55 protein-coding genes and 1 tRNA gene (2 of these 56 cut by a window edge) are annotated in these 56,023 nt (G+C 70.2%); 25 read left to right on the top strand and 31 right to left on the bottom strand.

From position 1 onward, the window contains the following. The 5 genes from topA to Q9R27_RS01270 form a co-directional block, all read right to left on the bottom strand. On the bottom strand, positions 1 to 1,809 hold the 5' portion of the coding sequence (topA, locus tag Q9R27_RS01290; RefSeq protein WP_311250513.1) for a type I DNA topoisomerase. The gene continues 930 nt to the left of window position 1, outside the view; the window shows 1,809 of its 2,739 coding nt (coding positions 1-1,809); it begins with the start codon at positions 1,807 to 1,809; its stop codon lies off the left edge, out of view. 134 nt (positions 1,810 to 1,943) lie between these two features. After that, positions 1,944 to 3,161 (bottom strand): DUF2510 domain-containing protein, encoded by a 1,218-nt coding sequence (locus tag Q9R27_RS01285; RefSeq protein WP_311250512.1) that lies wholly within the window; start codon positions 3,159 to 3,161, stop codon positions 1,944 to 1,946. Positions 3,162 to 3,171: 10 nt separating this feature from the next. Beyond that, on the bottom strand, positions 3,172 to 4,647 hold the full coding sequence (locus tag Q9R27_RS01280; RefSeq protein WP_311250511.1) for a class I SAM-dependent methyltransferase: 1,476 nt from the start codon (positions 4,645 to 4,647) through the stop codon (positions 3,172 to 3,174). Between the two features lie 10 nt (positions 4,648 to 4,657). Next, the gene (locus Q9R27_RS01275; RefSeq protein ID WP_311250510.1) at positions 4,658 to 5,656 is read right to left on the bottom strand and encodes a hypothetical protein; all 999 of its coding nucleotides are present in this window, start codon (positions 5,654 to 5,656) and stop codon (positions 4,658 to 4,660) included. Positions 5,657 to 5,672: 16 nt separating this feature from the next. After that, the gene (locus tag Q9R27_RS01270; RefSeq protein ID WP_311250509.1) at positions 5,673 to 6,008 is read right to left on the bottom strand and encodes an STAS domain-containing protein; all 336 of its coding nucleotides are present in this window, start codon (positions 6,006 to 6,008) and stop codon (positions 5,673 to 5,675) included. A 171-nt stretch (positions 6,009 to 6,179) separates the two neighbouring features. On the opposite strand from Q9R27_RS01270, the gene Q9R27_RS01265 reads away from it, so the two are divergent. Beyond that, positions 6,180 to 8,492, top strand: coding sequence for a DEAD/DEAH box helicase (locus Q9R27_RS01265; protein ID WP_311250508.1), 2,313 nt, complete (start codon positions 6,180 to 6,182; stop codon positions 8,490 to 8,492). 152 nt (positions 8,493 to 8,644) lie between these two features. Here Q9R27_RS01265 and Q9R27_RS01260 read toward each other — a convergent pair whose 3' ends face one another. The 9 genes from Q9R27_RS01260 to ssd form a co-directional block, all read right to left on the bottom strand. Further along, a complete protein-coding gene (locus Q9R27_RS01260) occupies positions 8,645 to 9,280 on the bottom strand; it encodes a response regulator transcription factor (protein WP_311250507.1) in 636 nt (211 codons plus the stop codon). Continuing rightward, complete coding sequence (locus Q9R27_RS01255; protein ID WP_311250506.1) at positions 9,268 to 10,602, bottom strand: sensor domain-containing protein; 1,335 nt, start codon at positions 10,600 to 10,602, stop codon at positions 9,268 to 9,270. Before Q9R27_RS01255 ends, Q9R27_RS01260 begins: the two co-directional genes overlap by 13 nt. 84 nt (positions 10,603 to 10,686) lie before the next feature. Further along, complete coding sequence (locus tag Q9R27_RS01250; protein WP_311250505.1) at positions 10,687 to 11,064, bottom strand: Rv3654c family TadE-like protein; 378 nt, start codon at positions 11,062 to 11,064, stop codon at positions 10,687 to 10,689. Beyond that, positions 11,051 to 11,428 (bottom strand): TadE family type IV pilus minor pilin, encoded by a 378-nt coding sequence (locus tag Q9R27_RS01245; RefSeq protein WP_311250504.1) that lies wholly within the window; start codon positions 11,426 to 11,428, stop codon positions 11,051 to 11,053. Before Q9R27_RS01245 ends, Q9R27_RS01250 begins: the two co-directional genes overlap by 14 nt. Then, positions 11,425 to 11,598, bottom strand: a complete 174-nt coding sequence (locus tag Q9R27_RS01240) for a DUF4244 domain-containing protein (RefSeq protein WP_311250503.1) — start codon at positions 11,596 to 11,598, stop codon at positions 11,425 to 11,427. Before Q9R27_RS01240 ends, Q9R27_RS01245 begins: the two co-directional genes overlap by 4 nt. 133 nt (positions 11,599 to 11,731) lie before the next feature. Beyond that, positions 11,732 to 12,445, bottom strand: a complete 714-nt coding sequence (locus Q9R27_RS01235) for a type II secretion system F family protein (RefSeq protein ID WP_311250502.1) — start codon at positions 12,443 to 12,445, stop codon at positions 11,732 to 11,734. After that, positions 12,442 to 13,209, bottom strand: coding sequence for a hypothetical protein (locus Q9R27_RS01230; protein ID WP_311250501.1), 768 nt, complete (start codon positions 13,207 to 13,209; stop codon positions 12,442 to 12,444). Before Q9R27_RS01230 ends, Q9R27_RS01235 begins: the two co-directional genes overlap by 4 nt. Further along, a complete protein-coding gene (locus Q9R27_RS01225; RefSeq protein ID WP_311250500.1) occupies positions 13,206 to 14,360 on the bottom strand; it encodes a TadA family conjugal transfer-associated ATPase in 1,155 nt (384 codons plus the stop codon). Before Q9R27_RS01225 ends, Q9R27_RS01230 begins: the two co-directional genes overlap by 4 nt. Next, entirely contained in the window at positions 14,357 to 15,424 is a 1,068-nt protein-coding gene (ssd, locus tag Q9R27_RS01220; RefSeq protein WP_311250499.1) for a septum site-determining protein Ssd, read from the bottom strand. Before ssd ends, Q9R27_RS01225 begins: the two co-directional genes overlap by 4 nt. Positions 15,425 to 15,545: 121 nt before the next feature. Between ssd and Q9R27_RS01215 the strand changes: the two genes are divergently transcribed. Beyond that, entirely contained in the window at positions 15,546 to 16,352 is an 807-nt protein-coding gene (locus Q9R27_RS01215) for an HAD family hydrolase (protein ID WP_311250498.1), read from the top strand. 260 nt (positions 16,353 to 16,612) lie between these two features. Here Q9R27_RS01215 and Q9R27_RS01210 read toward each other — a convergent pair whose 3' ends face one another. Beyond that, positions 16,613 to 17,347 (bottom strand): oxidoreductase, encoded by a 735-nt coding sequence (locus tag Q9R27_RS01210; RefSeq protein ID WP_311250497.1) that lies wholly within the window; start codon positions 17,345 to 17,347, stop codon positions 16,613 to 16,615. 57 nt (positions 17,348 to 17,404) lie between these two features. Between Q9R27_RS01210 and Q9R27_RS01205 the strand changes: the two genes are divergently transcribed. Continuing rightward, complete coding sequence (locus tag Q9R27_RS01205; RefSeq protein ID WP_311250496.1) at positions 17,405 to 18,169, top strand: methyltransferase domain-containing protein; 765 nt, start codon at positions 17,405 to 17,407, stop codon at positions 18,167 to 18,169. 77 nt (positions 18,170 to 18,246) lie between these two features. On the opposite strand, the gene Q9R27_RS01200 is transcribed toward Q9R27_RS01205, so the two are convergent. From Q9R27_RS01200 to Q9R27_RS01190, 3 genes are all read right to left on the bottom strand, one after another. After that, positions 18,247 to 18,579 carry a hypothetical protein gene (locus Q9R27_RS01200; RefSeq protein WP_311250495.1) on the bottom strand — a complete coding sequence of 111 codons (333 nt, stop codon included), beginning with the start codon at positions 18,577 to 18,579 and terminating at the stop codon, positions 18,247 to 18,249. Beyond that, a complete protein-coding gene (locus Q9R27_RS01195; protein ID WP_311250494.1) occupies positions 18,576 to 18,869 on the bottom strand; it encodes a transposase in 294 nt (97 codons plus the stop codon). Before Q9R27_RS01195 ends, Q9R27_RS01200 begins: the two co-directional genes overlap by 4 nt. 104 nt (positions 18,870 to 18,973) lie before the next feature. Next, positions 18,974 to 20,326 carry a hypothetical protein gene (locus tag Q9R27_RS01190; RefSeq protein WP_311250493.1) on the bottom strand — a complete coding sequence of 451 codons (1,353 nt, stop codon included), beginning with the start codon at positions 20,324 to 20,326 and terminating at the stop codon, positions 18,974 to 18,976. Positions 20,327 to 20,389: 63 nt separating this feature from the next. On the opposite strand from Q9R27_RS01190, the gene Q9R27_RS01185 reads away from it, so the two are divergent. Genes Q9R27_RS01185 through Q9R27_RS01170 form a run of 4 tightly spaced genes read left to right on the top strand, consistent with a single transcriptional unit; the run spans position 20,390 to position 24,223 of the window. After that, positions 20,390 to 21,538, top strand: a complete 1,149-nt coding sequence (locus tag Q9R27_RS01185) for a histidine kinase (protein WP_311250492.1) — start codon at positions 20,390 to 20,392, stop codon at positions 21,536 to 21,538. Beyond that, positions 21,535 to 22,305 carry a LytTR family DNA-binding domain-containing protein gene (locus Q9R27_RS01180; RefSeq protein ID WP_311250491.1) on the top strand — a complete coding sequence of 257 codons (771 nt, stop codon included), beginning with the start codon at positions 21,535 to 21,537 and terminating at the stop codon, positions 22,303 to 22,305. The genes Q9R27_RS01185 and Q9R27_RS01180 overlap by 4 nt, the downstream gene beginning before the upstream one ends. Beyond that, a complete protein-coding gene (locus Q9R27_RS01175) occupies positions 22,302 to 22,679 on the top strand; it encodes a hypothetical protein (protein WP_311250490.1) in 378 nt (125 codons plus the stop codon). Before Q9R27_RS01180 ends, Q9R27_RS01175 begins: the two co-directional genes overlap by 4 nt. 8 nt (positions 22,680 to 22,687) lie before the next feature. After that, positions 22,688 to 24,223 carry a cation acetate symporter gene (locus Q9R27_RS01170; RefSeq protein ID WP_397219635.1) on the top strand — a complete coding sequence of 512 codons (1,536 nt, stop codon included), beginning with the start codon at positions 22,688 to 22,690 and terminating at the stop codon, positions 24,221 to 24,223. On the opposite strand, the gene Q9R27_RS01165 is transcribed toward Q9R27_RS01170, so the two are convergent. Continuing rightward, positions 24,224 to 24,664: a hypothetical protein gene (locus Q9R27_RS01165; protein ID WP_311250488.1), complete on the bottom strand. Its 441-nt coding sequence runs from the start codon at positions 24,662 to 24,664 to the stop codon at positions 24,224 to 24,226. A gap of 327 nt (positions 24,665 to 24,991) precedes the next feature. On the opposite strand from Q9R27_RS01165, the gene Q9R27_RS01160 reads away from it, so the two are divergent. The 3 genes from Q9R27_RS01160 to acs all read left to right on the top strand — a co-directional run bounded on the left by Q9R27_RS01160 (position 24,992) and on the right by acs (position 29,111). Beyond that, the gene (locus tag Q9R27_RS01160) at positions 24,992 to 25,270 is read left to right on the top strand and encodes a DUF4212 domain-containing protein (protein ID WP_311250487.1); all 279 of its coding nucleotides are present in this window, start codon (positions 24,992 to 24,994) and stop codon (positions 25,268 to 25,270) included. Then, positions 25,267 to 26,982, top strand: a complete 1,716-nt coding sequence (locus tag Q9R27_RS01155) for a sodium:solute symporter family protein (protein WP_311250486.1) — start codon at positions 25,267 to 25,269, stop codon at positions 26,980 to 26,982. The genes Q9R27_RS01160 and Q9R27_RS01155 overlap by 4 nt, the downstream gene beginning before the upstream one ends. Positions 26,983 to 27,158: 176 nt before the next feature. Continuing rightward, a complete protein-coding gene (acs, locus tag Q9R27_RS01150) occupies positions 27,159 to 29,111 on the top strand; it encodes an acetate--CoA ligase (protein WP_311250844.1) in 1,953 nt (650 codons plus the stop codon). A 225-nt stretch (positions 29,112 to 29,336) separates the two neighbouring features. On the opposite strand, the gene Q9R27_RS01145 is transcribed toward acs, so the two are convergent. After that, positions 29,337 to 30,014: a Crp/Fnr family transcriptional regulator gene (locus Q9R27_RS01145; RefSeq protein WP_311250485.1), complete on the bottom strand. Its 678-nt coding sequence runs from the start codon at positions 30,012 to 30,014 to the stop codon at positions 29,337 to 29,339. 140 nt (positions 30,015 to 30,154) lie between these two features. On the opposite strand from Q9R27_RS01145, the gene nth reads away from it, so the two are divergent. From nth to Q9R27_RS01125, 4 genes are read left to right on the top strand one after another with little or no spacing between them, the layout of a single operon-like run. After that, positions 30,155 to 30,874, top strand: coding sequence for an endonuclease III (nth, locus tag Q9R27_RS01140; RefSeq protein WP_311250484.1), 720 nt, complete (start codon positions 30,155 to 30,157; stop codon positions 30,872 to 30,874). Further along, on the top strand, positions 30,871 to 31,479 hold the full coding sequence (locus Q9R27_RS01135; protein WP_311250483.1) for a TlpA disulfide reductase family protein: 609 nt from the start codon (positions 30,871 to 30,873) through the stop codon (positions 31,477 to 31,479). Before nth ends, Q9R27_RS01135 begins: the two co-directional genes overlap by 4 nt. After that, positions 31,476 to 32,180: a CoA pyrophosphatase gene (locus tag Q9R27_RS01130; protein ID WP_311250482.1), complete on the top strand. Its 705-nt coding sequence runs from the start codon at positions 31,476 to 31,478 to the stop codon at positions 32,178 to 32,180. Before Q9R27_RS01135 ends, Q9R27_RS01130 begins: the two co-directional genes overlap by 4 nt. Continuing rightward, positions 32,177 to 33,352: a MarP family serine protease gene (locus tag Q9R27_RS01125; RefSeq protein ID WP_311250481.1), complete on the top strand. Its 1,176-nt coding sequence runs from the start codon at positions 32,177 to 32,179 to the stop codon at positions 33,350 to 33,352. The genes Q9R27_RS01130 and Q9R27_RS01125 overlap by 4 nt, the downstream gene beginning before the upstream one ends. 155 nt (positions 33,353 to 33,507) lie before the next feature. On the opposite strand, the gene Q9R27_RS01120 is transcribed toward Q9R27_RS01125, so the two are convergent. The 9 genes from Q9R27_RS01120 to Q9R27_RS01080 form a co-directional block, all read right to left on the bottom strand. Then, positions 33,508 to 33,912 carry a phage holin family protein gene (locus Q9R27_RS01120; protein ID WP_311250480.1) on the bottom strand — a complete coding sequence of 135 codons (405 nt, stop codon included), beginning with the start codon at positions 33,910 to 33,912 and terminating at the stop codon, positions 33,508 to 33,510. A 61-nt stretch (positions 33,913 to 33,973) separates the two neighbouring features. Beyond that, positions 33,974 to 35,188: a Na+/H+ antiporter NhaA gene (nhaA, locus tag Q9R27_RS01115; protein WP_311250479.1), complete on the bottom strand. Its 1,215-nt coding sequence runs from the start codon at positions 35,186 to 35,188 to the stop codon at positions 33,974 to 33,976. Positions 35,189 to 35,275: 87 nt separating this feature from the next. After that, positions 35,276 to 36,079 carry an MBL fold metallo-hydrolase gene (locus Q9R27_RS01110; RefSeq protein WP_311250478.1) on the bottom strand — a complete coding sequence of 268 codons (804 nt, stop codon included), beginning with the start codon at positions 36,077 to 36,079 and terminating at the stop codon, positions 35,276 to 35,278. Next, entirely contained in the window at positions 36,076 to 36,951 is an 876-nt protein-coding gene (locus tag Q9R27_RS01105; RefSeq protein ID WP_311250477.1) for an NUDIX domain-containing protein, read from the bottom strand. The genes Q9R27_RS01110 and Q9R27_RS01105 overlap by 4 nt, the downstream gene beginning before the upstream one ends. Positions 36,952 to 36,954: 3 nt before the next feature. After that, complete coding sequence (locus tag Q9R27_RS01100; RefSeq protein ID WP_311250476.1) at positions 36,955 to 37,413, bottom strand: RidA family protein; 459 nt, start codon at positions 37,411 to 37,413, stop codon at positions 36,955 to 36,957. Continuing rightward, positions 37,410 to 37,562, bottom strand: coding sequence for a hypothetical protein (locus Q9R27_RS01095; protein WP_311250475.1), 153 nt, complete (start codon positions 37,560 to 37,562; stop codon positions 37,410 to 37,412). The genes Q9R27_RS01100 and Q9R27_RS01095 overlap by 4 nt, the downstream gene beginning before the upstream one ends. Before the next feature lie 131 nt (positions 37,563 to 37,693). After that, positions 37,694 to 38,437 carry a GAP family protein gene (locus Q9R27_RS01090; protein WP_311250474.1) on the bottom strand — a complete coding sequence of 248 codons (744 nt, stop codon included), beginning with the start codon at positions 38,435 to 38,437 and terminating at the stop codon, positions 37,694 to 37,696. Between the two features lie 173 nt (positions 38,438 to 38,610). After that, the gene (locus Q9R27_RS01085; RefSeq protein WP_311250473.1) at positions 38,611 to 40,137 is read right to left on the bottom strand and encodes a DUF222 domain-containing protein; all 1,527 of its coding nucleotides are present in this window, start codon (positions 40,135 to 40,137) and stop codon (positions 38,611 to 38,613) included. 143 nt (positions 40,138 to 40,280) lie between these two features. Further along, the gene (locus Q9R27_RS01080; protein WP_311250472.1) at positions 40,281 to 42,596 is read right to left on the bottom strand and encodes an alpha-glucosidase; all 2,316 of its coding nucleotides are present in this window, start codon (positions 42,594 to 42,596) and stop codon (positions 40,281 to 40,283) included. A 176-nt stretch (positions 42,597 to 42,772) separates the two neighbouring features. Here Q9R27_RS01080 and Q9R27_RS01075 point away from each other — a divergent pair, with 176 nt between their 5' ends. The 7 genes from Q9R27_RS01075 (at position 42,773) to Q9R27_RS01045 (ending at position 51,126) form a co-directional block, all read left to right on the top strand. Beyond that, positions 42,773 to 43,918 carry a sensor histidine kinase gene (locus Q9R27_RS01075; RefSeq protein ID WP_311250471.1) on the top strand — a complete coding sequence of 382 codons (1,146 nt, stop codon included), beginning with the start codon at positions 42,773 to 42,775 and terminating at the stop codon, positions 43,916 to 43,918. A gap of 14 nt (positions 43,919 to 43,932) precedes the next feature. Continuing rightward, the gene (locus Q9R27_RS01070; RefSeq protein ID WP_311250470.1) at positions 43,933 to 44,670 is read left to right on the top strand and encodes an NAD(P)H-binding protein; all 738 of its coding nucleotides are present in this window, start codon (positions 43,933 to 43,935) and stop codon (positions 44,668 to 44,670) included. Further along, on the top strand, positions 44,667 to 45,347 hold the full coding sequence (locus Q9R27_RS01065) for a response regulator transcription factor (RefSeq protein WP_311250469.1): 681 nt from the start codon (positions 44,667 to 44,669) through the stop codon (positions 45,345 to 45,347). Before Q9R27_RS01070 ends, Q9R27_RS01065 begins: the two co-directional genes overlap by 4 nt. A gap of 222 nt (positions 45,348 to 45,569) precedes the next feature. Then, positions 45,570 to 46,331, top strand: coding sequence for an ABC transporter ATP-binding protein (locus Q9R27_RS01060; RefSeq protein WP_311250468.1), 762 nt, complete (start codon positions 45,570 to 45,572; stop codon positions 46,329 to 46,331). Continuing rightward, a complete protein-coding gene (locus tag Q9R27_RS01055) occupies positions 46,331 to 48,778 on the top strand; it encodes an FtsX-like permease family protein (protein WP_311250467.1) in 2,448 nt (815 codons plus the stop codon). The genes Q9R27_RS01060 and Q9R27_RS01055 overlap by 1 nt, the downstream gene beginning before the upstream one ends. Before the next feature lie 124 nt (positions 48,779 to 48,902). After that, the gene (locus Q9R27_RS01050) at positions 48,903 to 49,919 is read left to right on the top strand and encodes an ArsA-related P-loop ATPase (protein ID WP_311250466.1); all 1,017 of its coding nucleotides are present in this window, start codon (positions 48,903 to 48,905) and stop codon (positions 49,917 to 49,919) included. A gap of 22 nt (positions 49,920 to 49,941) precedes the next feature. Next, positions 49,942 to 51,126, top strand: a complete 1,185-nt coding sequence (locus Q9R27_RS01045; protein ID WP_311250465.1) for an ArsA-related P-loop ATPase — start codon at positions 49,942 to 49,944, stop codon at positions 51,124 to 51,126. A gap of 17 nt (positions 51,127 to 51,143) precedes the next feature. On the opposite strand, the gene Q9R27_RS01040 is transcribed toward Q9R27_RS01045, so the two are convergent. Continuing rightward, the gene (locus Q9R27_RS01040; RefSeq protein WP_311250464.1) at positions 51,144 to 51,434 is read right to left on the bottom strand and encodes a WhiB family transcriptional regulator; all 291 of its coding nucleotides are present in this window, start codon (positions 51,432 to 51,434) and stop codon (positions 51,144 to 51,146) included. A 215-nt stretch (positions 51,435 to 51,649) separates the two neighbouring features. On the opposite strand from Q9R27_RS01040, the gene Q9R27_RS01035 reads away from it, so the two are divergent. Beyond that, on the top strand, positions 51,650 to 54,124 hold the full coding sequence (locus tag Q9R27_RS01035; RefSeq protein WP_311250463.1) for a penicillin-binding protein: 2,475 nt from the start codon (positions 51,650 to 51,652) through the stop codon (positions 54,122 to 54,124). A gap of 34 nt (positions 54,125 to 54,158) precedes the next feature. Here Q9R27_RS01035 and Q9R27_RS01030 read toward each other — a convergent pair whose 3' ends face one another. Beyond that, complete coding sequence (locus tag Q9R27_RS01030; protein WP_311250462.1) at positions 54,159 to 54,620, bottom strand: GatB/YqeY domain-containing protein; 462 nt, start codon at positions 54,618 to 54,620, stop codon at positions 54,159 to 54,161. Between the two features lie 26 nt (positions 54,621 to 54,646). Between Q9R27_RS01030 and Q9R27_RS01025 the strand changes: the two genes are divergently transcribed. The 3 genes from Q9R27_RS01025 to Q9R27_RS01015 all read left to right on the top strand — a co-directional run. Then, positions 54,647 to 55,570, top strand: a complete 924-nt coding sequence (locus tag Q9R27_RS01025) for a metallophosphoesterase (RefSeq protein WP_311250461.1) — start codon at positions 54,647 to 54,649, stop codon at positions 55,568 to 55,570. Positions 55,571 to 55,700: 130 nt separating this feature from the next. Further along, a tRNA-Pro gene (locus tag Q9R27_RS01020) sits at positions 55,701 to 55,774 on the top strand. Between the two features lie 109 nt (positions 55,775 to 55,883). Beyond that, a protein-coding gene (locus tag Q9R27_RS01015; protein WP_311250460.1) for a hypothetical protein crosses the window boundary here: on the top strand, positions 55,884 to 56,023 show its 5' portion. 916 nt of this gene lie beyond the right edge of the window; 140 of the gene's 1,056 nt are visible here — the first part of the coding sequence; its start codon is at positions 55,884 to 55,886; the stop codon falls past the right edge of the window.

Raw genomic sequence — 56,023 nt, 5'->3', positions numbered from 1 at the left:
CTCGGTGACCAGCGTCTTGAGGCCCTCCACGTCACCGGCGCCGAAGTAGAACTCGGCCAGCTCGGTGTTGCGGTCCTTGCGACCGGCCGCGATCTCGTCGAGCACGTCCTCCATCCGGGCCGTGAACTCATACGAGATCTGGCGCGGGAAGTGCTCGACCAGCAACCGCACCACCGAGAACGCCAGCCAGGCAGGCACCAGCGCGGTGCCCTTCTTGTAGACGTACTTGCGGTTGATGATCGTGGAGATGATCGAGGCGTACGTCGAGGGGCGGCCGATCTCGCGCTCCTCGAGTTCCTTGATCAGGGTGGCCTCGGTGAACCGGGCCGGCGGCTTGGTCTCGTGACCCTGGGCCTGCAGCGACGCCGCGGTGATCCGGTTGCCCTCCTCCAGCTTGGGCAGGCGGGTCTCCTGGTCGTCGCGGGCGGTGGCCTTGTCGTCGGTGCCCTCGACGTACGCCTTGAGGAAGCCGTGGAAGGTGATCACCCGACCGCTGGAGGAGAAGACCACGTCCTCGCCGGTGGCCGCTGCGCCGCCGTAGCGGATCGAGACGGACTGGCCGACGGCATCCTTCATCTGCGAGGCCACGGTGCGCATCCAGATCAGCTCGTAGAGCCGGAACTGCTCGCCGCTCAGGCCGGTCTGGGCCGGCGTACGGAAGTGGTCACCGGCGGGCCGGATCGCCTCGTGCGCCTCCTGGGCGTTCTTCACCTTGGAGGCGTAGGTGCGCGGCTTGTCCGGCAGGTATTCGGCGCCGTACAGCTCACGGACCTGGTCGCGGGCGGCGCCGATCGCGGCGCCCGAGAGGGTCGTGGAGTCGGTCCGCATGTAGGTGATGAAGCCGTTCTCGTAGAGCCGCTGCGCCACCGACATGGTGACCGAGGAGCTCATCCCGAGCTTGCGGCTGGCCTCCTGCTGCAGCGTGGTGGTCCGGAACGGTGCGTACGGCGAACGCTTGTAGGGCTTGGACTCCACCGAGCGGACGTCGTACGTCGTGTTCTCCAGCGCCGCGGCCAGCGCCTCGGCACGGGCGCGGTCGAGATGGATCACCTTGCCGGCGGCGGACGCCTTGAGCTGGCCGTCGTCGCCGAAGTCCGAGCCGCGGGCGGCACGGGCCCCGTCGACCGAGTGCAGCTTGCCGGGGAAGATCCGCGGCTCGTGGCCGGTGCCGGCGTCGAAGGAGCCGTCGATGTCCCAGTAGGAAGCGGCCCGGAACGCCATCCGCTCCCGCTCGCGGTCCACGACCAGGCGGGTCGCCACCGACTGCACGCGTCCTGCGGAGAGCCCGCTCATCACCTTGCGCCACAGCACCGGGGAGACCTCGTAGCCATAGAGGCGGTCCAGGATGCGGCGGGTCTCCTGGGCCTCGACCAGGTCCATCGCGATCTCGCGGGGGTTCTCGACCGCCTCGAGGATCGCGGGCTTGGTGATCTCGTGGAAGACCATCCGCTTGACCGGGATGCCCTTCGGCTTCAGTTCGTCGAGCAGGTGCCAGGCGATCGCCTCGCCCTCGCGGTCCTCATCGGTGGCGAGGAAGAGTTCGTCGGCGTCCTTGAGCAGGCCCTTGAGCTTGGAGATGTGGCTCTTCTTGTCCCGCGGCACGACGTAATAGGGCTCGAACCCGTTGTCCACGTCGACCGCGAGGCGCCCCCACGGCTTGTCCTTGATCTTGGCGGGGGTGTCGGCGGCGTTGTTCGGGAGGTCGCGGATGTGGCCGATCGAGGACTCGACGACATAGCCCGCACCGAGGTAGCCCCCGATGGTGCGTGCCTTCGCCGGTGACTCGACGATGACCAACTTGTGTGCCACTGAACTCGACGCTCCTGTTCTGCCGCTGGGTTGCTCGGGCAGGGTCCTGCCGAGCCCCCGGCGGCTTTACGGTAGCGCGTGGCGCGACAGCGACAACTCCGGCGCCCCATTCCGGGATGGCGACCGGAGCTCGCTCAGCCGACCTTGAGGCCCGCGACCACGTCGTCGAGCACCGCGGCCAACTCGTCGTCACCGATCGGGGTGACCCCGATGAAGACCGCGTACCCCTCCGCGTCGCCGATGTCGACGACGGTCACCTCGGCCAGGTCGCCCTCGGCCTCGACCTCGGGGGTGTTGACCCGGATCTCGGTGCGATAGCTCCACGCCTTGTGCCCGTCGACGGTGGTCTCCTTGTCGTGCACGTCGGTGCTGCCGGTGAAGCCGCTGTAGAGCGTGTCGGTGCGGGTCATGCACTCCTGGATCGCGTGCGCCGCCTGCTGCGGCGTGGTGAACCCGTCGGCCTTCTCGACCCGGCCCACGACCAGGGTGGAGATCCAGTAGGCCTCGATCTCCTTGTAGGCGACATCCGTGTCGTAGGCGAAGGCGAACGCCTCGCCATAGAACGGCTGGGGCGTGAAGCCGTCGGGGACGGTCGCAGTCAGGTTGCCCCCGACGATGCTGCCGGTGACCGGGGTGGAGGTGCGGGTCATCGGGTCGCCGCCGGTGCAGTTCGCGAAATCGGCGCCCGGACCCTTGGTGGTCGGTCCGTCGGTGGGGCCGTCGGTCTCGTCCTCGCTGGGCTCATCGCTGGGCTCGTCGGTGTCGTTGGTCTCCCTGGGGCCCTGGCTGGTCTTCTCGCCGCCGGCGGTCTTGTCGTCGTCGCCGCCGCTGGTCAGTGCCACGGCCAGGCCGATGCCGCCGGCGACCAGCAGCACCGCCACGATCGCGATCACCGGGATCAGCCACTTCGGGCGGCCGTACTCCTGGTGGGTGGGGCCTTGCGCGCCAGCGCCGTACGCTGACTGGCCGTACTGGGTCTGCCCGTAGGAGGACTGGCCGTAGGAGGATTGGCCGTACTGTCCCGGCGTCGCCTGTCCGTACGACGATTGCCCGTACCCGCCCTGCCCTTGTTGGGCCTGCCCGTACGACGACTGGCCATACTGCGACTGGCCATACTGCGACTGGCCGGGGGCCCCCTGTCCGTACGACGAGGAGCTCGCGCCACCCGTGACGTACGGGTTGGCCGACGGGCCGGGATTGGTCGGCGGCTCCGCCGGCGACGGCGCGGATGCTGCCCCGGGGGCTGGACTGTTGGGATCGGCCGTGGTCTCGCTGCTCCACGCGCTCCCGTCCCAGTAGCGGAACCGGTTCGGTTCGCCGGACGGATCTGGATACCAACCTGAGGCAGACACGTTCTGCTCCTTACCTCTGACTCGTGGTGAGGAAACCCTCCACGAGGAGTTCCCGGACCACCGGAAGATACGCCGAATTCGACTCCTGCGCATCCGTGCCCAGCAACTCCGAGAGCGCGGCCAGGATCTGCCCGACGGCCAGGTCGCCGTCGCACGCACCGACCAGCGCCGCCTCGGCCGTGTCCGCCTGGCGGGCGCGGCGCAGCCCGCGCTGCTGGCGCAACACGATGGTGGCCGGGTCACCCGCCCCCGGCGCGCCGAACGTCTCCTGCTGGACGTCCTCGCGCACCACCAGCCGACTGGCCAGGAGCGCGTCGTCATCCAGGCCGGCCAGTTCGTCCACCGCTGCACCCCAGTCGGCGATCGTCGCGGCGATCGGCTGCTCGACGTCCCAGGGCCATTCCTCGAAGCGGAGGGTGGGCTCGGCGTCGGTGCGGCGCAGGTTGATCCAGCCGAAGCCGACCGCCTCGATCCGCTGCTCGGCGAACCAGCTCAGCCACGTGTCGTAACGGCGTACGTAATCGGCGCTGCCCTGCTGGCCGGCGTCCTTGAGCCACAACTCGACGTACGCCGCCGGGTCGAGCACCTCGCGCTGCACCACCCAGGCATCGGCACCGCTGACCCACTCGGCGAGCCGCTCGTCCCAGGCACGGTCCTCGGCGATCACCCAGTTGGCGAGCACCTGGCACCAGCCGCCGGGGTTGAGGTGGCCCGGGGCAGCACGGACGATGTCGGAGACCACCCGGTCGCCGGGCAGGCCGGAGTCGCGGTAGACCAAGCGCTCGCCGGTGCCGGGCGAGATCACGAACGGCGGGTTGGTGGCGATCAGGTCGAACCGCTCGTCGCGGATCGGCTCGAAGAACGACCCGTCGCGCACCTCGATGTTGTCGAACCCGTTGAGGGCGGCGTTGAGCCGGGTGATCCGCAGCGCGCGCTGGTTGACGTCGGTGGCCACCACACGGCCCGAGTGCTCGGCCAGGTGGAGTGCCTGCACGCCGCAGCCGGTGCCCAGGTCCAGGGAGGTCTCCACCTCGTCGCGGATCGTCAACTGGGCAAGGGAGGTGGAGGCCGAACTGATCCCCAGCACATGGTCGGCGCCGACCCGGTTCGGGCTGCCGTCCAGGCCGGGGGTGAGGTCGCTGACCACCCACAGGTCGGTGGACTCGTCGGCGTAGGGGCGGACGTCGAGGCGGGCAGCGACCTCGCTCAGGCTCTGCTCCAGGATCCCCTCCACCGCGAGCCTGTCGACCAGGCCGGGCAGTGCCTGTTCGGCCTGGTCCAGCGGCACCGGCGCCTGGAGCAGGAAGAGGCGGGTCAGCGTCTCCAGCGGGCTCCCGCCGGCGGTGCGGGCCAGGCCGGGCGTGGTCTCGTTGCGGCCCAGTGCCGCATGGGCCGTGGGGCCGAGCAGGCCGGCGACGCCGTCATAGGTGAACCCGGCCGCGACGAGCGCGTCCCTGAGCCGGGCGGGCAGGTCGTTGGTAGTCACAGCGCAGAGCCTACGTCGGGGCGCAGGGTTCCTCGACGAGGTCTCCGCCGCCGGTCCAGCGCACCTCGTCGCGCCACAGCGGTGCGCAGTCGTCGCGGGTCAGCAGGCGCACGTGGGTGCCGTCGTCGATGCCGTTGCCGCGGCACAACTTGGTGCGCACGTAGGCCTCCTCGGTGCCGTCGGCCGTGTGCAGGCGCAGCACCAGGACGTCCTCGTCCACCTCGGGTTGGGTGCACTCCGGTGCCTCGTCGGGGCCGCCGCCGGTGCGTGCCTGGCGGATCGCGGCCAGGACCCGTGCCGATGCGTCCGCGTCGAGCACCCGCGAGCCCATCAGGCCGGGCTGGTCCGGGTCGCCCACGGCGTACTGGCAGACCACGAACCGGTCGACGTGGGCCATCCGCTCGATGAGGAACGGGCGGGCCGGGCGCACCTCGCCACCGGCCTGGGCCGGGTGTGCGCGGGGGCATCCGTTCGCGTCGGCGGCCGGCGCCCGGTCACCGACCAGGCGCCAGCCGATCCCCACCCCGAGGGCGAGTGCCGCCACCACGGCGACGGCGAGGAGCACGGTGCGGGGACGGCGTACGGCGGGTGGGGGTGCGGTGACCTCCAGCGGCGCCGGGTCGAGGCCGGCAACCCGGGCCGCGAACTCCTGGCGGACCGTGTCGGGCGGGTGCGCGGCCAGGGCGCGGGCGAGGTGGGTGCGCGCGGCCCGTTCGGTGCAGTCGAGCACCTCAGCGACCTGGTCGGCACCGTGGTCCTCGTGCAGGTGGAGGACGAGCGCCGCGTGCTGCGGTGCGGCACCCGTGGCGCGCACGATGCGCCGGCGTACATCGAGGTCCGCGGCGTCCACGTCGCTGAAGCGGTGCCAGCGACGACCGGTGGCGGCCATCTCGGTGGTGACCAGCGTGGCGATCGCGCCCGGGTCGATCCCGGGGTCGGCCAACAGGTACGCGAACCGTTGCAGCGCCTTGCTGCGGGCGTTCACCCAGGCGTCGAACTCAACGTCCATGGGCGACGGCGCCCACTCAGCCGGGGCTCGCGGCGTCCGCGCTCTCGTGGATGGCGAAGACCTTGGCCAGGCCGGTGATCCGGAAGATCTTCAGCAACCGCTCCTGGTTGCAGATCAGCTGCAGCGAGCCGTCGTGGGCGCGGACCTTCTTCAGGCCGCCGACCAGCACGCCGAGGCCGGTGGAATCGAGGAACTCGACACCCTCCATGTCCACGATGATGTGGTAGACGCCCTCGCCGACGAGTTCAGTGATCTTGTCCCGCAACTTGGGCGCGGTGTAGACGTCGATCTCGCCCTCGACGGCGACGATGGAGGCACCATCGGCCTCGCGCGTCACAAGCGTCAGGTCCACGTCTCTCCTCCGGCACCGGGTCGCCTCGTCGTGTCGAGATAGGGAGTCCACCCCAACTCTTCTCGCCTTATCAAAGCATGTACCTCCACATTTGCGCACCTTGGCCACACCAAGTGGACGCATCCGGGACCGATCCGGTTCCCTGCCGGTGGCTGGACTACCTTGACCAGCATGCCCGGCCCGACGACTCCCCTGCACGAGCTCGTCGACTCACTGGTCACGCCCACCCGGGCCGATCGGCTGCGCCATGTGGAGGTCCTGGCGCCGCAGGCCCCGAGGTACGCCGCGTGGCCCGACTGGGTCGCTCCGGCGGTCCGCGAGGCGCTGGTCGAGCGGGGGATCGAGCGGCCCTGGCAGCACCAGGTGGCCGCGGCCCAGGCGGCGTACGACGGGCAGCACACGGTGATCTCGACCGGCACCGCATCGGGCAAGTCGCTTGCCTACCAGTTGCCCGCGCTGACCGCGAGCCTCACCCAGCGCGGTCCGCGCGGGGAGCGGGGCGCCACCGCCCTCTACGTGGCGCCGACCAAGGCCCTGGCCCAGGACCAGCTCGCCTCGATCCGCTCGCTCGGGCTCGACATCCGGGTTTCCACCCATGACGGCGACTCGTCGCGTGAACTGCGCGACTGGGCCCGCGACCACGGCGAATACCTGCTTACCAATCCCGACATGCTGCACCGTTCGATGTTGCCCGGGCATGCCCGGTGGGCGCGGTTCTTCAGGTCGCTGCGGTTCGTGGTGATCGACGAGTGCCACCACTACCGCGGCGTCTTCGGCGCGCACGTCTCCCATGTGCTGCGGCGGCTGCAACGCGTCTGCGCGCTCCATGGCGCCACGCCGACCTTCGTGCTCGCCTCGGCCACGGTCGCCGACCCCGACGACATGGGCCAGCGACTGCTCGGAGCGCCGGTCACCGCGGTGACCGAGGACTGCTCCCCGCGAGGCCGGGTCGCGCTGGCGCTGTGGGAGCCGCCGCTGACCGGCCACCAGGGCGAGAACGGGGCCCCGGTACGCCGTGCCGCCTCCTCGGAGGTGGCCGACCTGCTCACCGACCTGGTCGTCGCCGGCGTACGGACCCTGGCCTTCGTCCGCTCCCGCCGTGGCACCGAGCACGTCGCCGCCACCGCGCGCGACCTGCTCGGCGAAGTGGCGCCGGAACTGTCTGCCCGGGTGGCGTCGTACCGCGGTGGCTACCTGCCCGAGGAGCGGCGGGCGCTGGAGCAGCGGCTCCGCTCCGGTGACCTGCTCGGCCTGGCCGCCACCACGGCCCTGGAACTCGGCATCGACGTCAGTGGCCTGGATGCGGTGCTGCTGGCCGGTTTCCCCGGCACCCGCGCGGCCCTGTGGCAGCAGGTGGGGCGCGCCGGGCGCGGTGGGCGTGATGCGCTCGGGCTGATGGTGGCCCGCGACGACCCGCTGGACACCTACCTGGTGCACCACCCGGATGCGTTGCTCAAGGCACCGGTCGAGGCTTCTGTCTTCGATCCGACGAACCATTACGTGCTCGGGCCGCACCTGTGCGCGGCTGCGGAGGAGTCGCCCCTGGTCGAGGCGGACTTCGCCCGGTTCGGGCCCGGTGCCCGCGAGGCGACCGAGGCGCTGGCCGCCGCCGGCCTGTTGCGGCGTCGCGGGGACCGGTGGTTCTGGACCGATGCGCGCCGGGCCAGCGACCTGGCCGACATCCGCTCGACCGGCGGTGCCCCGGTGACGCTGGTGGAGGGCAGCACCGGACGGGTGGTCGGCACCGTGGATGCCTCGGCTGCGCACGGCACCGCCCATGCCGGTGCGGTCTACCTGCACCTGGGCGAGACCTGGTTGGTCTCCTCGCTGGACCTCGACGAGCACGTGGCGACGATGGAGCGCGCGGATCCGGCGTACTCGACCTCGGCGCGGGAGACCACCGACATCCGGATCGTCGCGGAGCGCGAGCACGAGGTGTGGGGGCGGTGCCGACTTGCGTTCGGCGAGGTGGACGTCTCGCACCGGGTGGTCTCATTCCTCAAGCGGCGGATGCCCTCGGGCGAGGTGATCGCCGAGGAACCGCTCGACCTGCCGGAGCGGACGCTGCGCACTGCTGCCGTGTGGTGGACGGTGCCGCCAGCGGTGCTGGCCGATGTTGGCCTGGACCAGGCCGACCTGCCCGGTGCCGCCCACGCCGCCGAGCATGCCTCGATCGGGTTGCTGCCGCTCTTCGCGACGTGCGACCGGTGGGACATCGGCGGGGTGTCGACGGCCCTGCACCCGGACACCGGGATGCTCACGGTCTTCGTCTACGACGGCCACCCGGGTGGCGCCGGCTTCGCCGAGCGCGGGTACGCCGTGGCGCGCGCCTGGCTGGGGGCGACCCGGGCCGTGATCACCGACTGTGCCTGCCCCGACGGCTGCCCCTCGTGCGTGCAATCCCCCAAGTGCGGCAACCAGAACAACCCGCTCGACAAGGCCGCCGCGGTGCGCCTGCTCTATGCCCTGCTCGCCGGCGCCTGAACGCGACCAGCCCTTGCAACGCTCCGTCCATGTGGGTTTGCACCCTGCTGGCGGGGTACAAACCCACCACAAGGGCGCGCAAGTGCTGGCGTACGGGACGCCGACCTACGCCGGGCCGACGTACGCCGTGGTGCGCGGCAGGCCGACCCGGGTCAGCGCAGGAACTGGAGTACGGCGAGCACCCGCCGGTGGGCGGACTCGTCGGGCAGCAGGCCGAGCTTGGCGAAGATGCGCTGGGTGTGCTTCTCGACGCCGCCGAGGGTGACGGTGAGGTGTTCGGCGATGGAGGTGTTCGAGAGGCCCTGCGCCATCAGGCCGAGCACCTCGCGCTCGCGCGGGGTCAGGGACTCCAGGGGGTCCTGGTGGCGGCGCATCAGGTGGCTGATCACCATCGGGTCCATCGCGGTGCCGCCGTCGGCGACGCGTTGCAGCGCGTCGAGGAAGTCGTCGATGTCGCTGACCCGGTCCTTGAGCAGGTAGCCGATGCTGCCCTGTCCCCCGGCGATCAGGTCGTCGGCATAGGCGGCTTCGACGTACTGCGAGAGCACCATCACCGGCGCCGCTGGCCAGGCCCGACGTACCTCGACCGCGGCGCGGAGCCCTTCGTCGGTGTGCGAGGGCGGCATCCGGACGTCGACGATGCTGACGTCGGGGCGGTGCTCGAGCGCCGCGGCGACCAGGGAGGGGCCGTCCCCCACCGAGGCGACGATCTCGTGCCCGGCCTCGGTGAGCAGCAACTGCAGTCCCTCGCGCAGCAGCAACGAGTCGTCCGCGATCACGATCCGCATGCGATCTCCGCCCTGATCATCGTGGGTCCTCCTGCGGGAGAGTCCACCACGAGGGAGCCGTCCGCAGCACGCACCCGCTGGTCGAGCCCGGCCAGCCCGTGTCCCTTGGCGATGTCGGCCCCACCCACACCGTCGTCGCCGACCTCGACGACCAGCCGGTCACCCAGCCGTTCGACGGTAAGGACCGCCCGGGTGGCGCCGCTGTGCTTGGCCACGTTGGTCAGCGCCTCGGAGGCGACGAAGTACGCCGCCGTCTCCACGTGCGGGTCGACCTTGCCGATCTCCTCGATCCGGGTGACCACCTCGATGGTGGACCGGTTCGCGAGCTCGACCAGGGCCACGCGGAGTCCCCGGTCGACCAGGATCGGCGGGGCGATGCCGCGGGAGAGCTGGCGCAGTTCGTCCACGGTCTCCCGGGCCTGGACCAGTGCCTGCTCGATGGTCGAGCGGGCCAGCTCCGGGTCGGTGTCGACCTGCTTGCGGGCGCGGCCCAGGTCCATGGTGAGCCGGACCAGTCGCTGCTGGGGTCCGTCGTGGATGTCCCGTTCGAGGCGCCGCAGTGCCCCGGCCTCGGCAGCCCGGGCGGCGTCGCGGGAGTCGTGGAGCTGGCTCATCTCGGCCTGCAGCTCGGCGCGGCTGGAGAGCATCACCTTGCCGATCGAGGAGTGGACCAGCGCCATCAGGCGCATCGCCAGGGGCAGCGTGAGCAGCGCGAAGATTCCGATGGCCAGCATCAGCAGGCTCTCGGTGGTGCGGCCCTCGCCGAGGCCGATCAGTTCGGCCAGTCCGGTGTTGGCGTCGGATTCGGGCAGCCAGCGTTGCCAGAACCAGTAGCTCAGCCCGCCGGCGACCAGCGACCACCAGACCGTGGTCACCACGAGGAGCCCGATGGCGGTCACGAAGGTGACCAGCGCCCAGAGGACGTCGAGCCAGCCCTGCGGATCGGTCAGCGGGGTGAAGGCACGCCGCAGCCAGCCGGCGTCCTCGGCGCTGCGGTGGTAGCGCGGGGTGGGGGCTTCGGTGTGCAGCATGTTCCGGATCCGGGCCCGTTCGACGTGGGCGAAGCCGCGGGCCGTGAGGACGGTCAGGGCCAGCACCGGGAAGCCGAGCAGGGTGATCGCCAGGCCCGCTCCGAGGGCCAGTCCGCTGATCACCAGCACGAACGCTGGCAGCGCCAGGACCAGCGCGGTGATGTTGTACGCCGAGTCGAGCAGGGTCCGGCGCCACCACGCGGGTGCGGCCCTGCCTGTCGGCTCGGGAGCCATCACCGCCTCCATCTGGATCGTCTGCGTGCTCGGGTCGTACGTCGTCGTCTGGGTCATGGCTCCAACGCTAGGAAGCGTCGCGCTCGTCCACGATCCTGCCAGCACCACACTTGTTGTCGGGGAAACCCGACAACAAGCGGGTCACCCGGGTCCGGCCCGGGCCCGGGCCGTCGGGACGAACCCGTGCCCCAGGAACTCCGGCCCGCTGACCTGGACGTCCACCACGACATCCGACCCCGCCACCACGCAATCGGTGACCTCGGCCCCGTTCGCGGTGGCGATCGTTGTCGCGGCCTCACACGGGTCCCCGCCTTGCTGCAGCGTGGCCGCAGCGGCCAGGGCGGCCAGGTCCGCGGCGGCCTGGGCTTGTCGGTGGGCGGCCCCGGTGGCCGTCACGAAGACGCCGGCCATCCCGAGCAGCACCAGGACCCCGACCAGGGCGACGGCGAGGACGGTGGCCGCCCCGCGCTCCTCACCGGGTCCGGGACCGGGCCGGGAATCAGGCTCACGGCGGCACATCGGCATCCTCCCCCGGCACCGTCTCCAGCAGGGCGGTCGCGGTGCCCTCGGTGGTGCCGGCCAGGTCGAACGGCACCAGCGGCGCCTCGATGCGTGCGGTGACCACGACGACCACCTGGTCGCCGGTGCGGCTGATCTCCACGCGCGCACCGGGCATCACCTGGTGGGCCAGGGCCGTTGCCTCCTCCGGGGATTCGCCACGGGCAATCGCGCGCGCGGCCTCACGAGCCGCGTCGGTGGTCTTCATCTGGTTGACCCCGAAAGCCACCATCCAGATCATCGCCAGGGTGACCGCGACCAGGAGCGGGATGGCCAGTGCCGTCTCCGCGGTCACCGCACCCCGCTCCTGCTCGTGGTGGTTCATCCGATGCCGAGCATCCCGAGCGCATGGTTGAACATGCGCTGCAGCATCTGGTCACCGAATCCCCCGGTGACCAACTGGTAGAGCACGCCGGCGAGTCCGGCACCTGCGGCGGTGCCGACGGCATACTCCGCGGTGGTGATGCCCTCCTCGGACTTCCTCGTCCTGTCCATGTTTCCTCCTTCTCCGGCCACGGGCGTGGCCTGTTGCCTCCACCCTCCGCGAACTCGGCGACGCCGTGGGGGCCGCGCGTGCTGCCTGTGGATGACGAGTGCCGCGCGAGCGCCTGTGGACAACAACCGGGTTTCACCAGGCGATGGCGCGCAGGGAGGCGGCCACCACCGGGACGATGCCGATCAGCAGGAACGCGGGCAGCAGGCAGAGGCCGAGCGGCACCGCGGCCCGGACCCCGACCGCACGGGCGCGGTCCTCGGCATCGGCGCGTGCTTCCCGGTCCAGGTCGGCGCCGAGGCGGCGTACCACCTCGGCCACCGGCGCCCCGGAGCCATGCGCCCGGGCCAGCACCCGCCCGAGCCGTTCCAGCCCGGGCAGGTGGGCAAGTTCGGCCCACACGTCCTCGGCCGGTACGCCGACCGCGAGGCGGCCCTGGGCCCGGCGCAACGCCGCCGTCGGCGGCCCCGGCAACGCCTGGGCCACCTGGCGCAGCGCGTCCTCCAGAGCACAACCGGACGCCAGCACCATGGCCAGCAGTTGCACCACCCGGGGCAGCTCGCGGGCCACCTGCTCGCGCTCGGCACGCAGCCAGGCGGGCTCCATCCGGGCCACTCCCATCCAGACCGCGCAGGCGAGGACCAGTCCGGCAACGACCCCGGCGGCCCCGCCCACCATGGTCGGCCCGGCGAGCCCGGCCAGCGCGGTGAGGGCGAAGCGGTGCCGGCCCAGGCCGGAGCCAGCCTCCGGGTGCCGCCGCGACACGGCACCGGGCCGCAGCGAGAGGCGCGGTGGCAGGGCCAGGACGATGGCCAGCGCCACTGCGACAGCCGCGATCAGCGCCGTCACGACGCTGCTTCCACGGAGCCGGCGATCGACTCGATCCACCACAGCCCGGCCAGCATCAGGCCCAGCCCGCCGGCCAGGCAGGCCAGCCCGAGTGGGGTGGTCAGCAACAGTCCGACCGGGTCGCCCCCGGTGCCCGAGCCGAGCAGCAGTGTCAGCACCGGCAGTGCCGCGACCAGGCGTGCGGTCGAGCGTGCCGAGGACAGTTCGGAGCGGACCACGCGACGGGTGCTGCGCTGGGCCCGCAGCGCCTCCACCACCTCGGCCAAGGCCCCGGACAGCCCGGCGCCGGTGCGCTGGGAGACCTGCCAGGCGGCCGCCACCAGTCGCAGGTCCCCGGCCCCGGGCACGGCGGCCAGGGAACGCAGTGCATCGGGGATGGAACCGCCCAGGTGTTGTGCGGTGGCAATCGAGGCCATCGGCGCCCACACCTCGACGGCGTCGGCCAGGCAGGCCTCCACAGGGCGCCCGGTGGCCAGTTCGGTGGCCAGCGCCTCGCAGGCGTCCTGGACCGATGCGGCGGTGGCCTCGGCGCGGGCCTGGGCCTGCAGGCGCCGGCGCAGCAGCCACCCACCGCCCACGGCCACCAGGCCCAGGCACAACGGGGCCAGGTGCTCGACGGCCAGCACGTCCCCCAGCGCGACCGCCCCGACGGCTCCGGCCCCGGCGAGCAGGACGAGTCCAGCCCTGCGGCCACCGCGTGGCACCGGGCCGAGCAGCAGTACGGCGCCTGCGGCACTGGCTGCGGCCACGACGGCGGCGCTCATCGCCCGAGCCGATCCATCAGGTCCTCGATGCCTGCGCCTTCGCGGGCCGTGCCCTCGGCGGTGAACCGCACCGCGGACTCCATCCTGACCAGGCCGTCGGGGCGCTGGCGCGGCACCGCCACCTCGGCCAGGCGGCGTTGTCCGGTGGCGTCGCGGACCAGGTGCAGCACCGCATCGATGGCGGAGGCGAACTGGCTGTGCGCGGCCTCGCGGGTGAGCCCGGCAGGCAGTGCCAGTGCCTCGATCCGGGCCGGTACGTCGGCCGCGGAGTTGGCGTGCACGGTGCCGCATCCACCCTCGTGACCGGTGTTGAGTGCGGCCAGGAGGTCGGTGACCTCACCCCCGCGGACCTCACCGACCACGAGCCGATCCGGGCGCATCCGCAGCGCCTGGCGGACCAGCACCTGCATCGGCACCGCACCCGCGCCCTCGACGTTGGCGGTCCGCGCCTCGAGCCCCACCACGTGTGGATGCGCCGGTCGCAGTTCGCTGGCGTCCTCGACCAGGACCAGGCGGTGCGTGGGGTCGACCTCGGTCAGCATGGCGGCCAGCAACGTGGTCTTCCCGCTCCCGGTGCCGCCGGAGACGAGGAAGGAGAGGTTCGCCGCGACGATGCGCCGCAGCAACAGCAGTCCGGGACGGGCGAACGCCCCCTGCTCCCCCAGGTCGGTCAGGCTCCGCCCGGTGCGACTGGGCACCCGCAGCGAGATCACCGTGCCCGGGCGGGCCAGCGGCGCGAGCACGGCATGGCAACGGGTGCCGTCGGCCAGGCGTACGTCGACCCACGGTGTCGCATCGTCGAGGCGGCGCCCTCCCCCGGCCGCCAACCGCTGGGCGAGGCGGCGTACGGCGGGTTCCCCGGGGAAGGTGATCCCGGCCGGTTCCAGCCCGTGGCCCCGGTCGATCCAGACCTGGTCGGCGCCGTTGACCAGCACGTCGGTGACCCCGGGCATCCGCAACAGCGGATCGAGCGGCCCGGCGCCGAGTACGTCGGAGCGCAATGCCTCGTGGACGGCCAGGACGGTCTCGTCCCCGACCGGGCGGCCCGCGGCGCGCAGGGCCTCGGCCACCCGTTGGGGCGTCAGTTCTTCCCCGGTGGTGGCCAGGCGCTCGCGTGCTTCCTCCAGCAGGTCGGGTGGTGCGGTGTTCATGCCGCGGTGTCGGCATGGGCGTCACGCGCGACCTCGGGCACGCAGTCCGCCAGCACGGATTCGGCTGCCTTGGCGAGCACGGATCGTCGCGACTTGATCGGTCCCTGGCCCAGGTCGATCGCTTCGTCGAGGCCGCGCTGGTCGCCCATCACGGTGATCACCGGGGCGCCGACCACCCGGGCTGCCTCCGCCGCCCCGATCCCGGTGCCGCGGACCACCTGGGCCAGCGGGCCCGAGGTGAGTGCCCGCTCGACGAAGCGCGCCGCAGAAGCCAGGCCGGGGACGGTGGCCCGGGTGACCACGACCAGGTGCTGGCACCGCGCCATCACCTCCTCGGCCAGGTCACCGGTGCGCGGCAGGTCGAGGACCACCACCCCGTGGCCGCGGACGGCGGCCGAGAGCGCGGCGCGGACGGCGAACGGTTGGGCGTCCGCGGTGGTGGCGCCGCTGCCCCAGGTCAGCACGCCGAGGTCGTTGCGCCGGGGCAGCGACTCGCGGAAGGCCCGGGCACCGAGGCGACCGGTGGACTGTTGCAGGGCGTCCCAGCGGACCCCTTCACTGCGTTCCATCCCCAGGACGGTGTCGACCCCGGGGCCGAGCGGGTCCAGGTCGAGCAGGCAGGTGGGCGTCCGGTGCGCCGCGATCTCCGCCAAGGCACAGGCGAACGTGGTGGCACCGGCACCCCCGGAGCCGCCCACGACCCCGATGGTGACGGCGTCGAGGTCGAGGCGTTCCCCGGATTCGGCGAGCACCTCCAGCACCCAACTGTCGGAGCGGGGCAACTCGGCGACGTTCTCGACGCCGAGGGTGAGCGCGACCCGGAACACCTCGTCGGGCAGGCGGCCCCAGCCGATCAGGTGGACCCCGGCCCTGCGGCCCGGTTCGATGGCGGCCACCTCGGCGGCCAGGTCCACGCCGACCAGGACCAGGGAGGCGTTGCCCCAGCCGCCCAGCGCGGCCGCCGGGTCGCCGACGATGTCCGGGCTGACTCCAGCAGCAGCACAGAGGCGCGCCAACTCGTCGAGTAGCGCCTGGTCACGGGAGATGATCAGTGGATTGGTCATGGCCCAAGGCTGCTCCGGTGCGCCTGTGCGCGCAGTCCGCTCCGCCCGGCCTGTGGAAAACCCTCGCACCCGGGGAGCCTGTGGACAACACGTGGGTCCACGCCTCGTCTAGGGTGACCACATGCCTGCTCCGGCCGGCCGGCAAGCGGCCTTCTTCGACCTCGACAAGACGATCATCGCCAAGTCGAGCGCGCTTGCCTTCTCCCGGCCGTTCCACGCCGGTGGCCTGATCACCCGCCGCGCTGCGCTGCGTACGGCGTACGCACAGTTCGTCTTCCTGGTCGGCGGCGCCGACCACGACCAGATGGAGAAGGTCCGCCACTTCATGTCGCAACTGGTGGAAGGGTGGGACGTGGCCACGGTGACCGAGATCGTCGCGGACACGCTGCACAACATCGTCGACCCGCTGGTCTATGACGAGGCAGTCACCCTGATCGAGGAGCACCACCTGGCCGGGCGCGAAGTGATCATCGTGTCGACCTCCGGCTCGGAAGTGGTCGGCCCGATCGGGGAGATGCTCGGCGCGGACCGGGTGATCGCGACCCGGATGGAGATCGTCGACGGGAAGTATACCGGCCAGATCGACTACTACGCCTACGGCGAGACGAAGGCCGAGGCGATCCGCGAGCTTGCCGCCACCGAGGGGTTCGACCTGGCCCGGTGCTATGCCTACAGCGACTCGATCACCGACGCCCCGATGCTCAGCGCGATCGGCCACCCGTTCGCCGTCAACCCGGACAAGGACCTGCGCAAGCTGGCCGCCGAGAAGCAGTGGCCGGTGCTGGTCTTCAGCCGACCGGTGGCGCTGGGACGACGGATGCACCTGCCCGGCGCGAAGCCGACGCTGGCCGCCCTCGCGGTCGGCGGCCTGGTCGTGGCCGGGGGTGCCGTCGTGGCCGGCCTCCGCAAGCGGAACAAGCCGGCCTGAGCAGCATCAAATCGGGCGGAAGTCAAGGCTTGAAAGCGTCACGGAAGCGGCGTACACATGGAGACAACAATTCAAGAGTTTGCACGCAGACCGGGGACCCACGCGGCGATCTACCCTTCTTCAGGGCGCTTGTCAGGACGGGATACTCCCGCGACAGCAGTTAGATGTTGCACGCCTGTTACCCAGGCCTTGCGTGCCAGCGGCGGCACCCGGATCCACACGTCCGGGTGCCGCTTGCATTTCAGCCCGGGCGTGCCGGCTCAGTCCCGCACCGGGCTCTTCTCGGCCGCCAGCGCATAAGCCTCGGTGGCATAGAGCAACCACGCATGTACGCCGTTGCTGCCGCCGGCGTTGGCATAGGCACGCAGGTTGGACTCGTACTCCGCGCGCAGGTGCAGGTGCGCCGCCTCGGGGACCAGTAGGGACTTCTCGTCGACGCCGCGCGCCACCAGGACCAGCCGCTCGGCGGCGCGGGCCACGATGCCGTTGTGCGAAGCGAACGGGGCAGCGGTGGCCAGTTGAGCATGCACGATCGCGGCGACCAGCATCGCCGGCGCCGTGGTCGGAGCAAGCAGGGTCGCGGAGAGTTCACGCAGTCCCTGGGCTGCCTCGGCGTCACGCGGCCGCCCGAGGCGTTCCTCGTCCACGGCGCCCTTGCCGGCCAGGGCATGCAGGCGGGCGAAGGCCTGCAACGGGGCGGTGCGCAGGGTCGGGACCAGGGAGAGCGCCTCGGTGGAGACCCGGATCGCGGCCTGGCCGGTCTCGTCACTCGCACCGGCGCGGATCTCCTCCGGCGTCGAGGTGGAGCCTTCCAGCAGGGCGCTGGCCACCGCGCCGCGCAGCAACGATTCCGTGGTCAGCCCGGGGGCGGTCTTGCGCAGGCCCCGATCGCGGAGCATCGCGTCGACTCCGTCGCGGGTGGCAGCGAAGCCGGACGGGATCCCCTCCAGCACGGTGAGGGAGGCCAACGGGTCAGCGCCGGGGACAGTGCTCATGGCAGTCAACGCTAGAGGTCCGGTGATCGGCGACCGCCAGCAGGTAGCCTCGCACCAATGGACCCGCAGAGCAGCCCCGCACACCACGACTTCCCGGCCGAGGCCGTCACCTGGCTCCTCGGCGCCTCCGCACGCACCGTGGCCGTGCTCGGCGAGGCCACCATCGCCGCGGCGTGCTCGGCGCAGGGCCACGACGTCACCGACGTGGTCAACGGGGCGAGTGCGCGTGCCCTGCCGTTCCCGGACAGCTCGGTGGATGTCGTCGTCTCCCCACGGATCGTGCCGCACGACCTGGCGGAGATCACCCGGGTGCTGCGTCCCGGTGGTCAGCTCGCGCTGGTCCGCTCGGTGCGCGATCGGCGGATCCCGTGGGCCCGCAAGCTCGATGCGGCACTCGGGGTGCCCGATCCGGCCAGCGCGCCGGCGTCCCGGGTGGCCGACTCCGCTCTCTTCGGGACCGTGGCCGAGGAGTCGTTCCGGCACTGGCAGACCGTCACCGCCGACACCCTGGCCGACGTCGTCGCTGCCGACGTGGCGCACCTGGGCGAGGCCGAGCGAGCCGAACGCCTGGCCGCAGCTGCCGCGCTGTACGCCGACTACGGCCGCGGCATGGACGGCATGCAGTTGCCGTGGATCAGCGAATGCTTCCGGGCAACGCTGGTGGAGAAGTCGGCTTCCGAGGCAGCAGCAGCCGAGGAATCCGACGAAGGGACCACGAGAACGGACCGATCTGACGAGGCAGCCTCCGCCGACGAGGTCCGTGACAATTCCGCTCCCCAGGACGGCTCAGACTCCGACCTGCTGCTGATCGACTTCCGCTGAGTGCGGCGAGTTGGCTCCACAGCCCGCCACTCAGGCTGCGTGAGTCAACCTGTCACCCGATCGCGCAGCAGTCCCGATCATCGTGGACCGGGCCGCTTCACCTTGCCCTTCTTGGACTTGCCGAACACCGACCACCAGCCATTGTCCGAGCAGATCCGCCACGCGGTCCGCCCGGACATCGGCTCACCGGCCTCACGGGCTTCGTCGGCCAGGAACCAGTGCCCGAATTCGGGGTCGTCGCGGTGGGCATCGAACAACGCGTTGGCGCGGTAGGCCTCGACCAATTCGGACGCGGTCACTGGTTGGGCCAGCCATCGGTAGTACGGCTGGCGAGCGATCTTCAGCACCCGGCACGTCACCGTGACGGGGACCCCGTCATCGGCCAACTCGCGGACGAGCGGGTACATCATTTTCCCGGCAGGTTCGCCTGCGACAGATACGCCGCTGCCCGGCGCAGGACCTCGTTCTCCTGCTCCAGCAACCGCAACCGCTTCTTCAGCTCACGGTTCTCGACACGCTCAGCATCAGTAACACCAGGCCTGGTCCCGTCCTCGACATCAGCCTTCGCCAACCAGTTCCTCAAACACGACTCACTGATCCCGAAATCGGCAGCGACCTGCTTGAGAGGGACATCAGGCTCACGGTTCCTCGCGACACGGACCACGTCCTCGCGGAACTCCTTGGGAAACGGCTTCGGCACAATGCACATCCTTCCAGCAGCACCTCACGGCACCACAGATCAGATGTCACCTAAACGTGCAGCAGTCCCGAAATCCACGCCAGGTCGTGACTACTCCAGTCCGGTCAGGACTGGCCCTTGATCTGCTTCACCAGCAGGTTGGTCGCGTTGACGAACTGGGTCCGCGTCAGGTTGACGTCCAGGTATTCACCATCGGCGTAGGTGTCACCACGCACCCGCATGTCCACCACATAGGGACCGGTGCGGAAGTGGAGCACGTACGACGATCCCGTCCAGCGCAGGACGGCAGCGTCGGCGTCCGTCTTGATCGCGGTGCTGTCCTCGTCCTCGAGGTAGTAGGCGATCTCCTCCTGCGCGGAAGCCGCATCCGGGAACGCGGCAATGTCGAACACGACGTACACCGATCCACGACGTCCATAGCGCTGCTCCGACTTGGTCAACGCCGTGTCGTCGGCGACGGAGAAGCCGTCGAACGAGCGGGAGCAACTGCCCTCGATGCCGTACTCGGCACGTGAGCTGGTCGGATCGGGCAGGGCCAGCGGCAGCGGCTCCCGCTCTACGCTCTCGTTGGGTGCCGCCCCCGTCATCTTCTCGAAGGTCTCCGCGCTGAGCACCGCACACGGCTCGAGGAGCTGGGTCTCCCCGAGCGTGTCGCTCGCACCGAAGGACAGGCTCGGCGCCTGGGACAGGGACGGGTCATTGGCGTTGGTCAGCACGATTGCCCTGGCCCGGGCGAACTGGGACAGGACGACGTCGGCGTCGGGGGCCACATCTGCCTCATAGCTCATCCGGATGATCCGGCTGCCCACGATCAACGCGAAGTCCCGGGTGCCGCCGGAGCGGTCCCCGAACCCGGCCACCACCAGCCCGTCGACCTGGGCGAGCGTTGCATTGCGGGGGCGCTGGAAGACCTTGTAGCCGTCCTCCAGGTGGGCCAGCAGCGCCGCGGCTGCCGGGTCGTCACCGACGTCGGCTGCCCGGAAGGCAGTCATCGCTGCCTCCACCTCGTCGGTGTCGAAACCGATCCGCTCGATCAACTCGCTGCCGCTCGCGGCCGGCTCCACCATCTGCCGCACGTAGATGGAGAACCCCCAGTCGCCGTAGTAGTCACAACTGGTCACCACCGAGCTGGCGTCGTTGCGCGGATCCGGCAGGCTCGAGTCCAGATAGGTCTCATAGAGCCGCACATCGGGATCCAGCGACCCGAAGATCGACTCCACCGACGAACGCGGCAACAGTTGGCACGGACTCAGGTAGCGCTCCTTGCCGACGCTGATCTCCTCCACCGGGGCCAACACGTCGTTACCGCTCGTCGCCGCCGGCAGGGAGGTGGCGGCCTCGCCGCCGACGGCACCCAGCTTCGGCGTCTCCGGTTCGCTCTTCGTCAGGGCCACGACCCAGATCACGGACGTGGCAATGACGGCCAGCACGACGAGGGGAAGCAGGACGAACTTCACGGCGCGATTCACGGCGTACTCTCTGCCCCGTCCCGGATGTCGTGAAACGTCTATCGTGGCTCCATGGCGTTCGGCTGGCGACGTACCCACCTCGGCACGGAGGCCGACCGCGCCACCTTCCGGACCCTGCACACCGCCTCCCTGGCCTCCCCGGCGCTCCGCGAAGGGCTGACCACGGCCAGCGCCGAGCGGAGCGTGCGCCATCTGCGCACCCTGCTCGGCACGCCGGCAGTCGCGGTCACCGACACGGCCGGCCTGCTTGCCTGGGACGGCACCGGCGAGCACCACACCCACCAGTGCGCAGGCGTGATCGCCCACGCCGTGGAGGACGGCAGCACCCACGTCGTGGGCCACCAGCAACTGCCCTGCACCGAACCGAACTGCCCGATCCGCTTCGCCATCGTCTCCCCGCTGGTCGTCGAGGACCGCATCGTCGGCACCCTGCAGGCCTTCACCGGGAACGCCACCGCCGGGCTGGTCCGCGCCTCGGACGAGGTCGCCACCTGGGTCTCGGGGCAACTCGAGCTGGCCGAGCTGGATGCCTCGCGCAACCGATTGATCCAGGCCGAGGTGCGGGCCCTGCGGGCGCAGATCTCCCCGCACTTCATCTACAACTCCCTCGGCGCCATCGCCTCCTTCGTCCGCACCGATCCGGACCGGGCCCGCGAGCTCCTGCTCGAGTTCGCCGACTTCACCCGCTACTCGTTCCGCCGGCACGGCGAGTTCACCACCCTGGCCGAGGAGTTGCGCTCCGTGGAGCGTTATCTGCTGCTCGAGCAGGCTCGATTCGGTGACCGGCTCGCGGTCACCCTGCGGGTCGCCCCGGAGGTGCTGCCGGTCGCGGTGCCGTTCCTGTGCATCCAGCCCCTGGTCGAGAACGCGGTGCGCCACGGCCTGGCCGGCACCGCCGGAGCGGAAGCCGAGGTCGGCAGGATCGACATCGTCGCTCGTGACCTGGACCATGAGTGCCTGATCGAGGTGGAGGACAACGGCACCGGCGAGGACCCTGAGCAGATGCGTGCCGCCATCTGGGGCACCGACCCGGCCAGTTCCCCGCACGATGACAACGACCATGTCGGCCTGGCCAATGTAGATGCCCGCCTGCGCAACACCTTCGGCGACGACTACGGCCTGGTCGTGGAGACCGCACCGAACGCCGGCACCAAAGTGATCGTCCGCGTCCCCAAGTTCACCCCCGGAGTCCACCCATGAGCCCCGACCCTGCCACCGCCGACCGCACCAGCAGGCCCGCCCGCACCGGACTGCGGGTGCTCGCTGTCGATGACGAACCGCCAGCCCTGGACGAGTTGACCTTCCTCCTCGACCGGGACCCGCGGATCGCGGAGATCCACTCCACCGACTCGGCCACGGAGGCACTGCGGCTGCTCCAGGAGGTCGAGGTCGACGCAGTCTTCTTGGACATCCAGATGCCCGCCCTGACCGGCGTGGAGCTGGCGCAGGTGCTGGCCCGCTTCAAGACCCCTCCGCTCTTCGTCTTCGTCACTGCCCACGACCAGCACGCCGTCGAGGCCTTCGACCTGCACGCGGTCGACTACGTGCTCAAACCAGTCCGGGAGGAGCGCCTGGCCGAAGCGGTCCGCCGCCTGCTCGACGCGGGAGGGACGGCGCCAGCCCCGGCCGATCCGCAGATTGCCGTGGAACTGGGTGGCGTGACCCGGTTCATCCAGCGCTCCGCGGTGCGGTACGTCGAGGCGCAAGGTGATTACGCCCGGTTGCACACCGCGCAGGGCTCTCACCTGATCCGCAGTCCGTTGAGTGCGCTCGAGGAGGAGTGGGCCGCAGCCGGTTTCGTCAGGATCCACCGCTCCCTGCTGGTCGCCCTTGCGCACATCGACCATGTCCGGATGGAGTCGGGCCGGTGCACCGTGACCGTCGGCGAGACACAGTTGAAGGTGAGCCGCCGGCACACCCGCGAACTGCGCGAGATCCTGGTCAACTCCCGCACCGGATCATCATGAACGAGGACCCCGCTCCGCGGGTCCGGATCTCCGGCCCGCACCCGAACCGCCGCGGCGTCTCACGTCCGGTCCGGCGACAGATCGATGACGAGACCCCACTCGGCGCGATCTACATGGGCTCACTTCTGCGCGACCAAGCCAAGTTGGCACTGCGCACCCTACTGGTCCTGGGCGCGAGCCTGGGCAGCCTGCCGCTGACCTTCCACCTCTTCCCCACCTTGGCCGAGAGCAGGGTCCTTGGCCTCCCGCTGCCCTACCTCGCTCTCGGGATCGCGGTCTATCCATTCCTGGTCCTCCTCGGCTGGGTCCATGTCCGTGCCGCGGAGGGCAACGAGCGCGCCTTCACCGACCTGGTCGAGGAGGACGATCGTTGAGGCACGCCATGGTGACCGATCACAGTGCCCTGCCTGCTGTCCTGGCCGTCGTCCTGGTCACACTGGCCACCCTCGCCATCGGCACCTGGGGTCTGCGGTTCTCCCGCACCACCAGCGACTTCCTGGTCGCCTCACGCACCGTCCGCCCGCGGCTCAACGCGTCGGCGATCGGCGGCGAATACCTCTCCGCAGCATCCTTCCTCGGCGTTGCCGGACTGGTGATGGTCTTCGGTGCCGACATGCTCTGGTATCCGGTCGGCTGGACGGCCGGATATCTGGTCCTGCTGGTCCTGGTTGCCGCGCCGCTGCGCCGTTCCGGCGCCTACACGCTTCCCGACTTCGCCGAGGCACGGCTGGCCTCGCGCCGGGTCCGAGCGGCCTGCTCGGTGATCGTGCTCGCTGTCGGGTGGCTCTATCTCGTGCCCCAGTTCCAAGGTGCCGGTATCACGCTCCACTCCGTCATCGGCCTGCCCAACTGGGTCGGCGCAGCCAGCGTCGCGACGATCGTCCTGATCAACGTCGTCTCCGGGGGGATGCGTAGCATCACCTTCGTCCAAGCGTTCCAGTACTGGCTGAAACTGACTGCTCTGCTGGTCCCCGCCATCTTTCTCGTCATCGCCTGGATCGGGGACGGCGCCCCACACCCGGTGGACGCCCCGAACTCGGGCACCAGCGCCGAACTGTGGACCCTGCCCCTGAGCAGCGGCGGACACGGCCTCTACCTGACCTATTCGCTGATCATGGCAACGTTCCTCGGCACCATGGGATTGCCGCACGTCGTGGTCCGCTTCTACACCAACCCCGACGGCCAGGCCGCCCGCCGGACCACGCTGACTGTGCTGGCCCTGTTGGGCTTCTTCTATCTCCTGCCACCGGTCTATGGCGCCCTGGGCCGGGTGTACGCCGACGAGGTCGCGGCCACGGGACGGACCGACGTACTGGTTCTGGAACTGCCGCAACTGATGCTGCCCGGCACCACCGGCGACCTGCTGACCGCGCTCATCGTCGGCGGCGCCTTCGCCGCGTTCCTCTCCACCTCCTCGGGCCTGGCCATCGCTGTCGCTGGGGTGATCGGTCAGGAGATCACCCGCGGTCGCCTCGGCAGGTGGCGCCCCAGCGGGATCACCGCGTTCCGCACGGCCGCCGTGGTGGCCGTGTCGATCCCGTGCTCCATGGCGCTGCTCAGCCCCGACCTGGGGGTGGCCCGGGCCGTGGGGCTCGCCTTCGCGGTGGCTGCCTCGACATTCTGTCCGCTGCTCGTGTTGGGGATCTGGTGGCGTGGCCTCACCGCGACCGGCGCCCTGGCCGGCCTCCTGGTCGGCGGCACCGGCTGCGGCTTTGCGGTGGGCTGGTCGCTCTTCAACACCCCCGGCGACAATTGGGCCGGCGCCCTGATCAGTCAGCCCGCCGCGTGGAGCGTGCCCGCGGCCTTCCTGACCATGTGGCTGGTCTCGTTGGCCACGCGGCGTTCAGTGCCCGGACACGTACGCCGCTTCATGGTGCGGCTGCACACTCCCGAGGGTGTGGACCTGGACCGCGGCTGATCAACCTCGGGTCAGCAACCAGGCCGCCCGGGCCGCAAGCGCTCCACCCCCGATGACGAGGACCAGTCCGGGACCGGGCTGCCAGCCGGCGAAGCCGACCAGGCCGAGCACGTGGACCACCTGCCAGATCGGGATGCCGATGGCGACCACCGCCAGGATCCCGGCTTGGGCAGCAGCCAAGGCACGCACCGGCACCAGCGCACCGGCCAAGCCGAGGACCGCGGCGTAGAAGGTCCAGATGCCAGGACCCTGGGCGCCGGAGACCGAACCCAGCGAGGTCGTCAGCCAGGGCATGAACGAGCCGAGCAACACCATGACTACGGCGCCGGCGAGCGACTTGCGACCGGTGCCGGTGCGCGTCGGGGACGCCGTCGTACGCCCTGGGGAGGGGTTGGTGCGAGCCCGCGGGCCACTTGCCTTGGGGAGTGCTGGACTGGTCATGGGACGAGCCTAGGGCGCCTCAGATCCGGCGGCGTCCCCCGACGCACGCAGTTCGACCGTTCGTCGTGGGACGAACGGCACGGCGGGCACGACGAGTGGTCCCGTGGGCGGTCCGGCGCGCTCATCCGCAGGCCCGTCACCAGCTCCCGTCGGCCGCTGGCCGAGCCATCCACACCGCTTGGCGCAGAACGTGAGCGCAATCACATTTGAGCATTGACCACGCCCGTCGTCACTTGCTTGCCTCAGCACCGTGCACCACCACCGGCCGTGGTTTCCGGACGCCATTCGGCGCCCCACGGCCGTGGAATCCACCAGGAGGTTCAAACCATGGATGAAGAAGCTCGGCGGGCGTACTGGCGCCGCAATCTGAGGTTGATGACGGTCCTACTCACCATCTGGGCCATCGTGGCCTTCGGGTGCGGAATCTTCTTCGCCGATGCGCTCAACAAGATCGAGGTCGGCGGGTTCCCGCTCGGATTCTGGTTCGCACAGCAGGGGACGATCCTCGTCTTCCTCGCTCTCATCGCCGTCTATGTCTGGCGGATGGACCGGCTCGACAAGGAGTTCGGGATCGACACGTATGAGGAGGAGGTCCAGGGCTCATGACCGACATCCAACTCTGGACCCTGATCTTCGTCGGCCTCACCTTCAGTGTCTACATCTATGTTGCCTACGCCAGCCGGGTGACCGACACGGCCGGTTTCTACGTGGCCGGCGGCGGCATCCCGGCCCCCGCCAACGGGGCAGCGATCGCCGCCGACTGGATGAGCGCTGCGTCATTCATCTCCATGGCCGGGATCATCGCGCTGTCCAGCAACGGCTACAGCGGATCGGCGTACCTGATCGGCTGGACCGGCGGTTACGTGCTGCTGGCCATGCTGCTGGCTCCCTACCTGCGCAAGTTCGGCAAGTTCACCGTGCCGGACTTCGTCGGCGACCGTTACAACGAGACCGCGCGCCTGATCGCGGTGCTCTGCGCGATCGTCATCTCGGTGACCTACGTGGTGGGCCAGATGGCCGGTGTCGGCGTCGTCTTCAGCCGGTTCCTCGGGGTGAACACCACTGTCGGCGTGCTGCTCGGCATGGCGATCGTCTTCTTCTACGCAGTGCTCGGCGGGATGAAGGGGATCACCTGGACTCAGGTCTGCCAATACTCCGTGCTGATCGTGGCCTACATGATCCCGGCCTTTGCGATCTCCGCGAAGATCACCGATATCCCGGTCCCCCAGATCGGGTTCGGGAAGATCCTTGAGGAGTTGGAGGCGCTCCAAGCCGAGTTGGGCTTCGGCGAATACACCGCTGCGCTGACCGGCAGCAGCCAGCTCAACATGTTCCTGCTGACCGCAACCCTGATCTTCGGGACGGCGGGGCTGCCGCACGTCATCGTCCGCTTCTATACCGCGAAGAACGTCCGCGCCGCCCGCTATTCGGCGCTGTGGGCGCTCTTCTTCATCGCACTGCTCTACACCACCGCCCCGACCGTGGCGGCCTTCGCGAAGTTCAACATCCTCGGCGCATCCTCTACCGGCGACCTGGCCAGCCAGTCCTGGTTCGACACCTGGGCGGATGTCGGCCTGATCACCGGCCCCGGCGGCGAGGCCGTGGCCGACCTCAACGGCAACGGAGCCATCGACTTCCTGGGTGGCCCCGGCAACGAGGCAGTGATCAACAACGACATCCTGGTCCTCGCCTCGCCGGAGATCGCGGGCCTGCCGGCCCCGATCGTCGGGCTGGTCGCTGCCGGCGCGCTGGCCGCTGCCCTGTCCACCGCCTCCGGGCTGCTCCTGGTGATCTCGTCCTCTGTGGCCAACGACGTCTACCACAAGCGGATCAACCCGCTGGCTGACGAGAGGAAGCAGTTGCGCGTCGCCCGGATATCGATGGCCGTCGCCGTCGTCGCCGCGGGCTACCTCGGCATTCACCCACCCGGGTTCGCCGCTCAGGTGGTTGCCTTGGCATTCGGCCTCGGCGCAGCCAGTTTCTTCCCGGTGATGGTGCTCGGCATCTTCTGGAAGAAGTGCACCGCTGCCGGTGCCGCATCCGGCATGGGTGTCGGCATCGTGATGACGATGGCCTACTTCGTGTGGACATTGCCGGCGGAGACTGCACCGATCTTCCTGGGACGGGATCCGATCATGGACATTGCTCCCGTCGGGTTCGGGTTCATCGCGATGATCGTCAACTTCGTGGTGACCATCGCGGTCTCGCAGTTCACCACGAAGCCGTCTGCCGAGATGCAGGCCCTGGTCGAGGAGGTCCGTTTCCCGGGCCAGACCGACCTGGTCGCGCGGCATGCGCAGACGGGCGACGTGGGCTGAAGCACCCCCGAGCCCGGCCCCGGTTTCGGTCCGGGGGTTGCCGCAACTGCAACCCCCGGGCCGAGACCCTCGTCCAAACCGCCCCTTCGGTCCTAGGCTGACCAGAGGCCGGTCGTTCGAAGACAACAGAATCAGGAGACACCGTGACTGAGCAGTCCGAGACCCTTTCCAACCTGATGCACGAGGAGCGACGCTTCGCTCCTCCCGCAGATCTGGCCGCGGCCGCCAACGTGAAGGCGGATGCCTATGACCGCGCTGCTACCGACCTCGAGGGGTTCTGGGCCGAACAGGCCGGGCGGCTGGACTGGGGCCGGTCGTGGGACCGGGTCCTGGACTGGGACAACCCGCCGTTCGCCAAGTGGTTCCCCGGCGCCACGATCAATGCCGCGGTCAACTGCGTGGACCGCCACGTGGACGCCGGTCGCGGCGACAAGGTGGCGATCCACTGGGTCGGTGAGCCCGAGGACGACACCCGCGACATCACCTATGCCGCGTTGCAGGACGAGGTCAACAAGGCCACCAACGCGCTCCTCTCGCTGGGCGTGCGCAAGGGCGACCGGGTGGCGATCTATCTGCCGATGATCCCCGAGTGCGTCTTCACCATGCTGGCCTGTGCCCGCCTGGGTGCCCCGCACACCGTCGTCTTCGGCGGCTTCTCCGCCGACGCGCTGGCCTCCCGGGTGGAGGACTGCGGCGCGAAGGTGATCGTCACCTCCGACGGCGGCTACCGCCGCGGCGCACCCTCGGCCCTGAAGCCCGCCGTGGACGCGGCGGTCGCCAAGCTGGCTGGCGGCGAGCATGCGGTCGAGCACGTGCTGGTGGTGCGGCGTACCGGCCAGGACGTCTCCTGGGACGACACGGTCGACAAGTGGTGGCACGACGTGGTGGACGGCCAGTCGACTGAGCACACCGCAGAACTGCACGACGCCGAGCACCCGCTCTATGTCATGTACACCTCCGGCACCACCGGCAAGCCGAAGGGCATCCTGCACACCACCGGCGGCTACCTGGTCGGCACGGCGTACACGCACTGGGCGGTCTTCGACCTCAAGCCAGACACCGACGTCTACTGGTGCACTGCCGACGTCGGCTGGGTGACCGGCCACTCCTACCTGGTCTATGGGCCGCTGGCCAACGGCGCCACGCAGGTGATGTATGAGGGCACCCCGGACAGCCCGCGCAAGGGCCGCTGGTGGGAGATCGTGGCGAAGTACGGCGTCACCATTTTCTACACCGCCCCGACCGCGATCCGGACCTTCATGAAGCAGGGCCGCGAGATCCCCGACCAGCACGACCTCTCCTCGATCCGGATCCTCGGCTCGGTCGGTGAGCCGATCAACCCGGAGGCGTATGTCTGGTATCGCGAGGTCATCGGCGGTGACCGGGTCCCGGTCGTCGACACCTGGTGGCAGACCGAGACCGGCCAGATCATGATCTCCCCGCTGCCCGGCGTCACCGATGCCAAGCCCGGCTCGGCGATGCGTGCCCTGCCCGGCATCGAGGCCGACGTGGTCAACGATGCCGGCGAGTCGGTGCCGGACGGGTCGGGCGGCTACCTGATCCTGCGCAAGCCGTGGCCCGCGATGCTGCGCACCGTGTGGGGTGACGACCAGCGGTTCAAGGACACCTACTGGTCGCGCTGGCCGGACGTCTACTTCGCCGGCGACGGAGCGAAGAAGGACTCCGACGGTGACATCTGGGTGCTGGGTCGGGTCGACGACGTGATGAACGTGTCGGGCCACCGGCTCTCCACCACCGAGATCGAGTCGGCACTGGTCTCCCACCCGAAGGTCGCCGAAGCAGCGGTCGTCGGAGCCTCCGACGAGACCACCGGCCAGGCCGTCTGCGCCTTCGTGATCCTGCGGGAGAGCGCCGTCGAGGAGGCCGACGAGGTCGGCGAGGGCGAGGAACTGGTCACCGAACTGCGCAACCACGTTGCCTCCGAGATCGGTGCCATCGCCAAGCCTCGCCAGATCATGATCGTCCCGGAGCTGCCCAAGACCCGCTCCGGCAAGATCATGCGCCGCCTGCTGCGTGACGTGGCCGAAAAGCGCGAGATCGGCGACGTCACCACCCTGGCCGACTCCTCGGTGATGGACCTGATCTCGTCGGGTATGTCCTCCTCCTGACGGCCGCCCGCAACCAGCTGTAACGCGGGGTTATCGTCGCTTGAGTAGGGCTGTGCGCCCCGTTTTCGTCAACAGCACCGCACAAGTGCCGGGTCGGCGCGAGGGGGCCACACGGTGCCCAACGGAGCGTCAACACCACCGCACAAGCGCCGCACATGCAGAACGGCCGCTGATCCCCTCAGCAGGGGGTCGGCGGCCGTTCGGCGTACGACGTGGAGCAGCGCGTCAGCGGGCGCGACGCGAGAGTCGCTCGATGTCCATGATCACGACCGAGCGCGGCTCGAGCCGGACCCAGCCGCGGGAGGCGAAGTCGGCGAGCGCCTTGTTGACCGTCTCGCGGGAGGCGCCGACGAGCTGGGCGAGCTCCTCCTGGGTCAGGTCGTGGTGCACGTGTACGCCGTCGTCGGCGGTGCGGCCGAAGCGGTCGGCGAGCTCGAGCAGCGCCTTGGCGACGCGGCCGGGCACGTCGGAGAAGACCAGGTCGGCGTTGACGTCGTTGGCCTTGCGCAGCCGGCTGGCGATCTGCGACAGCAGGCCATGCGCGACGGCGGGGCGGCCCTCCAGCCAGCGGAGCAGGTCCTCGTGGGAGAGCGAGGCAAAGGTGGCGTCGGTGACCGTGGTGACCGTGGCCGAGCGCGGGCCCGGGTCGAAGAGGGAGAGCTCACCGAACATCTGGCCGGGGCCGAGGATGGCCAGGAGGTTCTCGCGGCCGTCCGCCGACGAGCGACCGAGCTTCACCTTGCCCTCGAGCACGACGTACAACTTGTCCCCGGAGTCGCCCTCGTGGAAGAGCACCTCGCCCCTGCGGAGCCGGGTCTCGCCCATGGACGATCGCAGTGCTGTGGCCGCCTCGTCATCGAGCGCGCTGAAGAGCGGAGCCTGACGCAGTACGTCGTTGTCCACGAGTTCCTCCCATGTGAGTTTCCGGGTCCGGGCACGATCCTAGTCGTGGTCCACATCACATCATGGACCATCGTGGCCCAAGTGCGTGGATCGGGACCACCATCCGGTCCACACGGGCCTGCCCACGTAGGCTGTCGGCCGTGGCCACGAAACCCGCGACACCCGCGCAATCCCGCACTGCGCTGGTCCGACGGGCCCGGAAGGTCAATCGCATCCTAGGAGAAACCTATCCTGACGCACGTTGCGAACTCGACTTCGACAACGCCTTCGAACTCCTGGTGGTCACCGTGCTCAGTGCGCAGACCACCGACCGACGCGTCAACGCGGCCCGTCCGGAGATCTTCCGGCGCTGGCCGGACGCCGCGACGATGGCTGCCGCGGACCGTGCCGAGATGGAGCAGGTGATCGGTCCGCTCGGGTTCTTCCGCGCCAAGACCGAGTCACTGCTCAAGCTCAGCGCTGCCCTGGTCAGCGACCACGGCGGTGAGGTGCCGGGGCGCCTCGACGACCTGGTCAAGCTGCCCGGGGTGGGCCGCAAGACGGCCAACGTGGTGCTCGGCAACGCCTTCGACGTCCCCGGGATCACCGTGGACACCCACTTCGGGCGGCTGGTCCGGCGCTTCGGGTGGACCGAGGAGACCGACCCGGTGAAGGTGGAGCATGCGGTCGGCGCGCTCTTCGAGAAGCGCGACTGGACGATGCTGTCGCACCACGTGATCTGGCACGGACGGCGCCGGTGCCACGCGAAGAAGCCTGCCTGCGGGGCCTGCCCGGTGGCGCACTGGTGCCCGTCGTACGGCGAGGGGCCGGTCGACCCGGACGTGGCCGCGAAGCTGGTCAAGACGCAGGGACCAGCATGAGGAAGACCCTTGCCGCAGCGGCCCTGGCCCTGCTGGTGCTCACCGGCTGCGCTCCCACCGACTCCGGCGACGATCCCGGTCAGGCGCGGATCGACGTGGACACCCCTGAACTGCGCGAGATGAAGGCACAGAGCCAGATCGCGGCGTGCGTGCCCGGCGACGGCGACCACGTCGAGGGCGGGTTGCCGGACGTGACGCTGCCGTGCTTCGGCGGCGGCGAAGCAGTCAACCTCTCCTCGCTGCGCGGGCCGATGGTGGTCAACCTGTGGGCCTCGTGGTGCGGACCGTGCCGTGACGAGATGCCGATCTTCGAGGAGTTCGCCCAGGCGTACGCCGGGAAGGTCGCCGTGCTGGGCATCAACTACAACGACACCCAGACCACCAACGGCATGCAACTCGCCCTGGACACCGGGGTCAGCTATCCGCAGCTCGCCGACACCCAGACCACCCTGTCCCGCAAGGCGCCGCTGCCGGCGCTCCAAGGCCTGCCGTTCACGATCCTGGTCGACGCCGACGGCATGGTGGTCCACCAGGAGTTCGTCGAGATCAAGGACCTGGCACAACTCGAAGCCATGGTTGCCGAGCACCTGGGGGTGGAGCGTTGATTCCCGACTGGCTCGAGCCGATCCGCGAGGGCGCCCACTCGATCACGGCCGACGACCTGACCCGCTTCGTGCCGCCCGAGGGCAGTGACGCGCGCCGCGGCGCGGTGCTGGTCCTCTTCGGCGAGGACGAGCACGGCCCCGAACTGCTACTCACCGAGCGGTCGCACACGATGCGCTCGCACCCGGGCCAGGTCTCGTTCCCCGGCGGCAGCATCGACCCCGGGGAGACGCCGTACGACGCGGCCCTGCGCGAGGCGTGGGAGGAGACCGGCCTGGACCCGTCCGGCGTCGAGGTCTTCGCCGAACTGCCCGAACTGTGGCTGCCACCGAGCAACTTCGCCGTCACCCCGGTGCTGGGCTGGTGGGCCGAGCCGACGCCGGTGACCCGCCACTCGGTGGAGGAGGTGCACGCGATCCACCGGGTGCCGATCACCGAACTGGTGGAGCCGACGTACCGGGTCACCGTGCGCCACCCGAGTGGCTGGAACGGCCCCGGGTTCCTGATCGGCGAGGAGCGCGACGTGATCCTGTGGGGCTTCACCGCAGGAATCATCTCCCGCCTCTTCGACCACGTCGGCTGGAGCAAGCCGTGGGACACCGACCGGATGCATGACCTGCCCGACTACATGTTCCGCGGGCAGGACGGCGCCGCCCGGCCGCCCCAGCCGAACACGAACTTCAAGGAAGGACCCGGCCGGTGAACGTCCTCGACCTGATCCTGATCCTGCTGGTGCTCGCCTATGCCATCTCGGGCTATTGGCAGGGCTTCGTCACCGGCGCCTTCGCCACCACCGGCCTGCTGCTCGGCGGCTTCTTCGGCATCTGGCTGGTGCCGCTGCTGCTGGAGGGGTCGGGCCCCTCGTTGGCGGTCTCGCTGGGTGCGCTCTTCCTGGTGATCCTCTGCGCCACGCTGGGCCAGGCGCTGTTCCAGTACGCCGGGGCGAAGGTGCGCGACTCGATCACCTGGCAACCGGTGCGCGCCGTCGATGCCGTCGGGGGCTCCGCGCTGAGTGCGGTGGCGGTCCTGGTCGTGGCATGGGCGCTCGGTGTGGCGGTGGCCGGGTCCAGCATCGGGTCGATCACGCCACTGGTGCGCGAGTCGACGATCCTGGCCAAGGTGGACCAGGTGCTCCCGGACAAGGCCACCGAGGCGCTGAACGCGTTCAGCAACGTGGTCGGCAACAACTTCTTCCCGCGCTATCTCGAGCCGTTCGCACCCGAGCGGATCGTGGCGGTCGACCCACCGGATTCCGAGGTCGGGCGTGACCCGGATGTCGTCGATGCCGCGCAGAGCGTGCTGAAGATCCATGGCGCCAACAAGTGCGGGCGCGGGGTGGAGGGCACCGGCTTCGTCTACGGCCCGGAGCGACTGATGACCAATGCCCACGTGGTGGCCGGGGTCTCCGAGCCCGAGGTCTTCGTCGGCGACGAGCGCCTCGACGCCACGGTCGTCTACTACAACAAGGACCTCGACGTGGCGGTGCTGCAGGTGCCTGGCCTGGAGCGCCCGCGCCTGGACTTCGAGGAGTCCACCGAGGACGGCCAGAGCGTCGCGATCCTGGGTTATCCCAACGACGGCCCGTACGACGTGCAGCCCGGCCGGATCCGCTCCGACCAGCGCCTCCGCTCCCCCGACATCTATGGCACCGGCACCGTAGTCCGCGACGTGTATTCGCTGCGTGCCCTGATCCGTCCGGGCAACTCCGGCGGCCCGGTGGTGAACACGGCCGGTGACGTGGTCGGGGTGGTCTTCGCCGCTTCGGTCACCGACGAGGAGACGGGCTATGCGCTGACCGCCTCCGCCGTACGGAGCGCGGCCGCCGAGGGCCTGGGCCGCACGGATCGCGTGGACACCGGCGACTGCGCCGGTTGACCCACGAACGCTCAATCATTGCGTCGCGAACGCTCACTCATTGCGTCGCGAACGCTCACTCGTTGATGCGCGAAAGCTCAATCGTTGATGGAATGCATCAAGGCGGCGTCCATGGACGCCGCCTCGACGGATGACCGGTGTGCCGCGGCGGGAAGTCAGCCGCGGTTGGTGATCGCAGCCTTCGTCTCCTGCGCGTGGTGGATCGCCTTCTCCGGCCCCTTGACCCGCTTCACCTGGCGGATGCCGATGAAGACCAGGATCCCGGCCAGGAGGACATAGAAGGCAAAGACGATCAGGTAGGCCCAGTGCAGGTCGAGCCCGTCACCGTTCCAGTGGATCAGGTGAGCCAGGAAGATCGAGAAGATGATGATCGCCAGCACTCCGATGAAGCCGGCGGCTGCGAACATTGCGGCGCCCGTCCCGCCGGCCTTGATGCTGACCTTCAACTCCGACTTCGCGAGCTTGATCTCGTTGGAGATGATGCTCGAGATGTCGCGCTGTGCGTCAGCAACGAGCTTGCCGATCGTCGGCTCTTCGCTCTTCACCTCGTCGAGGGACATGCAGGTCGCTCCTGGTGCTCGGCTTCAGTTCAGTCCGTTGTGGACTCTACACGGATCCGGCTCACTCCTCGTCGGCGTACGGCCCGGAGATCGGCGTACGCCCCCGGTGGTGGCGGTTGCGCGCAACCAGCACGGCCGAGCCGAGCGTCGCCGTGACCAGTGACCCGAAGAGTACGGCGGCCTTGGCCGCGTCGCGCTCGGGTCCGACGAACGAGAGGTCGGAGACCAGCAGCGCTACCGTGAAGCCGATCCCGCCGAGCAGGGCGACCCCGGCCACGTCGCTCCAGGAGACGTCGGGATCCATCTCAGCCCGGGTGAAGCGGGTGAGCAGCCAGGAGCCGCCGAAGATGCCGACCGGCTTGCCGATCACAAGCCCGAGCACCACCCCGATCACTACCGGGTCGCGGACCAGTTCGGCGCCGCCGCTGATCACCACCCCGGCCGACATCAGGGCGAAGAACGGCACCGCCAGGCCCGCCGACCACGGGCTCAGCAGGTGCTGCAACCGATCGGCCGGTGCGGCCTCCTCCCCGCCGTCGGTGCGCACCCGGGTGAGCAGGCCCAGGACGACGCCGGCAATGGTGGCGTGGATCCCGCTCTCGTGGGTGAACCACCAGGCGCCGATCGCCAGCGGCAGGTAGGGCAGCCAGCCGGGCACCCGGAAGTGCTGCAACACGGCGTACGACGCGAAGAAGCCGCCGGCCGCAGCGAGCGCAACCCCGTCGAACCCGGAGGCATAGAAGAGCGCGATGATCACGATGACGATCAGGTCGTCGACCACGGCCAGGGTGAGCAGGAAGATCCGCAACTGGCCGGGCAACGACGAGCCGACCACGGCGAGCACCGCGACGGCGAAGGCGATGTCGGTGGCCGACGGGATCGCCCATCCGCCCAGGTGGCCGTCGCCGAGGACGTTGACCAGGGTGTAGACCCCGGCCGGGACCATCACGCCACAGAAGGCGGCGACCACCGGCACGAGTGCGTCCTGGATCCGGGAGAGCGAGCCGAGGAGGAATTCGCGCTTGAGTTCCAGCCCGGTGACGAAGAAGAAGAGCGTCAGCGCACCGTCGGCGGCCCACTTCTCCACGTCCAGCGGTCCGATCTCGAACTCGCGCAGGTGCTGGTAGGAGTCGCCCACCATCGAGTTGGCCCAGAGCACCGCGACCAGTGCGGCGCCCAGCGCGAGGATGCCGCCGACCGTGTCGCGGCGGAGCAGGTCGCCGACCCGGGTGTGCTCGCTCGAGGTCGGGTCGGGCAGGAAGCGCAGCTTGGGCATGGTTCCCCGTTTCAGGTAGCGATCATCGTCATCCGCCGCCTGCTGGGCGGCGGGCCAACCAGACTTCCCGGCTCACCTGTGCCGAGGCTAGCGCGCCAGGTAGGCCAGTTGCGCGCGGACACTCATCTCCGCCGCGCCCCACAGCACCGGGTCCACGTCGGCATAGACGATCTCGACGACCTGGCGGGGCAACTCATCGGCGGAGGCACCCTCGGGGTGGGGGCGTTCCCGGAGGGTGGCCAGGGCGGCTTCGACTTGCTGCAGCCGCTGGTGCCGGTGGGTGATGTAGTGGTCGAGCGCCGCCAGCGCATCATTGATCACCGGGCCGTGGCCGGGCCAGATCGCCGTGACCTCGTGCGCCTCGGCGAGCCGGTGCAGCCGGTCGAGCGAGTCGAGGTAGGCGCCGAGTTCTCCGTCCGGGTGCGCCACCACCGTGGTGCCGCGGCCGAGCACCGTGTCCCCCGTCAGGATCGCGCCCTCGGCGGGGAGCTGGAAGCAGAGCGAGTCGGCGGTGTGTCCCGGCGTACCAATGACGTGCACCTCGAGCCCGTCCACGGCGACCACGTCCCCATCGCCCAGGCCTTCGGAGCCGAGGCGGTATTCCGGGTCCAGCGCCCGTACGCCGCACCCCATCCGCTCCGCGAACTCGCGGGCGGCCTCGGAGTGGTCGTGGTGGTGGTGGGTCAGCAGCACGGCGGCGACCGCCCCGGAGGCCTCCTCGATCGCGTCCAGGTGGCTGGCGATGGAGGGGCCGGGGTCGATCACGATGGACCGGTCGCCGTCGGGTTCGCGGAGCACCCAGGTGTTGGTGCCGTCCAGGGTCATCATGTTGGCGTTGGGAGCCAGCACGCACTGCCCGCGCTCGCCGAAGGTGCCGCCGGCCCAGGTCATGACCCGTGCACCGCCTCGCCGACCCGGATCCCGAGCTGGACGATGCGGTCGTTGCTCTCCAGCCGGTTGGTCTCCGGGTTGAAGGTGGGGGTGATCATCTCGAACGGGATGTCGCCCACGTGGGCCAGTGCCTCGGCGGGCGTGGTCGCGTCGTACAGGTCGCACAGGGTGGCGTACGTCGGCGGCAGCAACAGCATCTGCTGCTCGTCAGCCTGGCGGATCGCGTCGCGCACGGTGAGCCAGGCGACCTGGTCGGTCTCGGTGGAGACGTCGCGGGTGACCTGCCCGTCGGGCAGCGCGGCGACGAAGAACCAGGTCAGGTAGCGCTTCGGCTCGAAGACCGGGGTGAGCCAGCCGCCGAGCACGGAGAGCAGGTCGGAGCGCAGCACCAGGCCGCGGGCGGCCAGGAAGTCGGAGAAGGCCAGCTGGTGTGCCTCGAGGGCGGCCCGGTCGCGCTCCCAGTCGTCGCCGGTGGTGTCGGCGACCACGGCGTCGGCGGTGCCGGCCAGGAGTACGCCGGACTCCTCGAAGGTCTCCCGGACCGCGGCGCAGACCAGTTCCTTGGCCTCGTCGGGCGTGCAGTCCATCCGCTGCGCCCATTCCTGCGGGCTGGGTCCGGCCCACAGCGCCGGATCGAGCTCGGAGTCCTTGTCATCGACGCCGCCGCCCGGGAAGACGCTCATCCCGGCCGCGAACTGCATCCCGACGTGACGCCGCAGCATGTAGGACTCGAGTCCCCCCGGCTTGCCGTCGCCGTCGCGGAGCAGGACGACCGTGGAGGCCGCCCGGGGCGTGGCTGGCTCCTTGGCGCCGTCGGTGAAGGCGCGCGCCTGCTCGACCAGGTGCGGGGGCAGGGTCAGTGTCGGGTCCACGGCTCAGACCTCCGCGATGATCTCGACCTCGACGGGTGCGTCCAGCGGGAGGACGGGTGCGGCGACTGCCGAGCGGGCGTGGACGCCGGCGTCGCCGAAGGCCTTGCCGAAGAGTTCGGAGGCCCCGTTGGCGACCTGCGGCTGGCCGGTGAAGTCCGGGGTGGAGGCGACGAAGGCGACCACCTTGACGATCCGCTTGACCTGGTCGAGGTCACCGACCTCGGCCTTGAGCGCGGCGATCGCGTTGAGGGCGCACTGCTGGGCGCAGGCCACCGCCTGCTCGGCGGTGACGGAGCCGCCGACCTTGCCGGTGGCGATCAGCTCGCCGTTGACCATCGGCAACTGGCCGGATGTGTAGACGAGGTTGCCGGTCCGGACCGCCGGGACGTACGCCGCGACGGGCTTGGCGACCTCGGGCACGGCCAGACCGAGCTCGGCCAGGCGATCCTCGACGGTGCTCATGAGAGGGGCCGCTTGAAGAAGGCCACGATGCCCCCTTGGGCGTTGGTGGTGAGCTGGACCAGCTCCCACCCGTCCTGACCGAAGTTGTTCAGCATCAGGGCCTCGTTGTGCAGCGGAATCGGAGCGACTTGGTATTCCCACTTGGTCATGCTCGGCACCTTACCTTTCGGGGGGTCCCGCCGCCGGGCCGCCCACGTGACAACCGCTCACCCGCGAGAAACCGCCGCGACACGCCGTGTCCTCGGCGTGTCGCGCGGATCTTCTCCTGTGGTCGGGTTGCTCAGGACGTCCAGCCGAGGTCCTGAGCTGCCCCCGCAGCGAGGTAGAGGCCGACGAGGAAGAGCACCCAGGCGATCGCCTCTCCGGAGTTGCGGCTCAGCCAGGCCTCGATCCGGGCGAGCAGTGGCTCAATCCGCTGGTGCAGGCCGAGCCGGAGACCGAGCAGGATCGAGGCCGGCAGCACCATCACCAGGCAGTAGCCGACCAGCACCAATGTGGTCGTCCCCAGTGCAAGGTCGGCAGAGACGATCAGCCCGATCGCAGCCAGGTAGGGCAGCATCGAGGCGGCCTCTACTGCGGCCGCGGCGACGGCCAGCCCGACCACCGCGCCGAGTGGGGCGTCGGCGTCCATGGCGCGCTGCCGCATCCGGGTGGCGCGGCCGGGGCCGTGCTCTGCTTCTCGAGCGGCGCGACGGGCTCGCTTCTTCTCCTTGCCTGCCTTGGTCCACGGTTCGATGGTCAGCCCCAGCACGACCAGCGCGGCGCCGAGGACCAGTTGTACGACGAGCACCGGCGTGGATCGCGCGGCTGCAGCGAACTCATCGAGCAGGACCTGGGCGCCGAGGGCCAGGACCAGCCCGAGCAGCAGGTAGAACGCCGCCACCGTGCCGAGGAAGACCAGGACGCGCCTGGCCCGGATCCGGCCCGGGGTGAGGAGCAGCCAGATCGGGATGAGTAGGGTGCCGAAGCTGGTGCTGTCCACGAGGGCGAGCACGAGGAGGGCGCCGATGATCTCCAGGGTCACGGGTCCACGCTAGGCGTCGGAGGATGTCGTGGACACCGACTCGGGTCCTTGGTTACCCCGACCAAGGTCGGGGTGGTGCCACGCGTGCGCTCTGCCGCGACCGGCTCCGGGTGGCGTTTGGGCGTGTCTGCGACCCCGGGAGGGTTGGTCTCCCGGGGGTTGGGGCGGGGCAGTCAGGGGTCGGTGAGGCTGGTGGTGCCCGAGTGGGTGACGAGCCATGTGTGGGTGTGGTTGGTCCAGGTGTAGGTGCCGTCGCGGTTGCGGACGTAGCGCCACGATCCGTGGGTCTTCGCCAGATGATGTCGCCGACACAGTGGTGCGAGGTTGTCGGGTCTGGTTTGGCCGGGTGGGCCGTGTTCGTCGAAGGGGGTGATGTGGTCGAGGTCGCAGTGTCGGGCATCCACGGTGCACCAGGGGAAGACACAGTGCCTGTCGCGGAGGATGACCTGTTCGCGCATGGTTTCGGGTGGGTCGTGGTGGTCGACCGACCAGTCACGGTTGGTGTTGATGACGGGAGTGATCCTCGCGTCGGTGCCGAGGTCGCGTAGCCAGGCCTTGAGGGTGTCGAGGTGGACGGTGCCGAAGAGGTTGGTCGCTGCTACGTGACCATCCGCGGCGGCGGTCTCGTCGCCTGCCCCGTCGTGCGTGGCGCCTGTCGCGGGTCGGGTTGCGCCGGTCAACGTGGCGAGGTCCGCCAGCGACAGGTGCACGAACAGTCGGGTCTTCAGGTACGAGCGGCGGCGGGTGACGGGCTTGCCGGTGACCGGGTGCACCAAACCACCGGCCGCGCGGTCCGCGTCATGGCCACCAGCGGTGTTGCCGCTGCTGGCATCGCCCGCGCCGCCACCAGCGTCAGCGCTGCCGCCACCGTTCGCGCCGCTGCCTCCGGTGCCGCTGCCACCGTTGTCGAGGAGCCCGAGCAGGTCCGCGGTGGCTTGCCGGTCCGCGAGCACGCCGAGTGCTTTCGCTTTCCGTTGGCCGAGGGTGTCGGTGTCGCCGAGGCGGCCCATCGTGGCGGCCTCATCAGCGAGGAGGGAGTGGAACTTCTCCAGATCCACACTGTCGCCGATCGCGTCCAGACGACTGGTCCCGTCCACACCAGCAGTGTGGTCGAGGGTGACGTCCCAGTCCTCCCGGCCCGGGAAGCCGTTGTTCTTGACCAGGTCGGGGTGGAACATCGCGATGGCGGCCTTGATGGTCTTCTCGATCCTCGGCAAACCCCACGTGCCCCTCCGTGCGAGTTCGTTGTCGACCCAGGTGGCGGCCGCCAGCGAGAGGCGATTCGTGTCCTCAGCCACCCGGCAGCCTTTCCAACCGGGAATACGGAGTTCCTCCACCGCGGCCCAGGTGCGCGGCAGGCGGTGGTGCAGGTCCAGTGCCGCAGCCAGGGTTCGTTTCGCCGACCACGTGGAGACACCGGCGGCGGTGGCCCACAACTCGATGGTGAACGCCGCCACCTCTGGTGTCCCTTCGCCGCCCAACGTGTCGGTGTAACCGGACAGGTCCGGGATCCCATCCCCCCACGACGCCGCATCGTCCTCCACCGCCGGATGCGTGACACAGAGCTGATAGGCGAGCCGCAGCCGGCGGCGTTCGGCCCGCCACTCCTGGCCGGTGTTGTCCGAGATCAGATCCAGCAGCACGTCACCATCGAGGTCATCCACCTCGAACGGAGCCAGAGCTGCATCGGTATCGATCATGCGAACACTCCATCAGAGGGGCCCGACACAACCCCCTCGCAACCAGCCCCGCCATCCCGACATGCCGACACGCGACGAAAATGGTCCGAGGCGCCCGGGGGCCGACGCCGGCCAACCGGCCGCGCAAGGCAGACACAGGAACTTTAGTCGGCCACCGCACCCTGCACCGCCGCCAGCAAGTCAGCGGCCCGCGCGTCGTCCGCACGCACGAAGGCTGCCGGCGTACCGAGCGGAGCACCCACCGTGGTCACCCGGTCCCCGGCGTACTCCTGGCCGGTGAACAGGTGCACCCACGTGCCGGGCGGGAAGGTCACCTCGACGGTGTCGGCGCCCGGAGCCAGCACCGGCGCAACCAGGATGTGGTGACCCAGGAAGAACTGCGTGTCCACGTCCGCGGCCAGGGTGCCGGGGTAAGCCAGCCAGCCGTGCCGGATCGCCGGCAGCCCCAGTTCTGCGGCATCAGCAAGCAGGGAGGCCCGGTACGGCGCCAGCGCAGCGAAGACCCGCGTCATCCGCGCAAACGCCCGCTCGCTCTCGACCGAGTCATAGACCTGCGCGTTCTCCGCGGGCCGGTTCCCCTCGTGGGTGCGCATCACCACCCCGAACGCGGCGTACTCGGCCCACCGCTGCAGCAGGTCGTCGGGGCGCACGTAGTTGCGCACCAACGCGTTGATGGAGGTGTAGCCGCCGATGTCGGAATGGACCAACGGCCACCCGGAAACGCCCGCGGAGAAGGTGCCCAGCAGCGCCGAGGCAAGCCCGTCCTCGGCGCCGAAGTCGACCAACTGGTCACCGTTCCAGAAGAGCGCCGCCTCCTGCGCCTGCCCCAGCGCACCGGAGCGGAACCAGGTCACGCAGTCCGGCTTCTGCGCCAGTTCGCAGGCTTCCCGGACGGTCTGCGACCACAGCAGCGGCCACTGGTTGTGGGCCAGCGCGGGATCGCCGTCGGCAAGGACGCCGTCCATCGGCAGCCCCTCGCCGAAGTCAGCCATGAACCCGTCCACCCCGGCACCCAGCACCTCGTCAGCGATCACCTGCGCGAACCATCCCCGCGCATCCGGATCTGTCAGGTCCACCAGCGCGGCGTCGAAGCCGCCCTGGTCCAGCAGGTACGGCGACCCGTCGGCCGTGGTGACCAGGAAGCCGGCGTCGCGCGCCTCGGCGTACAAGGTGCGGATCGCCGAGTCACCCTTCGGGGCGGCGTCGACCAGGAAGGGGTTCACATAGGTCGTTGTCCGGATGCCGTCGGCGGCCAGGTCGGCGACCAGCCCGTCCCAGTCCGGATAGCGCGCGGTGTCCAGTTGCCAGGTCCACCACAGCCGCTCCCCGAATGAGGTGGTCCGCTGCCCGGTCCAGTCCTGCAGCCAGACCGCGGAGATCTCGGCCCCGGCGGCGCGCAACTCGGCGACCTCACGGCGTACCTTCTCGGTGCCGCCCTGGAGGCCGATGATGGCGCCGGTCTGGGTCCAGTCGGCGAGCGCCGGCCCGGCCTCGCCCTGGTGGCGGGCGATCGCCCCGGTCGCGTTGACCGAACCGATCACCTCCGCGCGCAACCGCGGCGCCCACACCTGCAGTCCGACCTGTCCCGGGTCGCGCATGTCGGCGACGGCGAAGGCGTGCGACTCCTCGAGCGTCGGGTCGAGGCGGAAGCTCCGGTTGTCGCGGGTCACGTACGCCGACCACGCGGCGTATGTCATCTCCTCGGTGCCGCCGGCGCCATGGTTGGTGGTGTCGGCCAGGAAGGTGAGCGGCTCGGTGCCGCGCCCGACGCCCTGCTCGCGGACCACGATCGGCAGCAACCGGCCGTCGAGGTCGAAGTCGGTGAACTGCTCGCCGAACCCGTGTACGCCGGCATGGTCGGTGCGTCCGCTGACCAGGCTGACCGCGTCCACCCCGTCCGCGGCGAGGTCCATCACGACGCCGAAGCGGGGCTGGCGCTCGATCGTCAACGTGTACGCCGCCGGGTCACCGTCGCCGCTCAACTGTCCGCTGATCACCACCTCGTCGTCGGTGGCGCTGACCTGTTCGATGCTCTGCGCATCCAGCCGGTCACGGATCTGCACGTCCGGCCAGAAGTAGCCGCGGTGCTCCTGCCATGCGACGTGCCCGCGCGCGCCGGTGACGAACGCCGCACCGGGATCGGCGGCCCACATGGTGATGTCACCGCGTTCGGTGATCACCAGCCCGCCCTCGGCGGTGATCCGCACCGTGGCCGAGTCGAGCGACCAGGTCCCGACGGCTCCGTCGGCAACGTTCAGCGCGCCCGGTCGTACGACGTCGATCCCGTCGTCGGGGAGCGTCGTACGGAAGAGGACCAGGGCAAGCGCACTGGCCGAGACCAGCACGGTCAGCACCACCACGACGCGACGTACCCAGCGGCGCAACCGGCCACTGCGGGCGGGCAGCGCTGCGCTGGAGGTCTCGTGGCTGGGGTTCTCGTCGTCCACGGGGACACTCAAGCACGGTTCCTTCCGCCTCGCCCGGCAAACATCCCGCCGCCCAACCCGCGCACATGCACCGTTGCGGCCCCGGATTCCGCGATCCAGGGGCCGCAACGGTGCATATGCGCCCCATGCGCGGGCGAATCCACCCCAGGGTGGACGTCAGCGCCCCGCGTGTTGCCTAGGCTCACCCCATGCGACAGCCATGGCGACTCGGGGAGCGCGGCGAGCGCTGGCTCGACCGGTTGCTCGTCGGCTTCCTGGCCTTCCCGGTCGTGGCGGGCGTCCCGCTCGGGGGATTCGAGGTGGAACTGGCGCTGCTGATGCTGGCGCAGATCCTGCCGCTGTGGTGGCGGCGTACCCACCCGGTAGCGGTCGCGGTGGCAGTCGCGCTGGCCCACCTGGCCCAGTTGCCGCTGACCGACCTGCCGCTGTGGGGCCAGGTGGCCGCGCCGATCGCGATCTATTCGACCGCCCGCTTCTCCACCGCCCGCTGGGGCATCGCGGCGCTGGCGGCCGGCATCGTCGGCGCCGTGCTCGGCCCGGTGGACTGGTTGAGCCCCTACTCGGTCTCCGGCTCCGGGATGACCTCTTATTTCCTCACCATCGCCGCAATCGTCTGTGCGAGTTGGGCGCTGGGCACCATGGGCCGCACCCGGGCGGCGTACGTCGGCTCACTGATCGAGCGCGGAGAGCGCCTGGAGCGCGAGGCCGAACAGCAGGCACTGCTGGCCGCACAGGACGAACGGGCCCGGATCGCCCGCGAGATGCACGACGTGGTCGCCCACGGCCTGTCGGTGATCGTGGTCCAGGCCGACGGCGCACGGTACGCCGCAGCGAAGGACCCTGCCGTCGCGACGGACGCGCTCGCCACCATCGCGGAGACGGGGCGGGACGCGCTGACCGAGATGCGGCGGATGCTCGGCCTGCTCCGCTCCGAGGAGTCCGGGACCGCGCCGCAACCGGGCCTGGCCGACTTGGCCCACCTGGTCGCCGAGGCGCGCGCCGGCGCGATGGAACTCGACGCCGAACTCCCCTACCCACTGCCGCCGGCCTCCGACGGCGTCGGGTTGACGGCGTACCGGATCGTCCAGGAGGCGCTGACCAACATCCGCAAGCACGCCGGTCCCGGTGCGCGTGCCACGCTCCGGGTCGTCGACGAGGGCACCGCCCTGCGCATCGAGGTCGACGACGATGGCCGCGGCGCCGCCAGCACCAGTGACGGCAACGGGCTCGGACTGGTCGGGATGCGGGAACGGATCGCGGTCCACGGCGGCACCCTGGATGCCGGGCCGCGACCGGGCGGCGGCTTCTCCGTCTCCGCACGGCTGCCCCGATGAGGCAGACTGCCCCCATGAGGATCGTGGTCACCGGAGGCTCCGGAGCCCTGGGCAGCCTGGTCGTCGACGAGGCACGGACCCGCGGGCACGACGTCACGGCCATCAGCCGGCGCACTGGCGTGGACCTCGCCACCGGCGACGGCCTCACCGAGGCGGTGCGGGGAGCGGACGCGGTGGTGCACTGCGCCAGCAACCCCCGCAAGCCCGGTCCGGTCGACGTGGACGGGACGCGGCGACTGGTCGAGGCGCTCGGGCCGCAGACCCATCTGGTGCACGTCTCGATCGTCGGCTGCGATGCGAGTCCCTTCGGCTATTACGTCGCGAAGACGAAGGCCGAGGAGATCCTGGCCAACGCCGGGGTGGCGACCACCGTCGTACGCGCCACCCAGTTCCACGCGTTCGCCGCGATGATTGCCGGCGCACTGACCAAGGGACCGGTGGCGCTGACCCTGCGTGGCCTCGCCTTCCAGAGCGTGGAGACCGCCTGGGTGGCCCGACGCCTGGTCGACCACGCCGAGGCGCCGCGACCCGATGGGTTCGTCCGGGCCACGGACCTGGCCGGCCCCGAGGTGCTCACCGGCGCCGATATCGCCGTACGGCTGCGCCGCCATGCCGGGCGCAAGGCCCCGCACGTGCTCGGCCTGCCGGCCGTCGGCGGTGCGATGCGGTCGTTCGCCCAGCGGACCAACCTGCCGGGCGGCGACGTCGAGACCGGCGGCTGCACCTTCGACGAGTGGCTGGCCACGACGTGAGCCCGATCAGGGTGTTCCTGGTCGATGACCAGGAGATGGTCCGGGCCGGGTTCCGGATGCTGGTCGAGTCTCAGGACGACATGAGCGTGGTCGGCGAGGCCGGTGACGGTGGCGCGGCGCTGGCGGCGCTCTCGGTGACGGCCGCCGACGTCGTGTTGATGGACGTGCGGATGCCGCGGATGGATGGGGTCGAAGCGACGCGGCGCCTGGTCGAGCGGGCTGAGGAGCGGACTGGTGAGGGACCGCGGGTGATCGTGCTGACCACCTTCGACCTCGACGAATACGCCTTCGCCGCGATCCGTGCCGGTGCCGCCGCGTTCCTGCTCAAGGACGCCCGGCCCGATGACCTGCTCCACGCGATCCGCACCGTGCATGCCGGTGACTCGGTGGTCGCGCCGAGCACCACCCGCCGCCTGCTCGACCACTTCGCCAGTTCCCTTCCCGGTCCCGAGGTGACCGTTCCCGACAACGATCGGCTCGCTGGCCTGACCGAACGGGAACGCGAGGTGCTCACCCTGGTGGGGCAGGGCATGTCGAACACCGAGATCGCTGCGGAACTCGTCGTTGCCGAGGCGACGGTGAAGACCCACATCGGCCGCCTGCTCGCCAAGACCGCTTCCCGTGACCGGGTGCAGCTGGTCGTGCTGGCCTACGAGACCGGGCTCGTCGGGCGCTGACCCCACGGCGTACGTCGGCACTTGTGCGGTGCTGTTGTCAGAAAAGGGGCGCACAGCCCTACTCCAGCGACCGTAACCCCGCGTTGCAGCTGGGAGGGCGCGGGGCGGGGCGGGCGTCATCCCCCGGTCGTACGCCGCAGCGCCACCTCCACCGCAGGACGGAGTGCAGGTTCCACCGGCGGCCGGACGCATCCGGAGCCCGCGGGCAGAAGCATGGTGGGCATGATCGAGAAGCCATCTGCCCCCACCGTCCAGTACGCCGCCACCGCCCGCGACCTGACCAAGGCCTTCGGTCGTGGCGACAACCAGGTGCACGCCCTGCGCGGTGTCAACCTGCACCTGCCGGCCGGCCGGTTCACCGCCATCATGGGTCCTTCGGGCTCCGGCAAATCGACCTTGATGCACTGTCTGGCCGGCCTGGACCAGGCCACCTCCGGCGAGGTCACCGTGGACGGCGTCCGGCTGGTCGACATGGACGACACGGCACTGACCAGGTTCCGCCGCGAGCGGATCGGGTTCGTCTTCCAGTCGTTCAACCTGCTGCCGATGCTGACCGCGGCGCAGAACATCCGGCTCCCGCTCGAACTCGCCGGACGACGCGTCGGCCGGGCCGAGCAGGAACGCTTCGACGAAGTCACCTCCGTCCTCGGCATCACCGATCGGCTCGACCACCTGCCCAGCGAACTCTCCGGCGGACAACAGCAACGGGTCGCCATCGCCCGCGCCCTGGTCACCCGCCCGGCGATCGTCTTCGCCGACGAGCCGACCGGCAACCTGGACAGCACCGCCTCGACCGAGGTGCTCGACTTCCTGCGCACCTCCGTGCGCGAACTGGGCCAGACCGTGGTGATGGTGACCCACGAACTCGACGCCGCTGCCTATGCCGATGACGTCGTGGTGATCGCCGACGGCCGGGTGCGCAACCACCTCGTCGACCCCGGCCGCGAGGCCCTGGTCGCCGAACTCGCCGGACGGGCCGCCTGATGCGCACCGTGCTGGTCGCCTCGCTGCGCCGCAACACCCGGCGGTACGTCGCGGCCGTGGTCGCCGTCGTCATCGGCGTCGCCTTCATCGTGACCACCAACGCGCTGGCCTCCGCTGCCCGCAACGGGATGGTCTCCGGCCTCGACGCACCGTTCCGCAACGCGGACGTGGTGGTCTCCGACATCGACGGCCAGACTGCCCGTGACCTGCTGCAGCGCGCCGAGCGGGAGGGCGCCCGGGCGGCGATCCTCGGTTGGGCCTGGCTCCCCGTCACGGAGGACGGCGACGAGATCGCCTCCGATGCCGACGTGGGCGCCATCGCCGACGACGAGTCGATGCGCTGGCAGGTGCTGACCAGTGGCCGCTTCCCGACCTCGGACACCGAGGCCGTGGTCGACACCAACGCGGCCAAGTCCAACGGGATCGTCATCGGTGACGAGATCGTCCTCGGCACCGGGCGCACCGCGCTGACGGTGCACGTGGTCGGGATGGTGGACAGCCCGTCCTCGATGGTGTGGACCAGTGCCTATGTCACCGAACAAGCACTGGACCGGTGGCTCGACCAGGCCTACGTCAACTCGGTCGCGTGGGCTGGTTCCGGCTCGACTTCCCACCAGATCGCGGCCCTGGAGTCGGCCTACCCCGAGGCGACCGTGCAGAGCAGCGACGACTTCGTCAATGACCAGCACCAGGCGGCCACCCAGGGCGTCAACGTGCTCGCGATGGTGCTGCTGCTCTTCGCCTCGGTCGCCCTGCTCACCTCGGCGATGGTCATTGCCAACACCTTCTCCATCCTGTTCGCCCAGCGCCTCCGTGACTTCGCCCTGTTGCGCTGCGTCGGCGCCACCCGGCGCCAGGTGCTCGGTTCGATCCGGCTCGAGGCCCTGGTCGTCGGCGTGGTCGCCGCAACGCTCGGTCTGGCGGTCGGCGCCGGGATCGGGTTCGGCCTGGTCGAGATCGTGCAACGCCTGGCGCCAGGCGCCCGGATGGGTGACGCCGCCCTCTCGCCCCTCTGGTGCGGCGCCGCCTTCGCCACCGGCGTACTGATCACGCTGGGCGCGGGCTGGCTCCCCACCCGGCGAGCCGTGCGGGTCAGCCCGTTGGCGGCGTTGCGGCCCGACACCGGGATCGACGCGCGCACCACTGCCGGCAGGACCCAGGTCGCCCTCGGCGTACTCCTGCTCGCCGCCGGCATCGCCGCCCTCGCCCTGGCCGTCGCCGGGCAACTGGTGCCGGTGATGGTCCTCGGCGGGGTCACCACCTCGCTCGGCGTGGTGGTGCTCGGGCCGGTCATCGTGCCGGCACTGCTGCGCCTGGTCGGCGCCGCGGCTGCCCGGGTGGTGCCCGAGCAGGCCCGTCCCGCAGCACGGCTCGCAGCCCACAATGCGGTGCGCAACCCCCGGCGTACGGCGGCCACCACCGCCTCCCTGATGGTCGGGGTCACCCTGACCACGGCTGTCCTGACCGGCCTGGCCAGCGCGCGCAGCATCGTCGCTGACGAGATGGACAACGACCACCCGATCGACGTGGCGGTCACCGCCCCGGGTGAGGACGGGCTTGACCCCGGAACGCTCGAGGCGGCCGGGCGACTCGCGGACGTCAAGTCCGTGGCGGCGATCCCGGGCACGGTCGGCTCACTGGGGCCGGACCTGGGTGAGGTCCCGGTGCTCGCCCCGGACGCCGCGGCAGCAGGGGTGTTGCGGAGCAGTCCGGCGTTCGCCGCACCCAACCCGTCGGCGATCTTCCTCCCCTGGTCCGTCGTCGAAGGCCTGGGAGAGGTGCCGGACGAGGTCACCCTGACCGTCGCCGGGCGCAGCCGCACGTTGCGGGTGAACCTCGGCGACGACTGGGGCAATGCGGTGCTCGTGGCTCCCGAGACGCTCGCCGACCTCACCGATGCCCCCGCCGTCCAGGCGGTGTGGTTGCGCACCGACCTCGCGGCGGATGCGAGCGATGCGGACGGCGACATCAAGGCGATCGCCGGCAACGCGGAGGTGGCCAGCGCACTGGAGAAGCGGGAATACGTCGCGCTCCAGATCGACGTGCTCACCGGGGCCGTCGTCGGCCTGCTGGGGATCGCGGTGATCATCGCCCTGGTCGGCATCGCCAACACGCTCGGGCTCTCGGTGCTGGAGCGAGGGCGGGAGAACGCCCTGCTCCGGGCGATGGGGCTGACCCGGGGCCAGTTGCGCACCACCCTGGCCGCCGAGGCGATGCTGCTCTCGGTGGTGGCCACCCTGGTCGGCACCGTCGTGGGCGTCGCGTTCGCGTGGGTCGGCGTACGGACGATGCTGAGCCAGTTCACCGAAGGACTGGCGATGACCCTGCCCGTGGGGCAACTGGTCCTGGTGGTGTTGATCTCGGCCCTGGCCGGACTGGCAGCCTGCGTGCTCCCGGCCCGGCGTGCGGCCCGGGTGACCCCGGCGGCGGGCCTGGCCATGGACTGAGCGGCTTCGCCGCCGCCCCACCCCGCGCATATGCACCGTTCCGGCCCCGGATTCCGCGATTCAGGGGCCGGAACGGTGCATATGCGCCCCATGCGCGGGCGAACCGGCCAGTAGGATCCTCGGCGTGAGCACCACTGACTGGCCCGGGGTCGAGTTGCACGTGGTCACCGGCAAGGGTGGCACCGGCAAGTCGACGGTGGCGGCTGCCCTGGCCCTGAGCCTGGCCAGCCGCGGCAAGGACGTGCTGCTGTGCGAGGTGGAGGGTCGCCAGGGCATTGCCCAGATGTTCGACGTCGAGCCGCTGCCCTATGAGGAGCGCCGGATCGCGGCCGGGTTGCCCGACGAGAACGGCGTACGGGGCAACGTCCATGCACTCCACATCGACGCCGAGTCGGCACTGCTCGAGTACCTGGCGATGTATTACAAGCTCGGCCGGGCTGGCAAGGCGCTGGACCGCTTCGGCGTCATCGACTTCGCCACCACCATCGCGCCGGGCGTGCGCGACGTACTGCTGACCGGCAAGGTCTTCGAGGCCGCCAAGGACGGGCGCAAGAAGGGCACCTCCTCCAAGTCCGGGCGCCAGTACGACGCGATCGTGCTCGACGCCCCGCCGACCGGGCGGATCGCCCAGTTCCTCAACGTCAACGGCGAACTGGCCGGGCTCGCCAAGGCCGGGCCGATCAAGGCCCAGGCCGACACCGTGATGACCCTCTTCCGCTCGAAGCGGACCGTTATCCACCTGGTCACGGTGCTGGAGGAGATGCCGGTGCAGGAGACTGCCGACGGCATTGCCGAGCTCCGCGCCGTGGACCTGCCGGTGGGTGGTGTGGTGGTGAACCTGGTCCGCCCCCAGGACCTGAGCCCCGAACAGCTGGCTGCTGCCGGCGACGGCTCCCTGGACCGTGAAGCGCTGGTGGCCGACCTGTCGGCGGCGGGCCTGGACGTGGACGACGCCCTGGTCGACGGCCTGCTCGGCGAGGCGCGCCACCACGCCGAGCGGCGCGCCCTCGAGGACAGCCAGCGTGCGCTGGTGGCCAGAATGGGTGTCCCCGTCTATGAGCTCCCCCGCCTGCCGTCCGGCGTGGACCTGGGCGGGCTGTATGAACTGGCTGGATTGCTGCGCGAGCAGGGAATGGCATGAGCGCGAGGAATGGCGTGAGCAGATGAGCACGAGGACAACCCGCGTCGGCCCCCTGGCCACGACCCCGGCACCCGCACCGGCGCTGGACGTGGATGCGTTGCTGGACGACCCCGCCACCGAGATCATCGTCTGCTGCGGCTCGGGCGGGGTCGGCAAGACCACCACCTCCGCGGCACTGGCGCTGCGGGCGGCCGAGCGCGGCCGGAAGGTCGTCGTACTGACCATCGACCCGGCCCGCCGGCTGGCCCAGTCGATGGGGATCGAGGCGCTGGACAACACCCCGCGCCCGGTGACGGGCATCGCCGCCGGGACCGGTTCGCTGGACGCGATGATGCTCGACATGAAGCGCACCTTCGACGAGGTGGTCGAGTCCCAGGCCAGCCCGGAGAAGGCGAAGGCAATCCTGGAGAACCCCTTCTACGTCGCGCTGTCGAGTTCGTTCGCCGGCACCCAGGAATACATGGCGATGGAGAAGCTCGGCCAGCTCCACCGTGACGCCCGCGCCGAGGGCACCTATGACCTGATCGTCGTGGACACCCCGCCGTCTCGCTCGGCGCTGGACTTCCTCGATGCCCCGGAGCGGCTGAGCAGCTTCCTGGACGGCAAGTTCATCCGCCTGCTGCTGGCACCCGCGCGTGGGCCGGCCAAGTTGATGGGCGTCGGTTTCTCGCTGATGACCAAGGCGGTCACCAAGATCATCGGCGCCACCGTGCTGCAGGACCTGCAGATGTTCGTCACCGCCTTCGACACCCTCTTCGGCGGCTTCCGGCAGCGTGCACAGCAGACCTTCGAACTGCTCCAGGCCGACGGTACGGCGTTCCTCGTCGTGGCCGCGCCGGAGCCGGACGCGCTGCGCGAGGCGGCGTACTTCGTGGAACGCCTCAGTGGCGAGCACATGCCGCTGGCGGGACTGGTCGTCAACCGTGCCTCGACCAAGCCGGCCAGCGACCTGGGCGCCGACGAGGCGATGGCCGCGGCCGAGCGGCTCCGGCGCCGCAACAGCGACGCAGGGATCACGCCCGGGCTGCTGCACCTGCACGCGGACCGGGTCCGGATCGTCGAGCGCGAGCAACTGCTCCGCGACCGGTTCACGGCCGCCCACCCGGGGGTGGCCACGGCCGTGGTGCCGGCGCTACCCAGCGACGTCCACGACCTCGACGGCCTGCGCCGGGTCGGCGACCTGCTCGCCGGGAAGAGCGCTCGCTGAGGGCTGGGCCAGCCCGATCAGGCGATGGCGGCGACGCCGTCCTTGTGCTCGGCCTTGGCCGACTCGAGCACGCTGCGCCACGAACCGCCCGGCTTGCGACGCAGCAGCGCCCGCCGCTCACGCTCGGTCATGCCGCCCCACACGCCCCACTCGATCTGGTTCTCGAGCGCCTCGGCGAGGCATTCGGTGCGCACCGCGCACGACATGCAGATCGACTTGGCCTTGTTCTGCTCGGCTCCGCGAACGAACAACTCATCGGCCTGGGCCTTGCTGCAGGCAGCGCCGGCCGTCCAATCCTGGTCAAACATTGATGTCCCCACATCCATCCGAGACGGGCGGCGCCGGGAAATGGCTCCGCCCTCTGGGTTGAACCCCCCACGGGCCAATCCCCACACGGACACCGTAGACACCACCAGCACCGTCGCAACAGGACCTTTCCGGTCTATCTGCATAGTCCGAAAGGACTAGTCCCTGGTTCAACTGGATGGGGAGCGGCGTACATGTTTCACGTACCCTGAGGGGCATGCCAGACAACTCTGGAGAGACTTCCCGCGCCGCCACGGTCCTCTCACACCTCGGATCGATGGTGGCCGTTGCGGCGATCCTCGGCATCGTCACCGCCGGTCTGGCGATCCCCTTCGCCGCCGTGGTGGGCCTGACCGCCAGCAGTGTCGCCGACTCGCTCAACGAGTTGCCCGACGAGCTGGAGACCGAGGCCCTGCCGCAGCGGACCACGATCCTGGCCTCGGACGGCACGCTGCTGGCGACCCTCTATGAGGAGAACCGGGTCAACGTCCCGCTCACGGAGGTCTCCAGGACGATGCGCCAGGCGATCCTGGCGATCGAGGACTACCGCTTCTATGAACACGGCGCCCTGGATGTGAAGGGGACCCTGCGTGCCTTCGTGACCAACCAGGCCTCCGGGGAGACCCGCCAGGGTGGCTCCTCGATCACCCAGCAGATGGTCAAGCTCACCCTGCTCAGCCAGGCCAAGACCGACGAGGAGCGGCGCGCGGCGCAGGAGGAGACCTTCGCCCGCAAGATCCGCGAGTTGAAGTACGCGATCGGCTTCGAGAAGAACTACTCCAAGGACTGGATCCTGGAGCGCTACCTGAACCTGGCCTACTTCGGCGACGGGGTGTACGGCGTACAGGCAGCCGCCGAGCACTACTTCAGCAAGGATGCCGCCGACCTCGACCTGCGTGAGTCGGCCACCCTGGCTGGCCTGGTGAAGAACCCGGTCGGTTATGACCCGACCACCTTCCCGGACCGGGCGCTGGCGCGACGCAACATCGTGCTCGACCGGATGGCGCAACTCCAGGTGGTCAGCGTCCAGGACGCCAACGAGGTCAAGGACCAGGCGCTGGGCCTGAAGATCACGCCGAACCGGAACGGCTGCCTCTTCTCCCCCGCGCCCTTCTTCTGCGACTACGTGATCAACTACCTCAAGGCTGACCCGGCGCTCGGCGAGACTCGCGACGAGCGGACCAAGCTGATCACCACGGGCGGCCTGACCATCCACACCACGATCGACCTGCGCTTCCAGGAGGCGGCGGACGAATCGGTCGCCAAGCGCGTGTACGCCGATGAGCAGGCGGTCGGCGCGCTGGCGCTGGTGGAGCCCCGCACCGGCGCGGTGAAGGCCCTGGCCCAGTCACGCCCGATGGGCACGGACAAGGAGAAGGGCGAGACCTTCATCAACTACACGGTGCCCAAGGAGGTCGGCGGCGCGCGTGGGTTCCAGGCCGGGTCCACCTTCAAGGTCTTCGTGCTGGCCGAGGCAATCAACCAGAAGATCCCGCTGAACACCCGGATCAACTCGCCCTCCCCGATGCGGTTCAACGAGCGCGACTTCGAGACCTGCGAGGGCGACCGCTATGGCTCGGGCACCTTCTCTGTGCCGAACTCGACCCGGTCAGGGGTCATGGACCTCTACACCGGGACGCGGCTCTCGGTGAACACCTTCTTCATCCAGCTCGAGCAGATGACCGGCATGTGCAAGCCGTTCCAGCTGGCCCAGGAACTCGGCGTCAACCTGACGAACCCGAACGGCGACGAGGGCGGCGCGGCCGAGCTCGTGCCCAACTTCACCCTGGGCGTCGCGGATGCGACCCCGCTGGAGATGGCCGAGGCGTATGCGACGTTCGCGGGGCGCGGACTCCACTGCGACTCGCGTCCGGTGACCACCATCGAAGACATCCGCGGCACCCTGGTCAAGGAGTACGAGCCGCAGTGCCAGCAGGTGCTTGCCGCCTCGGTCGCCGACGCCGTCAACGACGTACTCCGTGGCGTCAACGAGCCCGGCGGGTTCGGCCACTCCAACAACATCCAGCCGAGGCAGCCCTCAGCCGGCAAGACCGGGACCACCAACTCGGCGAACTCGGTGTGGTTCGTCGGCTACACCCCCAACCTGTCCGGGGCATCGATGATCGCCGGCGCGAACTCCAATGGCAGCCCGTCGTCCCTGATCGGCAAGAAGGTGGGCGGCCGGACGCTGTACAGCGCTTCCGGTTCCGGCACGGCCGGGCCGATGTGGGGCGACGCGTTCAAGGCGGTGGAGCAGTGGCTCGACGACGAGGACTTCGTCAAGCCCGACCCGACGGACATCACCGGCATCCCGAAGGCGGTCCCGAACGTCAACGGGCAGAGCGTGGACGCGGCCCGCAAGGCGCTGGAGGAGGCTGGCTTCAAGGTCCAGGTCGGCGGGCAGCGCGCCAGCGGTTATCGCCGTGGCGCGGTGGCGTTCACCAACCCCAGCGGTGGTGGCAATGCCCCCTCCGGCTCGGTGATCACGATCTACACCTCCACCGGGACGCCTCCGCCGCCGCCGCCCTCGGACGACGACGAGGATGACGATGATGCCGGCGACGACGATGACGCGTCGCCCTCACCACCCGGCGACGATGACGACAACCGGGACCGTGGCCGGGGCAACCGTGGTGGCGGCAACCGTGGCGGCGGAGGCAACGGTGGCGGTGGCGGTGGCGGCGGCCGCTGAGGCGTGACCTGCGACCGATGCCCCGTCGGCTACCTCAGCCGGCCAGTTGGCGGCGTACCTCGGCCGCGACGACGCCGCCGTCGGCCTTGCCCTTGACCTGGGGCTGGACCACGCCCATCACCTTGCCCATGGCGCGCATGCCCTCACCGGCCGCGCCGGTCTCCTCGACCGCACGGGTGACGATCTCGGTGATCTCCTCGGCGCTGAGCTGTGCCGGCAGGTAGTCCTCGATCACGCCCAGCTCGGCGCGTTCCTTGGCCGCCATCTCGTCGCGGCCGCCGTCGGCGAACGCGGTCGCGGCCTCGCGGCGCTTCTTCGCCTCGGTGGAGAGCACCCCGATCACGTCGTCGTCGCTCAGCTGGACCGGCGACTTCCCGGCCACCTCGGCGTTGGTGATGGCGGCCAGCAGCATCCGCAGGGTCGAGGAGCGGACCTCGTCGCGGGCCTTGATGGCGGTGGTGAGGTCGGCGCGGAGACGGTCCTTGAGAGCACTCATGGATCCCATTGTGGCAGCCTTGGGCCATGGTCCTCACCCGGTTTCTGGCCGCAGGCGTGCTCGCCGGTGCTGCGCTGACCGGGTACGCCGCCGCTGAGGCACGCGCCTACACGCTGCGCCGCGTCGACCTGCCGGTGCTTCCCGACGGCCATGCCCCGTTGCGGGTGCTCCACCTCAGCGACATCCACCTGACTCCGGACCAGCACAAGAAGCAGCGCTGGTTGCGCAGCCTGGCCGACCTGCGCCCGGACCTGGTGATCAACACCGGCGACAACCTCGCCCACCGTGATGCGGTGCCCGTGCTGCTGGACTCGCTGGGCGGGCTCCTGGACGTCCCGGGGGTCTTCGTGATGGGTTCGAACGACTACTTCGAGCCGTCGGCGCGCAACCCGTTCAAGTACCTGATGCCCGACGACGGCGTACGCCATGTCGGGACGCCGCAGTTGCCCTGGCGGACCTTGCGCGACGGCTTCACCGGGGCCGGCTGGCTCGACCTGACCAACCGTGGTGGTGGGCTGGCGCTGGGCGGCACTCGTTTCGCCTTTGTCGGCGTCGACGACCCCCACCTCGGGTACGACGACCTTCCTGCGGTGGCGGGCCCTGCGCCGCGGGATGCGGACGTGAGGATGGCGGTGGCCCACGCGCCGTACCTGCGGGTCCTGGACCAGTTCGCGGCCGATGGCTGGGAGACGATCGTGGCCGGCCACACCCACGGCGGCCAGGTCTGCCTGCCGTTCGTCGGTGCGCTGGCCACCAACTGCGACCTGGAGCCGGCCCGGGCGAAGGGCCTGCACCGCCACCCGGCTAGTTCTGCTCCCGGCGATCCTGCGTCGTCGTGGCTCCACGTCTCCGCGGGCCTGGGCACCAACCCGTATGTCCGGCTGCGCGTGGCGTGCCGCCCCGAGGCCACCTTGCTGCGCCTGCTCCCCCGTCGAGGCGGCACGAGTTGACGCTCCTGCGCGTCGAGTCGGCGTCAATTGACGCCGACTCGACGGCTGCTGGCAGGGCACCAGGGGCGATTTCGGGACGCTGGTAGGGCTCGGGTATGCTCACCCTGCTCGTGGGCCTCGTGCCCACGATCGGGCTGTGGCGCAGCTTGGTAGCGCGCTTCGTTCGGGACGAAGAGGCCGCAGGTTCAAATCCTGTCAGCCCGACAATGTGACTGCCGGATCCAGCAATGGGTCCGGCAGTCGGCATTTGCGCAGAGGTGCACGACCCGGTCGCTTTGCCGTCCCATCGGTGTGACATGGCAAACTCTCCCGCATGGCAGACAAGGATCTTGAGGACGGCCCCTCCCTGGAGATGCCCTCGCTGGGCAGCCTCTTCCAGCGCAAGACCAAGGAGAAGGGCAAGTCCAAGGGGAAGTCGAGCCGCTCCGAGAAGTCGAAGCGGCCCACTGCTGA

The organism is Nocardioides sp. AE5, from assembly GCF_031844485.1.
In the GTDB taxonomy this organism is placed as follows: Bacteria; Actinomycetota; Actinomycetes; order Propionibacteriales; family Nocardioidaceae; genus Nocardioides.
This window is presented reverse-complemented; position numbering and strand designations above follow the sequence as displayed.

Coding starts and splice junctions, on each gene's coding strand:
- Q9R27_RS01160 (WP_311250487.1), top strand. CDS start 24,992: ATGGATGAAGAAGCTCGGCGGGCGTACTGGCGCCGCAATCTGAGGTTG.
- Q9R27_RS01265 (WP_311250508.1), top strand. CDS start 6,180: ATGCCCGGCCCGACGACTCCCCTGCACGAGCTCGTCGACTCACTGGTC.
- Q9R27_RS01035 (WP_311250463.1), top strand. CDS start 51,650: ATGCCAGACAACTCTGGAGAGACTTCCCGCGCCGCCACGGTCCTCTCA.
- Q9R27_RS01230 (WP_311250501.1), bottom strand. CDS start 13,209: ATGAGCGCCGCCGTCGTGGCCGCAGCCAGTGCCGCAGGCGCCGTACTG.
- Q9R27_RS01275 (WP_311250510.1), bottom strand. CDS start 5,656: ATGGACGTTGAGTTCGACGCCTGGGTGAACGCCCGCAGCAAGGCGCTG.
- Q9R27_RS01225 (WP_311250500.1), bottom strand. CDS start 14,360: ATGAACACCGCACCACCCGACCTGCTGGAGGAAGCACGCGAGCGCCTG.
- Q9R27_RS01180 (WP_311250491.1), top strand. CDS start 21,535: ATGAGCCCCGACCCTGCCACCGCCGACCGCACCAGCAGGCCCGCCCGC.
- Q9R27_RS01165 (WP_311250488.1), bottom strand. CDS start 24,664: ATGACCAGTCCAGCACTCCCCAAGGCAAGTGGCCCGCGGGCTCGCACC.
- Q9R27_RS01240 (WP_311250503.1), bottom strand. CDS start 11,598: ATGGACAGGACGAGGAAGTCCGAGGAGGGCATCACCACCGCGGAGTAT.
- Q9R27_RS01250 (WP_311250505.1), bottom strand. CDS start 11,064: ATGTGCCGCCGTGAGCCTGATTCCCGGCCCGGTCCCGGACCCGGTGAG.
- Q9R27_RS01075 (WP_311250471.1), top strand. CDS start 42,773: ATGCGACAGCCATGGCGACTCGGGGAGCGCGGCGAGCGCTGGCTCGAC.
- Q9R27_RS01200 (WP_311250495.1), bottom strand. CDS start 18,579: ATGATGTACCCGCTCGTCCGCGAGTTGGCCGATGACGGGGTCCCCGTC.
- Q9R27_RS01110 (WP_311250478.1), bottom strand. CDS start 36,079: ATGACCTGGGCCGGCGGCACCTTCGGCGAGCGCGGGCAGTGCGTGCTG.
- Q9R27_RS01210 (WP_311250497.1), bottom strand. CDS start 17,347: ATGAGCACTGTCCCCGGCGCTGACCCGTTGGCCTCCCTCACCGTGCTG.
- Q9R27_RS01205 (WP_311250496.1), top strand. CDS start 17,405: ATGGACCCGCAGAGCAGCCCCGCACACCACGACTTCCCGGCCGAGGCC.
- Q9R27_RS01135 (WP_311250483.1), top strand. CDS start 30,871: ATGAGGAAGACCCTTGCCGCAGCGGCCCTGGCCCTGCTGGTGCTCACC.
- Q9R27_RS01045 (WP_311250465.1), top strand. CDS start 49,942: ATGAGCACGAGGACAACCCGCGTCGGCCCCCTGGCCACGACCCCGGCA.
- nhaA (WP_311250479.1), bottom strand. CDS start 35,188: ATGCCCAAGCTGCGCTTCCTGCCCGACCCGACCTCGAGCGAGCACACC.
- Q9R27_RS01070 (WP_311250470.1), top strand. CDS start 43,933: ATGAGGATCGTGGTCACCGGAGGCTCCGGAGCCCTGGGCAGCCTGGTC.
- Q9R27_RS01055 (WP_311250467.1), top strand. CDS start 46,331: ATGCGCACCGTGCTGGTCGCCTCGCTGCGCCGCAACACCCGGCGGTAC.
- Q9R27_RS01260 (WP_311250507.1), bottom strand. CDS start 9,280: ATGCGGATCGTGATCGCGGACGACTCGTTGCTGCTGCGCGAGGGACTG.
- Q9R27_RS01040 (WP_311250464.1), bottom strand. CDS start 51,434: ATGTTTGACCAGGATTGGACGGCCGGCGCTGCCTGCAGCAAGGCCCAG.
- ssd (WP_311250499.1), bottom strand. CDS start 15,424: ATGACCAATCCACTGATCATCTCCCGTGACCAGGCGCTACTCGACGAG.
- Q9R27_RS01085 (WP_311250473.1), bottom strand. CDS start 40,137: ATGATCGATACCGATGCAGCTCTGGCTCCGTTCGAGGTGGATGACCTC.
- acs (WP_311250844.1), top strand. CDS start 27,159: ATGCACGAGGAGCGACGCTTCGCTCCTCCCGCAGATCTGGCCGCGGCC.
- Q9R27_RS01155 (WP_311250486.1), top strand. CDS start 25,267: ATGACCGACATCCAACTCTGGACCCTGATCTTCGTCGGCCTCACCTTC.
- Q9R27_RS01025 (WP_311250461.1), top strand. CDS start 54,647: ATGGTCCTCACCCGGTTTCTGGCCGCAGGCGTGCTCGCCGGTGCTGCG.
- Q9R27_RS01185 (WP_311250492.1), top strand. CDS start 20,390: ATGGCGTTCGGCTGGCGACGTACCCACCTCGGCACGGAGGCCGACCGC.
- Q9R27_RS01100 (WP_311250476.1), bottom strand. CDS start 37,413: ATGAGCACCGTCGAGGATCGCCTGGCCGAGCTCGGTCTGGCCGTGCCC.
- Q9R27_RS01095 (WP_311250475.1), bottom strand. CDS start 37,562: ATGACCAAGTGGGAATACCAAGTCGCTCCGATTCCGCTGCACAACGAG.
- Q9R27_RS01170 (WP_397219635.1), top strand. CDS start 22,688: ATGGTGACCGATCACAGTGCCCTGCCTGCTGTCCTGGCCGTCGTCCTG.
- Q9R27_RS01120 (WP_311250480.1), bottom strand. CDS start 33,912: ATGTCCCTCGACGAGGTGAAGAGCGAAGAGCCGACGATCGGCAAGCTC.
- Q9R27_RS01245 (WP_311250504.1), bottom strand. CDS start 11,428: ATGAACCACCACGAGCAGGAGCGGGGTGCGGTGACCGCGGAGACGGCA.
- Q9R27_RS01215 (WP_311250498.1), top strand. CDS start 15,546: ATGCCTGCTCCGGCCGGCCGGCAAGCGGCCTTCTTCGACCTCGACAAG.
- Q9R27_RS01030 (WP_311250462.1), bottom strand. CDS start 54,620: ATGAGTGCTCTCAAGGACCGTCTCCGCGCCGACCTCACCACCGCCATC.
- Q9R27_RS01175 (WP_311250490.1), top strand. CDS start 22,302: ATGAACGAGGACCCCGCTCCGCGGGTCCGGATCTCCGGCCCGCACCCG.
- Q9R27_RS01255 (WP_311250506.1), bottom strand. CDS start 10,602: ATGACCCAGACGACGACGTACGACCCGAGCACGCAGACGATCCAGATG.
- Q9R27_RS01060 (WP_311250468.1), top strand. CDS start 45,570: ATGATCGAGAAGCCATCTGCCCCCACCGTCCAGTACGCCGCCACCGCC.